The sequence below is a fragment of the Modicisalibacter xianhensis genome (assembly GCF_900113605.1).
Classification (GTDB): domain Bacteria; phylum Pseudomonadota; class Gammaproteobacteria; order Pseudomonadales; family Halomonadaceae; genus Modicisalibacter; species Modicisalibacter xianhensis.
The window spans coordinates 1-55385 of sequence record NZ_FOPY01000012.1 but is presented as its reverse complement, the minus strand read 5'-3'; the positions used below and the strand labels follow the sequence as shown (position 1 = coordinate 55385).

The window sequence follows — 55385 nt, the reverse complement described above, 5'->3', positions numbered from 1 at the left end:
GCCGTTGCTGCTGATCCTCGATGGCGTGACTGATGTGCATAATTTCGGCGCTTGCCTGCGCAGCGCAGATGCCGCCGGTGCCCATGGCGTGATCATTCCCAAGGACAAGGCCGCCCCGCTCAATGCCACGGTGCGTAAGGTGGCCTGTGGCGCCGCCGAGAGCGTGCCGGTCTATCAGGTCACTAATCTGGCGCGTGCCATGCAGCGGCTCAAGGATGCCGGTGTCTGGATCACCGGCACCGCAGGCGAGGCCGAGGCTGGGCTGTTCGAGGCCGATTTCACCGGGGCATGCGCTCTGGTGATGGGCGCGGAAGGCAAGGGTATGCGTCGCCTGACGCGTGAAGCCTGCGATGGCCTGGTCAAACTGCCCATGGCCGGTAGTGTGTCGAGCCTCAACGTGTCCGTGGCCACTGGTATCTGTCTTTACGAGGTCGTCCGCCAGCGCCACCAGGCACACCCCACTGCCAAGTGATCAGGTCGGCCGGGATTTCTTGCAAGCTCGGGGCGCGATCACTACAATTGTGCGGTTCTTTGAACACCCTCACCCAGTAAATCACGACTCCTTGCTTCCCCTTGGTGGAATTTGCCGCCATCCGGAAGCTGTCAAACCGTAAGGAGACACCATGCGTCATTACGAAATCGTGTTCATGGTCCATCCGGATCAGAGCGAGCAGGTGCCGGCAATGGTCGAGCGCTATACCGGCATCGTCACCGAAAACGGTGGCACCGTGCATCGTCTCGAGGATTGGGGCCGCCGTCACCTGGCCTACCCGATCAACAAGATCCACAAGGCCCACTATGTGCTGATGAACATCGAATGCCGCGGCGAGACGCTCGAAGAGATCGAGAACATCTTCCGCTTCAACGATGCCATCATCCGTAGCCTGGTCGTGCGCTGCAAGGAAGCCGTCACCGAAGCTTCTCCGATGATGAAGCAGGCTGACGACAAGCGTCCGCGTCGCGAAGAGCGCCCCGAGCGTCCGCGTTCCGAGCGCTCCGAAACCGCCGAAGCCAGCTAATTCGCACACCCAGGAGGATAATCCATGGCACGCTTCTTCCGTCGCCGCAAGTTTTGCCGCTTCACTGCCGAAGGCGTGAAGTACATCGATTACAAGGATATCGATACCCTCAAGGCGTACATCACCGAGACCGGCAAGATCGTCCCGAGCCGCATCACCGGCACGCGAGCGCGCTACCAGCGTCAGCTCTCCACTGCCATCAAGCGCGCTCGCTACCTGGCGCTGCTGCCCTACACCGACAGCCACCAGTAAGCCGTATCGCGTGATGCTGCCTCTGGCTCGCTGGGTAATGCGTGGCACGCCGCAGGCTGCGGGTGCCGCTGCCCTTGCCGCCATCATACCCTGGCTGTTCTGGTTCAGTGCTGCCGTGGCCGCCCTGGTAACTCTGCGTCGTGGTTTGGGGCCGGCCATGCCGGTGATCGTCGCCGCTGCACTGCCGACCGGCTGGTGGTGGATGCAGGGCGACACGATCCCGCTGGCCAGCCTGCTGCTGGTAACCCTGATGGCTACCGTGCTGCGTTCGCGCGTGCGCTGGAGCGAGACACTGATCGTCGGTGCCCTGGTAGGGGCAGTGATGGTCCAGTTGGGCATCTTTCTGCCTCCGGGCGGGGCGGAGCCGCTGCTCGTCCAGTTGCGCCAGTCCTCGCCCGAGATCGAGCGCATGCTCGCCGATCTCACCGAGCAGGGTGTGGCGACCGAGCGATTGGCCGCTCTGCTGATAGGCGGAGTGACCGGGTTGATCGTCATGTTGGCCTCGGTGGCCTGCCTGGCGTTGGCTCGCAGTTGGCAGGCCGGGTTGTACAATCCCGGCGGCTTTCGGGACGAGTTCCATGCCTTGCGTCTGTCGGGGCGGGAACTGATTCTGCTGGTCGTCCTGGTGGTGCTGGGCATGGTCTTTGCGCTGCCAGCGCTGACCATGCTGGCCTGGGTTCCGCTGCTGGTGAGCGGCGTCGCGCTGATACACGGACTGATCGGTCTCAAGGGGATGAACGGGCTGTGGTTGGTGGCCTTCTATGTGCTGCTGCTGACTACTTGGCCCATGATTCTGATTGTGCTGCTGCTGGGTTTCATCGATTCCTTTGCGGATTTCCGCGGCCGATTGGCCCGCAGCCAATGACAAGAGGTTAACGAGATGGAAGTCATTCTGCTCGACAATATCGGTAAGCTGGGTGGTCTGGGTGACAAGGTCACCGTCAAGCCCGGTTATGGCCGCAACTATCTGGTTCCCTACGGCCTGGCCGTGCCGGCAACCAAGGATAATGTGGAAGCCTTCGAAGCGCAGCGCGCCGAGCTTGAAGCTCAGGCGGCCGAGCGCAAGAGCGAAGCCGAAGCCCGTGCCGAACAGCTCAATGACATTGAGCTGTCGCTGGTGGCCAAGGCAGGCGACGAAGGCAAGCTGTTCGGCTCCATCGGTCCACGTGATCTGGCCGACGCCCTTGCCCAGGCCGGTATTGATGTGGCCAAGAGCGAAGTGCGCATGCCGGAAGGCCCGATCCGCGCCACTGGCGAATACGACATTCAGCTGCACCTGCACGCGGAAGTCGACGCCACCATCCGGATCGTGGTCGTGGCCGAATAAGCCGCACATTGCGATACCCAACGCGGCAGCCTCGGCTGCCGCGTTTTTTTATGGCCGAACAAGCGTGATTTTCGGAGCGTTTCATCGCTACGGTGGCATGAGGCGATGAGGTAGAATGACGCTACCGTATTCACGGTCCCTGCAGGCTATTCATCCCGGCGGAACATCCCATGAGTGACACGCTCGAACTCGACCAGGAAACTGCGGCGCTGAAGGTACCGCCGCATTCATTGGAGGCCGAACAGTCGGTGCTGGGCGGGCTGATGCTCGATAACGACGCCTGGGATACGGTGTCCGAGCGGCTGGTGGCGGACGATTTCTATCGCTACGAGCATCGCCTGGTCTTCAATGCCATGACCCAACTGGCCGAAGCGGCGCATCCGCTGGATGTGGTCACCCTGTCCGAGGCCCTGGAGTCGCGAGACCAGCTCGAGACCGTGGGAGGCCTGGCCTACCTGGCGGAACTGGCACGCAACACGCCCTCGGCCGGCAACATTCGGGCCTATGCCGATATCGTTCGCGAGCGTGCCACGCTGCGCAAGTTGATTCAGGCCGCCAATCAGATCGCCGAAGGCGCCTTCAGCCCCCAAGGGAGGCCGGCCGACGAACTGGTCAACGAGGCCGAGCGACTGGTTTTCCAGATCAGCGAATCGCGCCCCAAGTCGGGTGGTCCCATCGGGATGAGCCAGTTGCTGTCCAAGGCCGTGGATCGCATCGACGAGTTGTTCAACATGCAGGGCCAAATGACCGGTCTGTCCTCGGGCTTTCGCGACCTCGACGACATGACCTCGGGCCTGCAGCCCTCGGATCTGGTGATCATTGCCGGGCGTCCCTCCATGGGCAAGACCACCTTCGCGATGAACCTCGTCGAACATGCCGTGATCTCCAGCGACAAGCCGGTGATGGTGTTCTCGATGGAGATGCCCGCCGAATCGCTGATGCTGCGCATGCTCTCCTCGCTGGGTCGGATCGACCAGACGCGAGTGCGTACAGGGCAGCTGGAGGACGAGGACTGGCCGCGTCTGACGTCGGCGGTCAATCTGCTCAAGGACAAGCAGCTTTTCATCGACGATACGGCGGCGCTGTCGCCCAACGAAATGCGCTCGCGCATTCGGCGTATCGTGCGCGAAAACGGTAATATCGGGTTGATCATGATCGATTATCTGCAGCTGATGCAGATTCCCGGTTTTTCCGAGAACCGTACCGGTGAAATCTCCGAAATCTCGCGTTCATTGAAAGGCCTGGCCAAGGAATTCGGGTGTCCGGTCATCGCGTTGTCGCAGCTCAACCGCTCGCTGGAGCAGCGCCCCAACAAGCGCCCGGTCATGTCGGACCTGCGCGAGTCGGGTGCCATCGAGCAGGATGCCGACCTGATTGCCTTCGTCTATCGTGACGAGGTCTATAATCCGGACAATCCCGACAACAAGGGGCTGGCCGAGCTGATCATCGGCAAGCAGCGAAACGGGCCAATCGGCACCGTGCATATGGCTTTCATCGGCAAGTACACGCGTTTCGAGGACCTGGCGCCGGACAGTTATGGTCAACACTTCGGCGAGTGATCCACTTGAGACTGTCACGGGGCGCCGTATAATGCCGTCCCTCCAGACAGGCCATGACGACGATAGGAGGCACCATGGCGGGCGGTTTTCGTGGCAAGCACAAGCGTACCCCAAAGCTCGAGGCACGTGGCACATTGGAAAGCGTGGATCGCGAGGGGCCATTCAAGGAGTGGCTGGGCATGCCGGATCTGTATCGCTACAGCCTGGTGGTCGACGGCGAGACCTACAGCTATCAGACTGAGGATGCCGAGTTGCCGGTAAGCGTGGGCGACTATGTGGTATTCCGCTACAAGGAGACCAAGGCTGGCAAATGGGTCGATCGCAACTCGCTGGGTGTGGCCATCGATCCCTCGACCTTTCAGCGTGACTGAACGGCTGTCATCACACTGACATCATGACCGGGCATAACGTGTGGCATGAGAAAGACTGCCGGCCATGCGAATCCTCCCTCCATCGAGACGATCGGCCCCGAGCGTCTCGATGTGTGTTTGCCGTTTCATTGCCACAAGGCACGGCGAGCGAGCCATTCCTGTCTCGATCCGGCTTCCCAGGCTGAGCCCATTGTTATCCGCTCTGCAATGAACCGTTTTCCATCCCAAAAGATGGTTTTATCAGAGCATGGGGTAGCGAGGCGTCTGCTACAGTTGATTACAGAGTTTCCATCAAATTACGAGTAGTCACGCGATGGCGAACTCGTTCGATCGAAAACGGTCACAGAGGCGACGTCGAATGGACATGACGTTGTCATCGGGCAAGGGCCAGGCTGGGCCCAGCCAATCATTCCAAGAGATTTTCCCAGGAGGGGAGCATGAACTTTAATGAACTCAAGCAGTTTGCAGATCACCACGACAATTACGAGATTCGTATCATCAGCCATGCAGGCAGCAATTTTTACCAGATCGAGCTGGAAGATGTAGAAGGTGGGCGCCACCTGTTGATGCGCCAGGGCAAACCAGTGCTGTTCCGCTCACTGGACGATGCCTACCTGGAACTCAAGCGGGCCGGCATTCATCGCGCGTATCTCGTGCAGTTCGTGGCTCATGACGAGATGATTGGCCATGAAGCCAACTATCACGAGCCATTGACCTCGCGCATGCCGCTGGTCTTCTGATTCTTCATTCATTAATTGCGGTCAATCCATCGTCCGATGCGATTACGCCGCCTCGCCACTGCTAGATACAGCCTGTCGAGCGTCATGTTCAGCCCCGGCAGGCTGGATATCCTTGCCCACCAGCGATAACCCAGCACAGCGTACAGTGCGCGTGTCGAGTCCATCCCCGAGTACCAGCGGCCTTCGCCATCGAGCGCGAACAGGCGGCCCATCAGCTCGTTGCAGGTGCGGCCCCACGGCGCAGGATCGAACCCTTGGGCGCGAATATCAATGAAGCGAACGCAGTCCTGTCGTCGCTGACGCTTGACCCAGGCGACCTGACGCCGGCATAGCGGGCATCCGCCATCGTAGAACAGCATGATCGGGGCACGCGCATCGAGTGGAGAGGGCATGAGCGCTCCGGTTATCGTGTTAGTCGACCAGAAATGATGTCACGTGAGCGTATTAAAAACTTGTCCAACCATTATGCAAATCTTGTTGATAGCATAACTTTATTCACGTTAGACACGGCTCGCTTGGTAAACTTCCCTGCACATGAAGTGTAGCGAGGAGATGAGTGATGACGACTGCCCGATTCGGTGTATTGCTGGCCAACCTGGGTACCCCCGATGCACCGACACCCGAGGCAGTGCGCCGCTACCTTGCCGAGTTCCTGTGGGACGAGCGGGTGGTCGATGCGCCGCGTCCATTGTGGTGGCTGATCCTGAACGGCTTCATCCTGCGCACGCGCCCCGCACGGGTCGCCAAAGGTTACGAATCCATCTGGATGGACGAAGGCTCGCCATTACTGGTCTTCGGACGCTTGCAGCAGCAGGCGCTCAAGGCGAGCCTGGCCGAACACTTCGGCGAACAGGTTCCCGTGGAACTGGCCATGACCTATGGCGAGCCGAGCATGGAAACCGCCGGCAAGGCGCTGCGCGATGCCGGTGTCGATCGCATTCTGGTGCTGCCGTTGTATCCGCAATTCTCACGCTCGACGACCGCTGCCGTGTTCGATCGCTTGGCGCAGGCACTCAAGCCATGTCCGCACCTGCCGGAACTGCGCCTGATTCGTGACTATCACGACCATCCGGCCTATATTGATGCGTTGGCCAACAGTGTACGTGACCACTGGGCGCGTCATGGTGGCGAGCGGGGTAAACTGCTGATGTCCTATCATGGCATTCCCCAGCGCTATGCCGATAACGGCGACCCCTACCCCCGGCACTGCGAAACCACTAGCCGCCTGGTTGCCGAGGCACTGGGACTTGGTGATGACGAGTGGTTCATGAGTTACCAGTCACGGTTCGGGCGCGAGGAATGGCTGAAACCCTATACCGATGAAACGCTTAAGTCCTGGGGACGCGACGGAGTGGAGCATGTCGACATCATGAGCCCCGCATTCGCCGCTGACTGCCTCGAGACGCTTGAGGAGCTGGAGGTGGAGAACCGCGACAACTTCGTGAATGCCGGTGGCAAGGTCTACCGCTACATTCCAGCCCTCAACGACCGCGCCGATCACATCGCGCTGCTGACCAGCTTGGTCGAGACGCACACGCAAGGCTGGTGAGCAGCGCACCCGCCTCCGGGCTCAGGGGGCGGGTGTGGATGAGGGCGTGCCAGTGTCGGGGTCTTCCAGTTCCTCGTCGAACTCCTCGGGGTGCCCCTGGGTGCGATCATGATGGGGCAGCTTCTGGTGCAGGGCGCACTTGGCCAGCATGTGGGCCGAGACCGGCGCCGTCACGAACAGGAAAATGGTGATCAGCAGTTCCTGCAGGCTGAGCGTATGATTGGTCAGGCTGAAATAGATCATTGAGCCGATCAATGAGCATCCCACCCCAAGTGTCGTGGTTTTCGACGGACCATGCAGGCGCATGTAGAAATCCTGCAGGCGGGCCAGCCCGAGCGAGCCAATGAGGGCGAACGTCCCGCCCGCCACCAGAAAGAAGGCAATGACAGCCTCCATCACGGTATAAAAGCCGATCATGCGTTCCCCCTTATTCGATGATATCGCCGCGCAGCAAATATTTACTGACCGCCACCGTACTGATGAAACCGAGCATGGCAATCAGCAGGGCCGCCTCGAAGTAGGTCTTCGAGTTGAGCCAGATGCAGAACAGAACGATCAGACCGATCGAATTCACGTACATTGTATCCAGCGCCAGGATGCGATCCGGCAGGCTGGGGCCGACTGCGAGACGGTAAACGTTGAGCAGGATCGCTGCCACGAACAGGATCAGGCTGATCCAAAGTGCCGTATCTAGCATTCGAAGATCTCCTTGAGCGGCCGTTCGTAGCGCTCGTGAATTTCTTTGATCAGCGCATCGGGGTCGTCCACGTCGAGGGTGTGGATGAGCAGGCTCTTGCCATCGAGGCGCAGGTGGGCCGATACCGTGCCAGGTGTCAATGTGATGGTGCTGGCCAGGATGGTGATCGTGAAATATTCCTTGAGCTCCAGCGGATAGACCACGAATGCCGGGTTGGGACGCCGACGTGGGTCGACGATGATCCGCGATACCTGCAGGTTGGCAATCACGATATCGACCAGAACACGCAGGTAGTAGCGCAGCAGCAGAAAAGGGCGCTTGAGATAGGGCTGAGGTTCCCAGAACGGATGAATCACAATGGGAATCACGATGGCCAGGAAGCCGCCCAGCAGCCACTGGCCGAAAGCCACGCTCTGCTGCAGCAGCAGCCAGACGATGAGCAGCAGCACCGACAGCAGCGGAATGGGGAGCCAGGAACGAGAGCGAATCATGCGTCACCTCCTGCGGTATCGGCGGGCAGAATGGCCTGGATATAACGCTGTGTGTCGCTGAGCTGGGCGGCGGTCGCCTCGGTGAATTCCGCCACCGGGCCGGCCAGCAGCGAGATCAGCGGCGATGCGCCGATCAGCAATACCATGGCAACACCTCGCAGGGCTCCCATCGTTTCGCTGGTTTCCTCCTTGCGATTGGCCCGCCAGAACACGGTCGATCCTGCACGGCTCAGGGCGACGACCGACACCAGGCTACTGCCTAGCAGGATGGCCCACAGCCAGACCTTGTACTCCGGGGCATTGGCCGACTGCATCAGCAACGTCTTGCCGATCGCTCCGGACAGGGGCGGCATACCGATCACCGCCATGGCTCCGACGAAGAACAGCACGCCCAAAGGTGCCACCTGCGTTACCGCCCGCGAACGGACGATACGCGCACCCGCCTTGCCGCGCTGTCGCGCGATGACATCGGCAAGCAGGAACAGGCCACCAGTCACCAGTGTGGTGTGGATCAGGTAATAAAGCAGGGCACTGGTTGCCTGCTGGGTATTGATGCCGATCCCGGCCAGCAGCGTACCTATCGAGATCAAGATCAGATAAGACACCTGGGTGCGCAGGTCACGAGCGGCGAGCACACCCACCGAGCCAAGGACCAGCGTGGCCAGGCCCAGCCACCATGCCCAGGGCTGGGCAATGTCGGCCAGCACGCCGGCCTGAGTACCGAAGATCAGGGTATAGATCCGCAGGATACCGTAGATGCCGACCTTGCTCATGATCACGAACAGCGCAGCCACCGGCGCCGGGGCGGCGGCATAGGCACGTGGCAGCCAGAAATAGAGCGGCAGCATGGCGGCCTTGAGACCGAATACCACCAGTAGCAGCATGGCGCCGACCTGGGCGATGCTGGCCTGCGAGGCCTCGAGCATGGGGATGCGCTGTGCCATGTCCGCCATGTTCAGCGTACCGGTTACGCCGTAAAGCGTGCCAACGGCGATCAGGAACAGAGCCGACCCTGCCAGGTTGAGGGCCACATAGTGAAAGCTCGAATGAATGCGCGTCTTGCCACCGCCGTGAATCAGCAGCGCATAGGAAGCGATCAGCAGCACTTCGAAGAACACGAACAGGTTGAACAGGTCGCCGGTCAGGAAGGCCCCGTTGACGCCCATCAGCTGCAACTGGAACAGGCCGTGAAAGTTCGAGCCCTGTTCATCGTCACCGGCACAGGCGTAGATGACACTGCCCAGCGCCAGCACGGCGGTCAGCAGTACCATCATTGCCGATAGGCGATCGAGTACCAGAATGATGCCGAACGGCGGTTGCCAGTCGCCCAGTGCGTAATAGCGAACGACGTCATCATTACTTTGTATGAGCAGCAGAATGCCGACGACCACCAGAAGCGAGGTCGACACCATGGCGAAGAGGCGTCGGGGGTGTGTCGCGCCATTGCGGTTCAACAGCATGAACAGGCCGGTGAACATCGGCAGGACAATGGGCAGGATGATCAAGTGCTGCATCATGACTTGCCCTCACGCGACTCGTCGCTACGTGCCATGTTGACATCGTCGCTGCCCAGTTCGCCGCGAACGCGTATGGCAAGGATCACCGAGAATGCCGTCATGGCGAAGCCGATGACGATGGCCGTCAGTACCAGGGCTTGGGGGAGCGGATCGGCATAATGTCCGGCATGCTCCTTGATGACTGCGGCACCGTTCGTGGTCAGTCCGCCGGTAGAGAACAGGAACAGGTTGACGGCGTAGGACAGCAACGTCAGCCCGACGACGACCGGAAAGGTACGTCCGCGTAATGTCAGATAAAGACCGCAGGCAGCGAGGGCGCCGGTCATCGTGGCGTAGAGCGCTTCCATCAAGACTGCTCCTTTTGCTTGGACGGGCGATGAGGCGTGGTGAGCTTGCCCAGGTTAGCCAGGATCATCAGGGTCGCACCGATGACGGTGAAATAGACGCCCAGATCGAAGAGCATGGCCGTGGCCAGCTCCACGTCACCGATCAGCGGAATATGGAAATGTCCGAAGGCCGAGGTCAGGAACGGGTAGCCGAAGAGCCAGCTGCCCAGGCCGGTCAGGGCGGCAATGCCCACCCCAGCCACGGCGATCGGTTGAAACTGGAAGGCCAGGCGTTGCTGGGCCCAGTCGACGCCGCGGGCGATATACATCAGGATCAGTGCCACCGAGGTGACCAGGCCGGCAATGAAGCCGCCCCCGGGGGCGTTGTGGCCACGCAGGAAAATGAAGACCGAGACCAGCAGGGCCAGAGGTAACAAGGTCTGCGAGACGATGGCCAGGATCATCGGGTGGCTGTCGGGTGACCAGGGGCGCCCCTCGAAGTCGCTCGATGGCATGAACAGGCGCAGGCGGTTCAACAGCTTGAATATGCCGATGCCGGCAATGCCCAGTACGGTGATTTCGCCCAGCGTATCGAAACCACGGAAATCCACCAGGATGACGTTGACCACGTTATGGCCACCGCCACCGGGTACGCTGTTATCCAGAAAGAACTGCGATATCGAGTCGATCGGCTGGGTCAGCACCGCATAGTTGAGACTGGCAAGGATTCCGCCGAAGCCGGCCGACAGCAGCACGTCGCGAACGATCCTCAAGCCCGAGGATTCCTTGGGGGTGCGTTGGGGCAGGAAGAACAGTGCCAGCATCAGTAGGATCATGGTCACGACTTCCACGGCCAACTGAGTCAGGGCCAGGTCGGGCGCCGAGAAACGGGCGAAGGCCAGCGAGACCATCAGGCCGACCACCGATAGCATGAGCAACGAGATCAGGCGCTGGCGATGCAGGAACGCCGTGGCCAGGCCGGCAAGGATGGTGATCGCGGCCCCGGCAATCAGCACGCCATCAAGCGGTTGCTGCTGAAGGCTGCCCTGCAAACTGGGGGTAATGACCAGGCTGCCCCCGGCCAGACACAGTACGGTGATCACCAGCCATAGCATGTAGCGCTGCAGCGAGCCGTTTTCCAGCGCCCCCAGGCCCGTCTGGGCAGCGCGCACGATACATTGCATGGTGGCTTCGTAGATGGTCAATGCGTCCAGCGGTTTGAACTGGCGCTGGAAGGCAAACAGATGCTTGCGCAAGGCATATAGCGCAATGCCTCCGCCTAGGGCGATGGCACTCATCAGCAAAGGCAGGTTGAAGCCATGCCAGATGGCCAGATGAAACTCGGGGACCGGGTCGGCAAGGGCGGCGTCGGCAGCGGCATGCAGCAGCGACGTGACGGTGAGGGCCGGTAACAGACCAATAACCACCCCCAGGGTAATCATCAGCAGAGCGGGAGCGCGCATCATCAGCGGAGGTTCGTGTGGTGTCACCTCCAGTGCCTCGGGCGGCCCCATGAAAAAGATGTTGCGCACGAAGCGCAGAGAATAAGCGGCTGAAATCAGGCTGCCCACGGTTGCCAGTACCGGCACCAGCCAGGCAAGACCGCCGAGCAGGTCGGTCTCGAGTGTCTCGGTCAGCATCATTTCCTTGGACAGGTAGCCGTTGAGCAGTGGCACACCAGCCATCGATGCGCCGCCCAGGATGGCCAAGGCCGCGGTTATCGGCATGTAGCGCCGCAGTCCCTTGAGCTTGCGAATGTCCCGTGTGCCGCACTCGTGGTCGACAATGCCCGCGACCATGAACAGCGAGGCCTTGAACAGGGCATGGTTGAGGATGTGAAACAGGCCGGCCAGCGTGGCCATGCGGCTGTCGAGGCCGAACAGCATGGTGATCAGGCCCAGGTGGCTGACCGTGGAATAGGCGAGAATGGCCTTGATGTCGTACTTGATCAAGGCGAAATAGGCGCCGTAGATCAACGTGACGAGCCCGGTCAGGCCGACCAGGTAGAGCCAGAGTTCCGAGCCGGCCAAGGCTGGATGCAGACGCGCCAGAAGGAAGACCCCGGCCTTGACCATGGTCGCCGAATGCAGAAACGCCGATACCGGTGTCGGCGCGGCCATGGCCTGGGGCAGCCAGAACTGGAAAGGGAACTGTGCCGACTTGGTGAAGGCACCGAGCAGCACCAACAGCACGACGGGCAAGTAGCGAGCATCCTGCTGGATGACATCGCGACTCTCGAGCACCGTTTGCATGTCGTAAGACCCCACGATCTGGCCTAGCAACAGCAGGCCGGCGAGCAGGGCCAGGCCACCCATGGCGGTGACGGTCAGCGAGACACGCGCTCCGCGACGCGCATTCGTTTGCGTGTGCCAGAAGCCGATCAGCAGGAACGATGACAGGCTGGTGAGCTCCCAGAACACCCACAGCAGTAGCAGGTTGTCCGCCATCACGATACCCAGCATGGCAGTCAGGAACAGCATCAGGTACGCATAGAAGCGCGGCATGCTGTCATTGGCGGACAGGTAGAAACGGGTATAGGTGATGATCAGCAGGCCGATCCCCAGGATCAGCAGGGCGAACAGCAGCGACAAGCCGTCGAGTCGCAGGGCGAAGTCGAGCCCGAGTTGAGGAATCCAAGGTACCGAATAGGTCAGCACGTTGCCATGCAGCACATCACCGAGATTCGTCATCACCAATCCCAGGGCGACGGCAGGAAGCACGGCTGTGATCAGGGCACACAGGCTGCGCCGGTCATTGGAGCCAAGCAGGGGCACCAGGCTGCCAAGCAAAGGTAGCAGCACGATAAAAAGCAGGGACATGAGCGTCTCACTCTTGTCGTGGGCGTTCCAGCAGTCGCGACGCGCATGGCGCCGTACGGTATTCGATCACAGTTCAGCCGTTAGAGCGGCTTCGATCAAGAGGCGTGGTTGGGCGGGTCGGTGAGAAAGGGGCGCCTGACGGCACGTGGGGCCAGCATCCAGGCCGGCGTACGATCGATGGGCGATGTCACTAGAGTTCCGGCACCGATATGGCGGCGCGCGCGTAACCGACCGCGCGGTAGATGGCCCGTCATGGTGTCTTCTCCTGTCATGGCTTCACGGCGTATCCCCATTTTCAGTGCTAACTGACTGATTTTTCTTTAAAAAGGGGCCGAGTTTTTTCCTGCCGTTTCGAAGTCAGCATCCGACTCTATCATGACCCCCGGCCCCTCGCTAGCAGAAGGCAACGCGAAATAACCCGATTTGCGCTGGTGCCACTGTCGCTAAGCCGCTACAGTATGTAACGTCTTTTCGTTATTTCGTAAGAGCCGGTTGCAAGGATGCACCCCTTATGACAGCTGAAGAAATGCAGCGTGTTCGGCTGCCCCTGTGGCTGGGGCTGGCCGGGCTTGGCCCTTTTCTTGTCTGTGTCGTCAGCGCGTATCTCCTTCCCATGCGCTGGCAAGCGTTGGCCGTTGATGTGTTCGTCATCTATGGCGCCATCGTGTTGTCGTTCCTGGGAGGGGTCCACTGGGGCGTCGCGATCAGCCTGGATCGCAGCGGAACGCGTGACTTCAATGCCCGCCTGCTGGTAAGTATCGTGCCTGGCCTGCTCTCCTGGCCGGCCCTCATGCTCGACTATATCGAAGCGGCGGCGATTCTCATGGTCGGTTTCTGGCTGATAAGGCTCTATGAGCGCCAGCAGGACAGTGCCGAGCGCCTCCCCGGCTGGTATCAGGGGCTAAGGACGCTTCTCAATACCGTGGTTGTGCTGTGTCATCTGGCTATCATTGCCCGTCTGACACTTTTGGGCTGAGGATGGTGCGGTAAAAGGACTAGGCGAACGCCCCGGCTTGGTCCAAGATGGCGCGGTTTCAGTTTTCATGAGTCGTCATCGTTATGCGTCGCCACGCCTGTCTCGTTTCTTCCCTGCTTGCTGCCACGCTACTGGCCAGCGGCTGCCAGTCGGTGGCCGTCGCCACCGACGGCACGTCTACCCAATCGGTTACCAGCCCCTCTCGCTCCGCGTCGGATAACAGCAGGCAGGCACCACCGCCGAGCGAGGCGCGCCAGGATTTTGCTACCTGGATTCGTGAATTCCGTCGTACGGCAAGCCAGCAGGGCATTGATGATGCCACGCTGGTCGCCGCCTTCGCTCCGGTGCGCTATCAACCGCGCATCATCGAGCTCGATCGCTCGCAGCCCGAGTTTACCCGCCAGGTTTGGGATTACCTCGACACCGCCGTTTCCCCGGCGCGGGTGACCCAGGGCCAGGCGCGCCTGGCCGAGCACCGGCGGGTCATCGCAGCGGCTAGCGAGCGCTATGGCGTACCGGCCGAAGTGCTGGTGGCCATTTGGGGGATCGAAAGCAATTACGGCAGCAATTTCGGTAGCTTTTCGACCATTGATGCGCTGGCTACGCTGGGCTATGACGGACGCCGGCCGGATTTTGCCCGCAGCGAGCTGATGTCGGCGCTGCGTATCCTGCAGCGTGGCGATATCGACCGCGACCACATGCGGGGTTCCTGGGCCGGTGCCATGGGGCATACCCAGTTCCTACCCTCGAGTTTCGAAGCCTACGCGCGCGATGCCGACGGCGACGGAAGACGTGACATCTGGGGCAGCATTGCCGATGTCATGGCCTCGACGGCCAACTATCTCGCTCAGGCCGGCTGGCAGCCAGGAGAGCCCTGGGGCAGGGAAGTGCGCCTGCCCCAGGGGTTCGACTATTCCCAGACCGAACTGGACACACGCCGCACCAGTCAGGCCTGGGCGAAGATGGGCGTCCAGCCGGTACGCGGCGATACCTTGCCTGACCTGGCCTCGGCATCGGTGATTGCGCCGGCCGGCGCGCAAGGACCGGCGTTTCTCGTCGGTGACAACTTTCGCACGATCATGCGCTACAACGCCTCGACCAGCTACGCCCTGGCGGTCGCGCTGCTGTCCGAACGCCTGGCGGGAGAGCCAGGGTTGGCCGCGGACTGGCCACGTCATGAGCAGGCACTGTCGCATGCGCAGATCAGGCAGCTCCAGCAGGCGCTGAATGCCAAAGGCTTCGAGGTGGGCAAGCCGGATGGCCTGGTCGGACCGAATACCCGTCGTGGCCTGCGCGCCTATCAGCGCTCATTGGGCATGGTGCCCGACGGCTTCGCTACGCTTTCCCTGTTGCAGCGCCTGACTGGCGAAGAATGAAAGCCCAACTACGTAGTCGAAACCCGCTACGCTAGGAGCAATAGGGCAGTGTTGCGGCAGGCATAGGGACATGGAAAAGCGCCATGCATGGTGGGTGGGGCTGACGTTGATCGTCGTCGCGCTGGTTACCCTGCGCCTGGCGCTGCCCGACCTGGCCAGGAATTACATCAACGATCGCCTGGCCGCGGTGGGCGATTATCGCGGCCAGGTAGCTGACGTCGACATTCACCTGTGGCGTGGCGCCTATGCCATCAGCGGGTTGGAGATCGTCAAGACGACTGGCAACGTGCCGGTACCGTTCGTGCGGGTGGATGCCATCGACTTCTCGGTGAGTTGGCGAGCCCTGTGGCAGGGCGCCATCGTTGCCGAAGCGGCCATCTTCGGTCCCGAGATCAATTTTGTCGATGCCCCCCAGGCGAGTGACAGCCAGTCCGGCGAAGGTACGGATTGGCGGATGGCCATGCAGGACATGGTGCCCATCGATATCAACCGCATCGAAATCGTCGATGGGCGTATTCATTTTCGCAACTTCACCTCGCGCCCGCCGGTCGACCTGGAAGTGTCCGAAATCAATGGCGTGATCACCAATCTCAGCAATGCCGATCGCAGCGAAGGCAGTCGAGTCGCCAGCATCAGTGCTGAAGGCCTGATGCTCAACCAGGCCGCGACCGAGCTGTATGCCAGCCTCGATCCGCTGGGCGACATGCGTGATTTCGACCTGCGATTGCGGGTGACCGCTATCGACCTCACGCGGCTCAATACCCTGACCGAGGCCTACGGACGCTTCGATTTCCAGTCGGGGGCGGGCGACTTCGTCATGGAACTGGAGGCCAGTGATGGACAGCTGCAGGGCTATGCCAAGCCGTTACTCGACAATGTCGAGATTCTCGATCTCGAGGAAGATGCGGAAAAGGGGCCGCTGAGCGCCGCTTGGGAAGCGCTGGTGGCCGGCGCCGGATGGCTGTTCCGCAACCACCCCGAGGATCGCCTGGCGACCCAGGTCGAAATCCGCGGAAACCTCGTCCAGCAGGATATCAGTGCCTGGCAGGCGTTCGTGGCGACCCTGCGCAACGCGTTCGTCGAGGCTTACCAGGCCAATTTCGAACGCGAGTGAATATTGGCGGCTCGGTTCAGAATAGCCTGGCCAGCAACGCCGTCACTGCCGTTTCGACGCGCAGGATGCGTTCGCCGAGGTGGATGCCTTCGCAGCCAGCCTCGAGCAGGCGTTCCACTTCGTAGGGAATGAAGCCGCCTTCCGGGCCGACCAGCAGGAGGCTTGGCGTATCGATGCCGCGAGGGCAGGGCGTGGCCATGCCCGGATGCGCCAGCAGCCCGCGTCGCCCTTTCAGCAAGTCGGGCAGGCTATCTTCGAGGAACGGGCGAAAGCGGGTCGCCAGGGTCACCTCGGGGAGTCGGGTGTCGCGTGCCTGCTCGAGCCCCAGGATAAGGTGCTCGCGGACGCGCTCAGGGGCCAGTTCGGGCGACTGCCAGTAGCTCTTCTCCACGCGGCGTGTGTGCAGCAGCGTGATATGCTTGACTCCCAGTGCCGTGACATGCTCCAAGGTACGTGCCAGCATGCGCGGGCGGGGCAGGGCGAGCACCAGGTGAACCGGCAGGGGAGCCGGGGGCGGCTGGTCGAGCTGCTCGACGACGAAGCAGGCCTCGTCACTCGACAGGTGCAGCAGGCGTCCGCGACCCAGGCCACCATTCTCGACGCCCAGGGTCAGTTCGTCGCCCGGCGCGGCGCGGTGCACCTCGTGCAGGTGGCGCAGGCGGCGTGGGTCGCGTACCCGGGCATGGCCGTCGGCCGCGATATCGTCGGGGTCGAGCAGAATCAGGTTCATGGCGTCTCCAGCGTGCAGGCAGGCATTCTACCCGACGAAAGCCCCGGAGTGTTTGCAAGCCGTCTAGTGCAATGCACAATGCAGACATGCCGAATATAATCGAAGAGGAGCCGCGCCGTGCGCGTGATTCGCAAGTATGCCAACCGCCGACTCTACGATACGCAGCAGAGTCGTTACGTCACACTCGAGGATTTGCGTCGCCTGATCCTCGATGAAGAGCCGTTCCGGGTGGAAGACGCCAAGACCGGCGTGGATCTGACGCGCACTATCCTGCTGTCGATCATCATCGAGCAGGAGCAGGCCGACGGCGATGCCGAAGTGTTTTCCAATGACCTGCTGCAACAGCTGATTCGTGTCTACGCCATGTCGCAACCGCTGCCATTGGCGCGTTATCTGGAGCAGGGCACCCGGCTGATGCTGGAGCAGCAGAAGCGCCTGCAGGATCAGTGGCAGCAGGCCATGCGCCACACGCCCATGGAACTGATGCGCGAGATGGCCGAAGAGAACATGCGTTTCTGGCAGCAGGCCATGATGCGTTCGCCCCTCGACAAGGATGACGACGAGTCCCGCTAGCGGAAAGTGGCCGGCTATCGGGCAGGCGGGACGGGGCGCTTTCTGACATAATGCCGCTCCCTGGAATTCCACTACCGAGCAAGGTTCTGTAGATGAAGGTTCTCATCATCGGCGGCGGTGGCCGCGAGCATGCACTGGCCTGGAAAGCGGCCCAGTCACCCTATGTCGAGTCGGTCTTCGTGGCGCCCGGTAATGCCGGCACCGCTCGTGAATCCAAGCTGACCAATGTGGATATTGCCGCAGACGACCTGGCCGGCCTGGAGGCCTTTGCCCGCGATAATGCCGTCGGACTGACCATCGTCGGCCCCGAAGCGCCGCTGGTGGCTGGGGTGGTCGATCGTTTCCGGGCTGCGGGGCTGAAAATATTCGGGCCGACCCAGGCTGCTGCCCAGCTGGAAGGCTCCAAGTCCTTCACCAAGGATTTTCTGGCACGCCACGCCATTCCCACCGCCGAGTACGCCACCTTCACCGAAATCGATGCGGCCCTGGCCTATCTGGCCGAAAAGGGCGCGCCGATCGTCATCAAGGCCGATGGGCTGGCCGCTGGCAAGGGTGTGATTGTCGCCATGACCCAGGCCGAGGCCGAGGCTGCCGTGCGCGACATGCTGGAGGCCAACGCTTTCGGCGATGCCGGCGCCCGCGTGGTGATCGAGGAGTTTCTCGAAGGGGAAGAAGCCAGTTTCATCGTGATGGTCGATGGCGAGCACGTGCTGCCCATGGCCACCAGTCAGGACCACAAGCGTGTCGGCGAAGGCGATACCGGTCCCAATACCGGCGGTATGGGGGCCTATTCGCCGGCCCCGGTGGTGACCGACGCGGTCTATCAGCGCATTCTCGACGAGGTGATCCAGCCCACCGTGCGCGGCATGGCTGAAGAGGGGCATCCCTATACCGGCTTCCTGTATGCGGGACTGATGATCGGCCCCGACGGCGCGCCCAAGGTGATCGAGTATAACTGCCGTTTCGGTGATCCCGAGACCCAGCCGATCCTGCTGCGTTTAAAGTCGGATCTGGTCAAGCTATGCCTGGCCGGTGTCGAGGGGAGCCTGGATCGCGAAAGCGGTGAATGGGACTCGCGTGCCGCGGTGGGTGTAGTGATGGCCGCTGGCGGCTATCCCGGCAGCTACCGCAAGGGCGATGTCATCGAAGGGCTGGACGCTGCCGAAGCGGCGGGCTGCAAGGTCTTCCATGCCGGTACCTCCGAGGACGACCAAGGTCGGGTCGTCACCAGCGGAGGGCGCGTGCTATGTGTAACCGCGTTGGGCGAACGGGTCTCCAGCGCCCGCAATCGGGCGTACGACGGTGTGGCGTCGATTCGCTGGGAAGATGCGCTGTACCGGCGCGACATCGCCTACCGTGCCATTGCCCGAGAAGGCTGAGTGCCGGGCATCGGCCGTATTGCGCAGGAGTCATGACATGGAACGTGTTCGCCTGGAGTTTCCCGCGACGGACCTCGTGCACCGGCATCGATTGCCGGTGCGCATCGGCGACATGAATTATGGCCGTCACCTCGCGCATGATGCTGCCATCGGTCTGCTTCACGAAGCGCGCGTGCACATGTTCGAGTCGCTCGGATTCCATGAATGGGATGTGGTCGGTCACCCCAGTGTGGTGGCTGACCTGGCGGTTCAGTATCGCGCCGAGGCGCGTTGGCCGGAGGCGCTGATCGTGGATTCGGCGATTCCGGCAGCGCAGGGGCGTGGTTTCCACGTTTACCAGCGGCTGTGGCGGCCAGCCGACGAGCGCACCGTGGCGCTGGCGCGAGTGGGTGTGGTCCTGCTCGACCCGGACACCGGCAAGCCGGTCGAGCTGCCCGTCGCGTTCGGCGAGGCATTGGCCAGGGCCAAGCAGCGGGGAGCCGACTGATGTCGCGCGAATATCCCATCATCGCCGTGACCGGCTCCTCAGGGGCCGGCACCACCACCGTCCGGCGCACTTTCGAGCGCATGTTCTCGCGTGAGGACGTGCATGCCGCGTTCGTCGACGGCGATGCCTTCCACCGCTACACCAAGGAAGAACTGACGCGTATCTTTCGCGAGGAGCCCGAGCGAACCGACGAACTGTCGCATTTTGCCGTCGAGGCCAACCTGCTCGACCGGCTCGAGGCGCTATTCCAGGAATATGGCGAGCACGGCTCGGGAACCTACCGGCATTACATCCATGCCGAGGACAAGCGCATGATCGAGGCCGGCTACAAGGTCGGCACGTTTACCGAGTGGCAATCGCTGCCCTGCGGCACGGACTTGCTCTTCTACGAAGGCTTGCATGGCGGCCTGGTGACCGGTGAATACGATATCGCCCGGTATGTCGACCTGCTCATCGGCGTGGCGCCGACCATGAACCTGGAATGGATCCAGAAGATCGATCGTGACACAAAGCTGCGCGGCTACTCGCAGGAAGCGGTGATCGATACCATCCTGGGCCGCATGCACGACTACGTGCGCTACATCCAGCCGCAGTTCTCGCGTACCCATATCAATTTTCAACGTGTGCCTACAGTGGATACCTCAAACCCCTTCGAGGTGCAGGATATTCCCACCGACGCCGAATCCTTCGTGGTCATCCGTTTCCGTGATCCGGCCACGGTGGACTTCCCCTACCTGCTGGCAATGATTCAGGATTCCTTCATGAGCCGGCCGCATACCCTGGTGGTGCCTGGCGCACGCATGTCCCTGGCGATGGAGCTGATACTCGGCCCGGTGGTAAAGCACCTGCTGGGCCAGCGGCGCTTTCGCTAGGCGCACGACTCCCGTGCAGCCGCATTGTCGTGTTGCGCGGTAACGGCGAATTCTTATCGAGGAGAAGTGACTCATGGATTGCTTGTTCTGCAAGATGGTCGAGCGTGAGATCGAGCCGGACATCGTCTACGAAGACGAGCATGTACTGGCTTTCAACGACATCGATCCCAAGGCGCCGACCCACATCCTGATCGTGCCCAAGAAACACATCGCCACGCTCAACGACATCGAGGAAGCGGACCTGGCGTTGATCGGCCGGCTGCAGTTCACCGCGGCCAAGCTGGCCAAGCAGCAGGGGTTTGCCGACAATGGCTATCGGGTGGTGATGAACTGCAATGAAGACGGCGGCCAGTCGGTCTATCATATACACATGCATCTGATGGGCGGTCGGCACTTTACCTGGCCGGCGGGGTAGCCGCAGCAGCGATCCGCGCGACGGATCCTTCACGACAAGTGCAACGATGCATCCGGTGCATACAGGGCCACACCTCCCGGGTGTGGCCCTTCTGATGGGACTGGGGGCGCTGGCCGAGCGTCCGGCAGGCCCGGTGCCGACAGGTTTCGTCCCGTTTGTTTTCCAGGGGGTAGTGATGCTTCGCAAGCTGACGCGAACCGATAATCTCATCCAGCAGTTCGATACCGTGCTGCGCACGCTGGTGCCTCATGCCGCCCAGCCATCACGACCCTCGCCGGCGCTCAAGGCGCGGGATGGAGACATGGACGATGCCGAACGTCGCCATGCCGAAGGCTTGATGCGTATCAATCACACCGGCGAAGTCTGCGCCCAGGCGCTCTACCAGGGGCAGGGGCTGACAGCGAAGCTGCCTGACACGCGAGAGCAGATGGAGCACGCCGCCCAGGAAGAGATCGACCATCTGGCCTGGTGCGACGAACGGCTCAAGGAACTCGGTGGGCGGACAAGTTATCTCAACCCGCTGTTCTACGCGGCTTCCTTCGGCCTGGGGGCGACGGCAGGTGCCGTGGGTGACCGGCTAAGCCTGGGGTTCGTGGCTGCCACCGAGGAGCAGGTCGGTCGTCATCTCGATGCGCACCTCAAAGGACTGCCGACCGGCGACCGGCGCTCGCGGGCCGTCCTCGAGCAGATGCGTGAGGACGAGGCGCACCATGAACGCTGGGCGCTAGAGGCTGGTGGTACGCGCTTTCCCGCGCCGGTGAAATTCGGCATGAAATTGATGTCGAAGGTGATGACCCAGAGTGTCTACCGCATCTGAGCCCGTCGGATCATGTCGCAGGACCTCCATGAACGCTTCGTCTCGATCGCTGAAGGACTGAGCCCCGCACTGGCCGAGGCCATGGCACGGGGCGGTCCGATAGAGTTCAGTTTCGATGATTCCCGACCACTCGCCGAACGATTATGTCGCTCCGTGGCCGGGCAGCAACTCTCGGTGAAAGCAGCTCGGGCCATCTGGGGGCGCGTGCTGACGGCAGCCGGAGAGACCCCGCTGACCGAGTACTTTATCGACGCCAACGAGGAGGCGTTACGCGCCTGTGGCTTGTCGTCGGCCAAGGCACGGGCCATCTGCGCCATCGCCGAGCAGGCACGCCTGGGCGAACTCGAGGCCGAGTCGCTGCGCCCGCTCGATCATGCCGAGCGCTCGCGACGACTCACGGCGCTGTGGGGCGTGGGGCAGTGGACTGCGGACATGATCGCCATCTTCTATTTCGGTGACGAGGATGTCTGGCCGGATGGCGACGTGGCCGCGCGCAAGACCCTGACACGCCTGACCAGTCCGCGACGCAAGACGGTGCGCACCGCCGCACGGTTCGCGCCGTATCGCTCGTGGCTAGCGCTCTATCTGTGGCGTCATGTCGACGCACCGCCGCTGTAGCCGTCATTGCCCTTCAATAAAAAGCCCGCCTGTAAGGCGGGCTGTCGGCACACTTGTCGCCGTGTCTAGCCGTCAACGATCTCGTAGGAGTGCGTGACTTCGACGCCGCCCTTGGCCAGCATGATCGAGGCGCTGCAGTACTTCTCGGCAGAGAGTTCTACGGCGCGCTTGACCTGGTTCTCCTTGAGTCCCTTGCCAGTCACCGTGAAGCGCACGTGAATCCTGGTGAACACGCTTGGCACGCTGTCGGCCCGTTCGGCTTCGATGCTGGCCACGCAGTCGCTGACCGGAGCGCGCGACTTGTCGAGAATCTCCAGGACGTCGAAGGAAGTGCATGCGCCCATGCCCATCAACAACATCTCCATGGGGCGCGGGCCGGTATTGCGGCCACCGTGGTCGGGCGGGCCATCGATGACGACACTATGACCACTGCCGGACTCCGCCACGAACTGGCGTCCGTCGGTCCATTTGACGCTGGCTTTCATCGATTCGCTTTCCTTCTGGTTGGTATCGTGGTGTCGCAGGTTGGCCCCTGCCTGTGTTGCCGGAGCGCTGGACGGCGGCTCCGGCCAGTGTCATTGACGCTGCCGAAGCCAGGCATCCAGCGCCTGCAGCCGTTCGGGCGTACCTACGTCGACCCAGGCGCCGCGATGGTGGAGGCCACCGACTCGTCCGGCTTGCATGGCATCGCGCAACAGCGGGGCCAGCTTGAAGGCTCCCTCAGGCTGCTCGGCGACCAGGGCGGGGTCGATCAGGCTGATGCCGCTGAAGGTCAAGCGCGGCTCACCGCTGGTGTGGGCCCGGCCTGCCATGTCGAGAGCAAAATCTCCCTCGGGATGATGCTCGGGATTGTCGACCAGTACCAGGCGCGCCAGGTCGCCGGCAAGCGGCGACATCCAGGCCGGGTCAAGCTCGCACCATACATCGCCATTGACCAACAGAAACGGCATCTCACCGAGCAGCGGTAGTGCCTGGCGAATGCCACCGCCGGTTTCCAGCGGGGTCGGCTCGTGGCTCCAGCGGATGGTAACGCCATGGGCCGCCCCGTCGCCCAGTGCGTCGACGATCTGCTGCGCAAGGTAGCTGACATTGATCACGATATCGGTGATGCCCAATGTCTTGAGGTGGTCGATATGATGCAAGATCAGCGGCTTGCCCCCCGCCTCGAGCAGTGGCTTGGGGCAGTGGTCGGTGAGCGGGCGCATGCGTGTGCCCAGGCCGGCGGCCAGAATCATCGCCTTCATGTCGGCGTTCCCCGGCGGGCATGCTGGGCCAGTGCCCGGGTGAGGGCCGGTGCGAAGGTATTGTCGAGCCAATCGACCAGTTCGGTGTAGTCGGGCCACGGGGCCAAGCTGTCACGCAGGTGGTCAAGAAAGCGCGGCAGGCGTTCGAGGTACCCCGACTTGGCATCACGCAAGGTCAGGCGACAGAAAATGCCGAGCACCTTGAGCGAGCGCTGCGCGGCCATGGCATCGGCCATGTGCAGAAAGTTGTCGCAATCGACGCGCTCGGGCAGGCGGCCGTCAGCAATGGCGCGCTGGCGAAACGCCTCGACCCAGGCGACGAAGCGCGGGCGAGAGAAACGGCAGTAGCGTCCCCGCAACAGCGAGATCAGGTCGTAGGTGAGCGGGCCGCTGACGGCATCCTGGAAATCGATCAGCCACAATTGCTTGGCGTGCACCATCAGGTTCATGGCGTCGAAGTCGCGATGCACGGCGACGCATGGCTGGGCCAGCGCGGTCTCGATCAGTCGCTGGCGATGCCTCTGCCAGCCGGGGGGCGCATCAATGTTCAGGAAGTGCCCCAGGCACCACTCGGGAAACAGGTCCAGTTCGCGGCCCAACAGGGGGGCATCGTAGGCAGGCAGGGGCGCGGCTGGCGCACGGTTCTGCAATACGTCAAGCAGGGCCAGGGCGCGTTCCTCGCAGGCCAAGGTGGCCTCGCTGTCCTCATCGCCCAGCAACAGGTGCATGGGCGTGTCGCCGAGATCCTCGAGTTCGATGAAGCCCGCATCCAGGTCCTGCGCGTGTAAGGTAGGAACGGGCAGGCCGGCAGCGCGCCAGTCGCTGGCAATGGCCACGAACGGGCGGCTGTCCTCCTGTGCGGGCGGCGCATCCATCAGGATGCGGGTGGCCCCGTCAGCTAGCCACGCGCGGAAGTAACGCCGGAAGCTGGCGTCACCAGCCGCCAGTTCGAGGCGAAGGCGATCTGCGGGCAGGTCATGGCGTGCGGCGACCCAGTCGCGCAGGGCGTCGAGGCGAGAGGCGTAAGCGGCGTCCGGCATGCGGGTTCCTTGGTTGACGGAGTCGGTTCGTCGCCGCATGCTGAGGCATCCCAGCGCAACCCCTCGACCCGCTGCGATCAAGGGGAGGACGTGCGGCACGGGGACTGTATAATACCGATTCCAACCGTCAAGGACACCGAGGATTCATGGGCAAGCGATTGTTGTGGACTGCCCTTGCCGGCCTGGCCGCGCACCATGCCCAGGCGGCACCGCCGCCGTCGCTGCCGGCGGAACGTCTCGACTGGCAGCCCTGGGGGGCGGATGCTCCTCCCGATGCCCTCTGCCGGGGGCGCTATGTTATGCCACCCTACGCACTTGCGCCTGGCGAGACGCCCGAGCAGATCCTGTCATCGTCCGAGAGAGCCGAGTATGGCGAGCAGGGCGAGACGATTCTGCGCGGCGAGGTCGTGTTGCGGCGCGACACCAGCCAGCTTCAGGCCCCGTTGGTGCGTGTCAATGCGGCGCGGGACACTGCCTTTGCGGAAGGGCCGCTGACCCTGCGCGACCGTGGCCTGCTGGTGCGAGGCGATTCGGGGCAGCTCGCCCTCGACAGCGATGCCGCCCAGGTCGATACCGCACACTACGTCGTGCATCAGCAGCGTGTGCGCGGCGATGCCCAGCGCCTGGCCCGGCTAGAGGATGGTCGCTACCGTCTGCGCGAGGCCAGTTATACCACCTGTGAGCCTGGCAACGATCTCTGGCGACTGGTCAGCAGCGATGTGGTGCTGGATCGCGAGGAAGGCTTCGGTACCGCGACCCATGCACGCCTGGAAGTCGGTCACGTGCCGGTGTTCTACTGGCCTTGGGTACGCTTCCCCATCGATGACCGCCGTCAGTCCGGCTTCCTGTGGCCGACCATCGGTATCTCCGGCGACTCCTTCGATTACGCTCAGCCCTATTACCTCAACCTGGCGCCCAACTACGACGCCACCATCACGCCGCGCTGGATCAGCAATCACGGCCTGCTGATGGGGGGCGAATTCCGCTATCTGCTCCCGACCGACGAAGGGCGGATCGAGGGGGCCTACCTGGCTAGCGACAAGGCTGGGGAGAGCGATAACCCCAACGATCCTGACGATGCTTTCGAGGGCGAGGAACGCTGGTATTTCGACTACCTGCATCGCGGGCGTTTCTCGCCCCGCCTGCGCTATAACCTGCGCTATGGTGCGGCCAGCGATGGGCGCTACTTCGACGATTTCGGCCGGGACTTCGGCGAGACCGAGACCGAATACCTGTCCCGGCTGGCCCAGCTCAGCTACAGCGGCACGACCTGGTATCTCGAAGCCAAGACCCAGGGGTACCAGCGTCTCGAATACCCCCTCGTGGAGCGGGACAAGCCGTTCTATCGCCTGCCCAGCCTGACCGCCAATGCCAGCTGGGCGCAGGACAACGGCTTGTACCAGCAGTGGCGCTCCAACGCGACCTACTTCTGGCGTGATGTGGACGAAACCGAAGTGCCGCTGCGCGAATCGGCCACCGGCTCGCGCGTGCATCTGGCGCCGGCCGTGGGCTGGCGGGGCGACGAGTCCTGGGGGTTCCTCGAGCCGCGCTTCGCACTGCTCTACACAGCCTACGACTTGGACTACGGTGAGCGCGAGACCGGCTTCGACACTGGCCTGACGCGTACCGTGCCGGTCAGCTCACTCGATGGCGGGCTGATCTTCGAGCGTGACGTGACCCTGTTCGACGAGGCGTGGCGCCAGACGTTGGAGCCCCGGCTCTATTACGCTTACGTGCCGGAGCGCGACCAGAGCGAGTTCCCCGACTTCGATACCGACGAGCGGGCGTTTTCCTGGAGCCAGTTGTGGACGCCCTATCGCTTCTCGGGTGCCGACCGGGTCGGCGACGTCAACAAGCTTTCCTATGGCGTGGCGACCCGCTTTATCGAGGACGACAACGGTCGTGAGCGTCTCTCGCTGGGTGTAGGCCAGAGCGCCTACCTCGAGGATCGCGTCATCGGCATGGAGGGCGACCTGGACCTGCCCGACCGGGAGAGCAACTACCAGGCCTGGTACGATGCCACCCGCGATCGTTCTCCGGTCGTGACGCAGCTCGACTGGCAGGTGACCAATCGCTGGAGTACCCGCTACGAATGGTTCTACGACACGCACCGCGAACTGACCGAGCGTACGGCAACCTATTTGCGTTACCGGCATCCCGAGGGGCATGTACTGAACCTGGGGTATCGCTGGCAGTTGCAGGGCTTCGATCCCTCCGGTGATGCCGAGGACCGTCTTGGGTACAACCGCGAGGACTTCGATGTATCGTTTGCCTATCGGGCCTCTGCGAGTCTGGACCTGATCGGTCGTTACACCTACGACAACACCAACGATCGGGCCCTGGAGCAGCTGGCCGGCGTGCAATGGAACGATTGCTGCTACGGCGTTCAGGTCGCATGGCGCGAGTGGGTCGAAGATAACGACACTGCCAATACGATCGACGACGATTATACCGACCGTGGGATCTTCCTGCGCTTCGTGTTCAAGGGCCTGGGAGGCGTCGGTCAGGGAACCGAAAGCTTCTTCGAGGAGTCCATTCCGGGTTATCGGCCGACCCAATTCCAATAGTGAGTGAGGTTTGTTAATGCGCAGACGTTGGTTTGCTTCGTGGAGCCTGGCCCTGATGCTGGCGCTTTCCCTGAGCGGGGTTTCTGCATCGGCAGGGGCCGTGGAAGAGCCGCTGGATCGTATCGTGGCGGTCGTCAACGATGACGCCATCATGGCCAGCGAGCTCGAGGATCGCATGATCCAGGCGCGTACCCAGCTGGCGAGTCGCAATATCGCCATGCCCGACGAGGCGGTGCTGCGCCGCCAGGTGCTGGAGCGCATGATCGTCGAGCAGATCCAGTTGCAGATGGCCGAACAGGCCAACCTGACGGTGGACGATACCGAGCTGAACCGGGCGGTGCGCACCATCGCCGAGAACAATGGCATGAGCGTCGACGAGTTCGCCGATGCCCTGGAGGCGGATGGCCTGTCGCTGGCCGTGGTTCGCGAGCAGATCCGTCGCGAGATGCTGATGCGTGAGCTGCAGCAGCGGCGTGTGGCCAGCCGCGTCAACATTTCCGATCGTGAAGTGGAGCGCTATCTCGAGCAGCAGGGTGGCAATGCCAATGTCAGCTACCGGCTAGGGCACATTCTGGTGGCCGTACCGCAGTCGCCGTCTCCCGACCAGGTCGAGGCAGCGAGTCAGGAGGCTCAGGCCCTGTACGAGCGCCTGCAGGGTGGCGCCGACTTCGCCGATGTGGCTGCCGCGGAGTCCGATGGCGCCAACGCGCTGGAAGGCGGTGATCTGGGCTGGCGCCAGGCCGGTGAACTGCCCTCGATCTTTACCGACGTGATCGGTGGCATGCAGGTGGGGCAGGTCAGCGAACCGATTCGTAGCCCCAGCGGGTTCCATCTGGTCAAGCTGCTGGATCGTGAGGGAGGCAACCGCTCGGGCGCAGCCCAGCGCGACCAGGTGCGCCAACTGATCTTCCAGCGCAAGGTCAACGACGAACTCGAGGCCTGGACCCAGCAGATTCGTGCCGATGCCTACGTCGACAACCGGCTGGAGCAGAGCGGTTCATGACGCTTCCCGTCCTGGCGCTGACCACGGGCGAACCTGCCGGTATCGGCCCCGACCTGGCGTTGATGGTGGCCGCTTCCAAGATGCCCCTGCCTGGCCGCGTGGTGGCCGTGGGCGACCCCGACATGCTGATCGAGCGTGCCGCCAGGCTGAAGCTCGGGATCGATATCCTGGTACTCGAGTCGGGGCAGGACGTTCCCGAGGCGCGTCCGGGAGTATTGCCGGTATGGCCGGTGGCACTCCGGGCGCCAGCCTTGCCGGGCAGGCTCGATCCGTCCAATGCCGGTTACGTCCTGGCCACCCTGGATAGGGCCATCGAGGCCTGTCGTCGGGGCGAGGCCGGGGCCATGGTCACGGCGCCACTGCACAAGGGGGTCATCATCGAAGGTGGCCATGCCAGCTTTACCGGGCATACCGAGTACCTGCGCGATGCATGCAGTGTCGACGACGTCGTAATGATGTTGGCGACACGCCTCGATACTCCCGCCGGCGTCCAGCATCTGCGCGTGGCGCTGGCGACCACCCACTTGCCGCTACGCGAGGTGGCCGATGCCATCACCGGCCAGGGGCTGACGCGCGTGCTGCGTATCTTGGCCACGGATCTCGAGCGGCACTTCGGTATTGTCGAACCCCGTATCGCGGTATGCGGACTCAATCCGCATGCCGGCGAGGGCGGTCACCTGGGCCGGGAGGAACTCGAGGTAATCGCCCCGGTACTGGAACGACTGCGCAGCGGGGGAATGCATCTCGACGGTCCGCTGCCTGCCGACACGCTGTTCACGCCACGCCATCTCGATGGGGTGGATGCTGTGTTGGCGATGTACCATGATCAGGGGCTGCCGGTACTCAAGTATGCCGGTTTCGGGCGTGCCGCCAACATTACCCTAGGACTACCCATCGTGCGGACATCGGTGGATCACGGGACGGCACTCGATCTGGCGGGTACCGCGACGGCTGATACCGGCAGTCTGCGCGTGGCGCTGGAAGTCGCCGCAGAAATGGCGACCGGGCGGGGGACGGGACGCTAAGGCTTCCCCTTCGCCCGCCTGCATCGTTCGTGACCGGCGCCCATTTGAGTCGCCTTGCTACCCTGTAGCAGAAAGGCGGCTTGGCGATTTTTTCGCTCAATCAAGGATTCTTCTTCGCATGTCTTCTCGCCCTCCGGTTCATCGGGCCCGTAAACGTTTCGGGCAGAACTTCTTGCGCGATCCGGGCATTATCTCGCGTATCGTGCGGTCTATTGCGCCACGTCCCGGACAGCGCCTGGTCGAGATCGGCCCAGGACAGGGCGCATTGACCGAGCCGCTGCTCGAGGCGGCCGGGGCGCTGGACGTCATCGAACTCGACCGCGACCTGATACCGGGATTGCGCGTCCAGTTCTTCAATTACCCTGACTTCACCGTGCACGAAGGCGACGCCCTGAAGTTCGGCTTTGCCGAGCTCAAGGGCGACGGACCGGCGCTGCGTGTGGTGGGCAACTTGCCCTACAACATTTCCACCCCCCTGATCTTTCATCTGCTGGCCCAGCGTGGGGCAGTCGCCGACATGCATTTCATGTTGCAGAAGGAAGTGGTCGAGCGACTCGCAGCCGAGCCGGGCAGTACCGACTGGGGTCGGCTGTCGATCATGGCGCAATACCATTGCCGGGTGGATTCGTTGTTCATCGTGCCGCCGGAGTCCTTTACGCCACGTCCCAAGGTGGATTCCGCCATCGTGCGCCTGATTCCGCACGAGACGTTGCCGGCCCGGGCCGTGGACGAAGCATTGTTCGCCGATGTCGTGCGCGAAGCCTTTTCGCAGCGGCGCAAGACTTTGCGCAACAACCTCAAGGGCAGGATATCGGCCGAGACGCTGGAATCCCTGGGTATCGATCCGGCCCGGCGCCCGCAGACGCTGACAGTGGCCGAACTGGTATCGATAGCCAATCACCTGGCAGGAGCGGGGGCATGAGCGAACTCGCCGCAACCGTCCATGTCGATGTCGAGCCGGCCTACCGTGCCGACGAGTCGTCGCCGGGCGAACAGCGTTTTGTGTTCAGCTACACGATCACTATCCACAACCGGTCGACCCGGACCATGCAACTGCTGGCTCGCTACTGGAAGATCACCCAGGGCAACGGCAAGGTGCAGGAAGTCCGCGGCAAGGGTGTCGTCGGTGAGCAGCCGGTCATCGCGCCGGGGCAGGTCTTCCGCTACACCAGTCGCGCCGTGCTGGAGCGCCCGGTCGGGGTCATGGAAGGCGCCTACACTTGCATCGAGACAGCGGCGCAGCGGCCGTTCGATGTCGCTATCGCGCCGTTCCGCCTGGCGGGACCCAACCAGGTGCATTGAGTCGGCCCCGGCATGCGCGGGGTCGTAGTACGCAGCGGAACAAGGAAGCCTATGCCAACCTATGCCATTGGAGACCTGCAGGGCTGTCACGCCGAGTTCGTGGCCCTGCTCGACACGTTGAGTTTCGACCCTCGTCGCGACCGCCTGTGGCTGGCGGGCGATCTGGTTAATCGTGGGCCGGGGTCACTGGACTGCCTGCGTGAGGTTCACGCCCTGGGCGATGCCGCCAGCGTGGTGCTCGGCAATCATGACTTGCACCTGTTGGCCGTGGCACGCGGTGCCGTCTCCGCCAAGCGCTCCGATACTCTGGCGGCGATCCTCGAGGCTCCGGATCGCTCCAGCCTGCTTGACTGGCTACAGGCGCAGCCATTGTGGGTCGATGATGGCAGTGCCAGCGACCGGCGCACGCTGATGGTGCATGCCGGGCTGCTGCCGGTCTGGTCATTGTCCCAGGCCCACGAGCGTGCCCGGGAAGTCGAGGCCGTCCTGCGTAGCGAAGGGGCAGGCGCATTTCTCGATGTCATGCACGGCAATGCACCTGAACGTTGGCAGGACGACCTCGAGGGCAACGACCGCCTGCGTGCGATCGTCAATGCCTTTACCCGGATGCGCTTCGTGGCTGCCGATGGGACCCTGGATTTCAAGGCCAAGGAAGGCCTCGATTCGGCCCCCGGGGGCTACGCGCCGTGGTTTACCTATCCGCGCCAGGACGATCCGCGTATCGTGTTCGGTCACTGGGCCGCGCTGCAGGGACAGATACCCGGTGCCCGGGTGCGTGCCGAGGCACTGGATACCGGTTGCGTCTGGGGAGGCACGCTGACAGCGCTCGACCTCGACCTCGACCTCGACAGCGGCCGGAGGATCAGCGTGCCTTGCCGCGCGCCGCAATGAACGACGCCTAGCCCTTCAACGGAGAGACCATGACCCAAGCGTACGAACATCTCGACCCCGTGACGCTGAAAGCCTGGCTGGACGAGGCGAAGCCGTTGACGCTGGTGGATATCCGCGATCCGCTGAGCTATGCCCAAGGTCACATCCCCGGCAGCCGTCATCTGGACAACGCCACCGTCGGCGACCTGCTCGATCAGGCTCCGCGTGACCAGGCGATGGTCGTGGTGTGCTATCACGGCCACTCCAGCCAACAGGCGGCCACCTGGCTGGCCGGGCAGGGCTTCGCTCACGTTTATAGCCTGGACGGCGGATTCACCGACTGGGAGCACCGTCATCCGCAGCGTGTGACGCGCCGGTCATGAGCGATCCTCACGTCGAGGGTCTGCAGGTCTATCGCGTCGGCGGTGCCGTGCGCGACGCCCGGCTCGGCTGGCCGGTGGTCGATCAGGACTGGGTTGTGGTAGGCACTACGCCGGAGGAGATGCGTCGGCGCGGTTTCCGACCGGTTGGGCGCGACTTTCCTGTCTTCCTGCACCCCGATACCCATGAGGAATATGCGCTGGCGCGTACCGAACGCAAGCAGGGGCATGGCTACACCGGATTCGTGGTGCATGCCAGCCCGCAAGTGACCCTCGAGGAGGATCTGGCGCGCCGCGACCTGACCATCAATGCCATGGCCGAAACCCCCGACGGAGCGCTTGTCGATCCCTTTCACGGCCAGCGAGACCTTGAGGTACGGCGGCTGCGTCACGTCTCGCAGGCCTTCGTCGAGGATCCGCTGCGTGTGCTGCGTACGGCGCGTTTTCTGGCGCGCTATCAGGGGCTGGGGTTTCGGATCGCCGACGAGACACTGGCGTTGATGCAGCGCCTGGCCGACAGCGGTGAGATACGCCATCTCGTCGCCGAGCGGGTCTGGCAGGAAACCGAGAAGGCGCTGGGCGAACCGAGTCCTCAGGCCTATTTTCAGTGTCTTCAGGCCTGCCATGCTCTGGGTGAACTGATGCCGGAATTGGCAGAGGATGATGCGGCGCTGGATAAGGCGCTGTCACGTCTCGACCAGTTGCCTGACACGGGGACCGGGACACTCGTGCCACAGTGGCGTTGGGCACGGCTGTGCGAGCATCTCGGTGAGCCGGCGCGCGAGGCACTGCATGATCGCCTGCGCATTCCCAATGCCTGGCGTGATCTGGCACGTCAGGTCGCGCTGACGCGTGAGTTGTGTCTTGAGGTCGAGCGGCAGGCGCCGAGTGGTGACCAATTGCTGGGCTGGCTGAACGCGATCGATGCCTGGCGGCGCCAGGCACGTGTCGAACCGCTGCTGGGACTGGTAAAACTGTTCGATACCGCCCTCGCCGGGGTGCTTGGGCACGCCTGGCAGCGGGCGCAGCAGATCGCACCACGCCAGTTGCTGGAAGAAGGCTATCAGGGCGCGGCACTGGGCCAGGAGCTGGCTCGACGCCGCCGACAAGCTATCGAGGCCAGCCTGAACGAAGGCCGATAGCCATCGAGCCTTAGCTGGCACGAGAAATGCGCTGGCCCTGCCAGACGAAGTCCACCGGCCACAGGCGTTGATCGCCAGCGTCGAATTCTGCCCACAGGTCAGCATAGCGCTCGCCATTGATCGGATGGCGGTGCTCGGGTAGCAGCTCGGCCAAGGGCTTGAGGACGAAGGCATGCTTGACGATCTCGTCACGCGGCAGTTCAACGCCATCGATATCGCCGCACAATGCACCGACAGTAAGCAGATCGATATCCAGTGTGCGTGGGCTGAACTTGGGGCTGATCTTGCGCCGTCCATTGGCGTATTCAAGGCGCTTGCACCAGGCCTGCAACTCGCCGACCCCGGCATCGCTCTCGAAGGCGGTGACCAGGTTGAAGAAGTTGCGTCCGTCCTCGAATCCGACCGGCTCGCTTTCGAAGACGCGAGATATCAGCAGCTTGCCGAACTCGGCGTGCAGTGCATCGAGGCAGATCTGCACATGACGTTCGCGCTCGATATTGCTACCGATACTCACCACGACCAGCGCCATCAGCGCTCACCTCGCTCGATACGCACGCCCACCGCCCTGGCATTGGCCACTGCACCGGGCTTGCGCAGCGTAAGGCGCAGCCAGGCAATGCCGAACTCCTCGCGCAGCATCGCCGCGAGCCGTTCGGCAAAGGTTTCCACCAGTTCGAAGCGGCTGGAAGCGGCGAACTCGCCAATCTGCTGGCTGATCGCGGCATAGTCCAGCGTCCGAGCCAGGTCGTCGCCTGCCGCGGCAGGGCGAATGTCAGTAGCCAGCTCCAAGTCCAGCTCAAGACGTTGCCGGATGGTGCGTTCCCAGTCGTAGACGCCGATGACTGTCTCTACGCTCAATCCTTCGATCAGCACGCGATCCACACGCTACCCTCGGTCATGGTGAAAACTTCGATTGTAATGCACCAAGCTGGCAGAATCATGGATTGGCCCCTAGCCCTGGAACTGCCAGATGCCGTTTTTCACCCTCGCCACTCATGTTGCCCTGCTAACGCTAATGGCGTTCCTGTGTGGCGCCTGTCTGGGGGCAGTGTGGGTGTGTCGATGGCGCGGCCTGCCGGACCCGCGCCTGCGTGGTTCCTTCAATCCCGGCTTTTCCAACGTGCTACGCCTTTACGGCAAGCGCCTGGCACTGGCGACGCTTCTCTTCGATGCCGGCAAGGCCGCGCCGGCGCTATGGCTGGCCAAGGCCAGTGGACTGCCGGCCTGGGCGCAGGGAGTGGTCGGGCTGGGCGTACTGCTGGGGCACAGCTACCCGGTATGGCATCGCTGGCGCGGTGGCAAGGCGGTCGCCAGTGCATTCGGGGTCCTGCTCATGCTGACACCCACAGTGGCGCTACTGTGCGCCGCCTGTTGGGCGCTGCTGGCCTGGCGTGTGCGCACTGCAGCCATTGCCTCGCTGGCCAGCGCGCTGCTGGCCCCGCTGGCCAGTGTCTGGCTGGCCCGGGATTATGTGTGGGTGGTCATTGCCTTTGCCTTACTGGTCGTGCTGCGCCATGTCTGGAACATTCAGCGCCTGGGGCGCGGCGAAGAACTTTCCCTGCAGGACGCCGAATTCACGCGGCGGGAGGAGTGAGTCGATCCAGCGGCCAGCGCGGTACGGCCTGCATGGCCTCGCTGTCATGCTCGCCGGCAAGTAGGCGCTGGGCGCCGACATAGGCGATCATCGCGCCGTTGTCTGTGCAGAACCGCCCCCGCGGGTAATACGCCCTGGCACCGCGCTTGGCTACCTCGTTACCCAGGCGTTCGCGCAGGCGTGCGTTGGCGCTGACGCCGCCGGCGACCACCAAGCGCTTGAGCCCGGTCTGGTCGAGTGCACGCCGACACTTGATGACCAGCGTGTCGACCACGGCCTCCTCGAAGGCGCGAGCGATATCGGCACGGCCCTGCGCGTCGAGCTGGTCGCTATCGCGCAATGCATTAAGGGTGGTCAGGGTATGGGTCTTGAGGCCTGAAAAGCTGAAATCCAGCCCCGGACGGTCGGTCATCGGGCGTGGAAACCGGAATCGCAGGGGATCGCCCTGCTCGGCCAGGCGTGCCACTTCGGGGCCGCCGGGATAAGCCAGATCGAGCATCTTGGCCGTCTTGTCGAAGGCTTCACCGGCCGCGTCGTCAACCGACTCGCCGAGCAGGTGGTATTGCCCCAGGCCATGCACCTCGACCAGTTGCGTGTGGCCGCCGGAAACCAGCAGGGCGACGAAGGGAAACTCGGGGGGCTCATCCTCGAGCATCGGGGCGAGCAGGTGGCCTTCCATATGATGCACGCCGAGAACCGGGATACCCAGGGCGCGGGCCATTCCGTGCGCTGTCGAGGCGCCGACCATCAGCGCGCCCACCAGGCCGGGCCCTGCCGTGTAGGCGATACCGTCCAGGTCCTGGCGGGACAGGCCGGCGCGATCCAGCACTTCCTGAATCAGGGGTAACAGCTTGCGTGTATGGTCGCGGGACGCCAGTTCGGGCACGACACCACCGAACTCGGCGTGCATGGCGATCTGGCTGTAGAGTGTATCGGACAGGAGGCCGCGGTCGGTGTCGTAGATGGCGACGCCGGTCTCGTCACAGGAGGTTTCGATCCCCAGTACGCGCATGGTGTTGGCTCGTCGTTCCTGGCAAAGGGCGCTATTTTACGCCGAATGCCGTCAGGACGGCAGAGGCACAACGAGGAATTTGCAAAGGGCTGTAACGGCGACTAGAATACCTGACTCTGCAAGACTGGGTCGTGCACCCGGATTCCCTCAGATCAGCCGTCTTTGCATGCTTATCCTGTCACTGTCCACAGCGTGGGCGGTCCGGGATATGATCCACGGGGCCAGGGTGTGCGTACAAACCGAACTCATGATTTCAAGGTAGGTGAGTGCTTAATGCCTTCTGTCAAAGTACGTGATAACGAGCCGTTCGACGTCGCTCTGCGTCGCTTCAAGCGTTCCTGCGAGAAAGCCGGCATCCTCTCCGAGGTTCGTCGTCGCGAGAACTACGAGAAGCCGACTGCCGTGCGCAAGCGCAAGGCTGCTGCGGCCGTAAAGCGTCACGCCAAGAAGCTGCAGCGTGAGCGTAAGCGTTTCGAACGGCTGTATTGATCCGTACTTGAGGTAGTTCGTCTACCTCAGAGGGACGCCAAGCGGCCGCCATACGGTGGCCGCTTGTTTTTGGCCCGCTATCGCTCGGTATTACCGTTCCCCTCTTGCCCACGACGCGTCAGAGCCCTGCATGGCCGGTCAGATCCCGCAGCGTTTCATCGATGATTTGCTTGCCCGTGTCGACGTGGTCGAGGTGGTGGGTGAGCGTGTCCAGTTGAAGAAGGCCGGCAAGAACTATTCCGGCCTGTGTCCGTTCCATCAGGAAAAGTCGCCGTCCTTCACCGTCAGTCAGGACAAGCAGTTTTACCATTGTTTCGGTTGCGGGGCTCACGGCAACGCGCTGCGTTTTTTGATGGAGCACGACAACCTGCGCTTTCCCGAGGCGGTCGAGCAACTGGCATCGCGGCAGGGGTTGAAAGTGCCACGCGAAGGTGCCGACGATCCACGAGCCCAGGCGCGCGAGAAGAAACGTCAGCAGGGTGTGAATCTGCTCGAGCTGTCGGCGTCGTTCTTTCGCGAGCGCCTGGTCATGGGCGAGGGTGGCAAGGCGCGGGACTACCTGGCGCGACGTGGCCTGTCGCAGGACATTGTGCGTGATTTCGGCATTGGCTACGCCCCAGACGAGTGGGAATCGCTCAAGCGTCATCTTTCTGGGCAGGGTATTGCGGAGTCGGTGCAGGTCGAGTATGGCCTGCTCGTGCAGCGTGAGGATAGCGGGCGTAGCTACGATCGCTTTCGTGACCGGGTCATGTTTCCGATCCGGGACTGGAAGGGGCGTACCATTGCCTTTGGCGGACGTGTGCTGGGCGATGCCAAGCCCAAGTACCTCAACTCGCCTGAAACGCCGGTGTTTCACAAGGGGCGCGAACTCTACGGACTGTACGAAGCGCGCCAGGCCAACCGGCAGCTCGAGCGGGTAGTCATCGTCGAAGGCTATATGGACGTGGTGGCGCTGGCGCAATTCGGCATTCGCAATGCCGTCGCCACGCTCGGGACCTCGACCAGCGAGGAGCACTTCAATCGGCTGTTCCGCTTGGTGGGTGAAGTGGTGTTCTGTTTCGACGGTGACAATGCCGGCCGCCAGGCGGCGCGACGTGCGCTGGAGACCGTGTTGCCGCTGATGATCGATGGCCGCCAGGCGCGTTTTCTGTTCCTGCCCGAAGGTGAGGACCCCGATAGCCTGATGCGGCGCGAGGGGCCGGAGGCTTTTGCCGATCGCATCGTTTGTGCCAGTCCGCTGTCCGAGTTTCTGTTCGAGCAGGCGTCGGAAGGTCGCGATCTGCAGCGTGTCGAGGAGCGCGAGCGCTTTGCCACGACGGTGCTCAAGGCACTGGAGCGGCTGCCCGAAGGGGTGCTGAAGTCATTGCTGTTGAGTGAGCTCGCGTCGCGTACCGGCGTCGAGCAGGGGCGTTTCAAGGCGCTGCTCAAGAAGCCCGAGCCGGCGGCACCGGTCATGACGGTCGAGATGCCGCCGGGCGAATCGGAATACTTCGACGAACCGCCACTAGCTCAGCCACAGCGCAAGCGCCAAGGCAACGCGCTCGGGTTGATGTCGCGCACGCTTCAGCTGCTGGTTCACGAGCCGGAGCTGGTGGAGCGGTTGCCTGAAGAACTCGACTGGTGTGCCGATAATGAGAGTGACGGTCGACTGTGTCGCGAGGTCATTCGTCTGTTGCGGGCCGGTCGCTACCGCAGCATGCAAGTGCTGCTGGCGCATTTTCAGGGGACCGAGGAAGGGCAGCGTCTGAACGAATTGGCCCGGCGTGAATTGCTGATTCCGCGTACGGCGCGCGCCACAGAACTCGATGGGCTGGTGGCCCATTTTCGCCAACGTCTGGCTCAGTACTCTCCGCAGAACGAGTTCGATGCCTTGCTGGCCAGGGAGAAAGCCGGCGAGAAGCTCTCCAGGGAAGAGAAGCAGCGGCTCATGGAGTTGCTGGTGACGCTCAAGAGTGCCGGTGCGCGCTGATTGGCGCTGGGGTTGAATTGTCGCCTACCATCTCCATTAAAGAGATATCGGCAAGCGAGCGTAACCGAACAAACTAACATACCTGAATGACAGCGCAAATAGAGTGCTGGCGGATCATAGGTCTAAGCCGCTATAATTGCAGGCTTATGAATTTTTTCATCGCCTTGCATTCAGGTACTTCATTCTTCTTCGTCGAGATAGGGTTTCTATGGCTGGAAATGCTCAGCAGCAGTCACGCCTGAAGGAGTTGATCGCACGCGGCAAGGAACAGGGCTACCTGACCTATGCCGAGGTCAACGATCACCTTCCAGAGGATATCGCCGACCCGGACCAAGTGGAAGACATCATCGGCATGATCAACGACATGGGTATCAGTGTCGTCGAGGAAGCCCCCGATGAAGATACCCTGATGATGTCCGATCACTCCACCGACGAGTCCGCTGCCGAGGAAGCGGTGGCAGCGTTGGCGGCCGTGGAAAGCGATGTCGGCCGGACCACCGACCCGGTGCGCATGTACATGCGCGAGATGGGAACCGTCGAACTGCTGACCCGCGAAGGCGAGATTGCCATCGCCAAGCGCATCGAGGAAGGCACGCGTGAGGTGATGTCGGCGCTGGCGTATCTGCCCGGAGCCGTGGATTCCATTCTGGACGCCTATGATGCTACCCAGGATGAGGAAGCGCCGGGCCGTCTGTCCGATCTGTTCTCCGGCTTCATCGATCCCGACGAGGGCATTCCGGGCGTGGCTGAGGCCGAGCCCGTCGAGGAAGCGCTGAGCGACGATCTCGATGATTCCGGGTCCGAGGATAGCGCCGACGACAGCGATGACGATTCCGACGACAGCGACGACGAAGATTCCAACGCCAACGAAGGTGGCCCGGACCCCGAGGAAGCGCGTGCGCGCTTCGAGCAGATTCGCGAGCAGAACGAAGCGACCAAGGCCGCCATTGCCAAGCATGGCCTGGGGTCGCCGGAAGCCAACGCCGAGCAGGCGCGTCTGGCTGAGCTGTTCTCGCCGATCAAGCTGGTGCCCAAGCATTTCGAGCGTCTGGTGGGGCAGGTGCGTATCAGCGTCGAGCAGGTTCGCGATCAGGAAAAATCGATCCTGCAGGTATTCGTCAAGCGCGGCAAGGTGCCTCGCAAGACTTTCATCAGCACGTTCCCCGGCAACGAGTCCAATCAGGGCTGGCTGGACGGCTTCCTTGCCGACAATCCGAAGTTTGCCGACAATATCGAGCCGTTCCGTGGCGATATCCAGCGCGCCCAGCGCAAGATCGCCTTCGAGGAAGAGCTGATCCAGTTACCGGTACCGGAGATCAAGGAAGTCAATCGCCGCCTGTCGATCGGTGAGGCCAAGGCGCGTCGCGCCAAGAAGGAAATGGTCGAGGCCAACCTGCGCCTGGTCATCTCGATCGCCAAGAAGTACACCAACCGTGGCCTGCAGTTCCTCGACTTGATTCAGGAAGGCAATATCGGCCTGATGAAGGCTGTCGACAAGTTCGAGTATCGTCGCGGCTACAAGTTCTCGACCTACGCCACATGGTGGATTCGTCAGGCGATCACGCGTTCCATCGCCGACCAGGCGCGCACCATCCGTATCCCGGTGCACATGATCGAGACCATCAACAAGCTCAACCGTGTGTCGCGCCAGATGCTGCAGGAGATGGGGCGTGAGCCGACGCCTGAAGAGCTGGGCGAGCGTCTCGAGATGCCCGAGGACAAGGTCCGCAAGGTGCTCAAGATCGCCAAGGAGCCGATCTCCATGGAGACGCCCATCGGTGACGACGATGACTCGCATCTGGGTGACTTCATCGAGGACAGCACGATGATCCTGCCGATCGACTCCGCGACCGGCGAAGGGTTGATCGAAGCAACACGCAACGTACTGGGTGGGCTGACCGCGCGCGAAGCCAAGGTGCTGCGCATGCGTTTCGGGATCGACATGAATACCGATCACACGCTCGAGGAGGTCGGCAAGCAGTTCGACGTGACCCGCGAGCGTATCCGTCAGATCGAAGCCAAGGCATTGCGTAAGTTGCGCCACCCGTCGCGCTCCGAGCCGCTGCGCTCGTTCCTCGACGAATAAGGCTGGTCTTCGTGCATGATGCGCCCGCAAGCCTGAAGGCTTGCGGGCGTTTTTCGTTGCGGCTCAGGTCGTGTGGCTTGCGGTGCTGCGCATCGCCTCTTCCACGATCCAGTTATGCACGGCCTGCACGCGGCGATCGTCCAGTGCGCCTTGGCGATAGACGATGCCGTAACGCTTGCCCGTGGCCACACGCTGGGAAAACGGCGCGATCAGCCTGCCCGTTCTCAGCTCGTCGGTAATCAGGGTGCGTCGTGCAATCGCGACCCCCATGCCGTCGATGGCGGCTTCCATGGTCAATTGGTTGCGGTTGAAGGTATAGCCGCGTCGCACGTTGACGTGGGGTGCCTCGATCGCGGTCAGGTAGTGCTCCCACTCGGCGTAGTCATGGCTGCCGCGCCAGGCCGTCACGTCGTGAAGCAACGGATAGTAGGCCAGGTCCTCGGGGCGGTGCAGGGAAGGGCGGCCACGTAAAAGCCCAGGCGCGCAGACCGGAAAGATGACTTCGTCCATCAACGGCGTGATCTGCAGGCCCGGGTAATGGCCGTCGTTCAGGTCGATGGCCAGGTCGAAATCGCCCTCACGCAACGAGAGGTTGCTGTCCTCGGCAGCGATGTGCAATTCGATGTCCGGGAACCTCGCCTGCAGCCTCGGCAGGCGCGGCATGAGCCACTTGGCCAGGAAGGACGGCACGGAGCGCAGCCTGAGTATCCCGCTCATGACACCTGATTTCAGGCGCCTGACTTCGAGGCCGACCGTCTGGTAGGCCTCGTCGACCACGCTGGCGAGTCGCCGGCCTTCGTCGGTCAGTTCGAGTTGTCGGGGCAAGCGACGGAACAGGCGAAAGCCCAGCCGTTCCTCGAGTTGCTTGACCTGCTGGCTCACGGCGCCTGTTGTGACATGCAGCTCCTCGGCAGCGCGCGTGAACGACAGGTGGCGGGCACTGACGGCGAATACCTTCAGCCAGGCGTGGGTCTGTGCGTTGAGGTGGCGGCTCATGGTTTAGTCATTCTAAATCGAAGACAAGTTATTCTCGGTTGTTCCTCGTATAACCGACGGTCATTCTAGGTGTCAATTACGATGTAAAGCGCAACGCTTTAGTCAATTTGATGTATCGGCAGATTTGGCCGTTGGCACGGCGAGGAGAACAAGATGGCCATTAGCGTGTTCGACCTGTTCAAGATCGGAATCGGTCCCTCCAGCTCACATACAGTAGGCCCCATGCGCGCGGCCTATGATTTCGTCACGGCCTTGCGCGAGAGTGATCTGCTGGAGCGTGTAGCGCGCGTCGAGGTGCACCTGTATGGGTCGCTGTCGGCAACCGGGGCCGGGCACGGCACCGACCGGGCCGTGATCATGGGGCTGATGGGCGAACGTCCCGATCAGATCGATCCGGCGATCGTCGGCCCCTGCCTCGAGGAATTACTCGAAGCACAGACCCTGATGCTCGACAACCGCTGGGCGATCCCCTTCATCTGGGCGCGTGACATGCAGTGGCACGAGGAGAGCCTCCCTCACCATCCCAACGCGATGACACTGATTGCCTATGGCCATGCCGGCGAACTCTGTCGCAATACCTTCTATTCGGTGGGCGGCGGTTTCGTCATCGACGAGCGCCAGGCCCAGGCGGGCGAGCTGGATACCGATACCACCGTGCTGCCCTACGATTTCAACACGGCGGAAGAGTTACTGGCCCTGTGTCGCATGCACGACATGCGCATCAGCGAACTGATGATGGCCAATGAGAAGGCCTGGCGTGACGAAGCGGAGATTCGATCCGGCCTGTGGCGGATCTGGGAGGCCATGCGTGAATGTGTGGACAACGGGGTCAGCCACGAAGGTGTCCTGCCAGGTGGGCTCAACGTTCGACGCCGTGCCCGCAAGCTGCATCAGCGCCTGCTGGCGACCGAGGACGACAACAGCCTGATTGCCTCTACCTTTTCGGCCATGGACTGGGTCAATGTCTTCGCTCTGGCGGTCAACGAGGAAAATGCCGCCGGGGGTCGCATGGTTACTGCGCCCACCAACGGGGCGGCGGGCATCGTGCCAGCCGTACTGCATTACTACATGAAATTCCAGCCGGGTGCCTGCGAGCGGGACGCGGTGGATTTCCTGCTGACGGCCGGGGCGGTGGGTATCCTCTGCAAGAAGAATGCCTCGATCTCGGGAGCTGAAGTCGGCTGCCAGGGGGAGGTCGGTTCCGCCTGTGCCATGGCGGCGGCTGGACTGGCCGAAGTCATGGGTGCCACGCCGGCCCAAGTGGAGAATGCTGCGGAAATCGGCCTTGAACACAACTTGGGCCTGACCTGCGACCCGGTGGGAGGCCTGGTTCAGGTTCCCTGTATCGAGCGCAACGCCATCGCCTCGGTGAAGGCGATCAATGCCGCGCAAATGGCCCTGCGTGGCGATGGTGAGCACTTCATTTCGCTCGACAAGGCGATTCGTACCATGCGCGATACCGGACGCGACATGCAGGACAAATACAAGGAGACGTCACGGGGCGGACTCGCGGTAAATGCCATTGAATGCTAACCGTGGCGTGAATTATCCATCTAATTAATCTGGTTTAATATTCTCGTTCAATGGGCAAAGCCGGCGCTCGCGGGTAGCAAAAGGAGCAGGGTTGCCCGTGTGGGCGGGCTGGTCAGCGAGACTGAAGGGATTAAATAAGTCCTTGCCGGCGCTGAATTTGTTGCTCATCGGTATCTGGCTAACTTAGGTTATTAAACCAAATATACAGATGATACAGAATGTGTCAGAGCTGCCACGCAAGCGCACGCGCGCTTGCGTGGTGACAACTGACCGGAGATCATCTGAACGTGAACCTTCAAGACAGTGCTATCGTCCAACAATTCCAGCAGCATTGTTCTTTGACCGAGGAAGAAAAGGTTCTCCTGCTCGAATTGGAGCAAAATCCCCTCAAGGTGAATGCCGGGGACATCATCTGGCAAGAAAACAGTAAAGTAGATCAATTCTGCACCATCAGCCAAGGTTGGGCCTACTCTTTCCGTAATCTCGGCGATGGCAGCCGGCAGATACTCAAGGTCTACCTGCCCGGCGATATCATTGGCATGCGTGACTTTGCGTTCTCGAATCGCCTGGCCGGCGTGGCGATGATAGAAGAAGGGATCGTAAGCCATTTTTCCCATGAGCACTTGTTGAAGATCTTTCGCCATTCCACGGCCCTGACGGCAGGCCTTTTCGCGATTGCCTGTCGCCAGCAAGCGGTGCTGACGGAGCGCCTGATCTACCTGGCCAGACGAACCGCCCAACAGCGGCTGGCGCATTTCCTTTATGAAATGTATCTGCGTCTGGGACGTATCGGCGCGGCTGACGAGGGGCGTTTCCGCCTGCCGTTATCGCAGGAACAATTGGGCGACATCCTCGGGCTGAGTGCCGTCCATGTCAGTCGCACATTCACGGCGTTTCGAGAAGATGGCCTGGTGCTACGCGATCGGCATCGGGTTACGCTGCCCGATCCCGAAGCGCTGGCCCAGTTGGCAGAGTTCGATGGCGGCTACCTGAACGATGCGGTGCCTGCCTTGTTCTTCGATCGCGAATGGCAATCCCACATGCTGGCCGGGCCAACCGCCAGGAGCGACGAGCAGATGCCGGGAAAGTCCAAGGCCGCCTCGGCGGATTGAGCGCTTTAACGCGAAAAGTTGTCGCTCAGGAAATCGATGAACTGGCGGATCTTGGGCGACAGGTGGCGATGGCGCGGATAGACCGCCCATACCGCCGTGCCGGTGAACTGGACATTGTCCAGCACCGACACGAGCCGGCCGCTGGCCAGGTGTTCCTCGACGTAGTAATCGGGCAACTGTGCCAGGCCGAGCCCCTTGAGCGCGGCATCCAGCAGGGCGGGGCCCGAATTGGCCTGCCAGCGGCCATTGACCCGCACCTCGCGACGCTGGCCGTCGACTTCGAATAGCCAGTAATCCCGTGTCCCCACCAGGCATTGATGGCTGGAAAGTTCCGCCAGGCTGTGCGGGCGTGGCACCTGCGCGAAATATTCTCTCGTTCCCACCACGTATTCGCGTCGCTCGCATAGTCGCCGGGCAATCAGACTGGAATCCTTGAGCACGCCCATACGCACGGCAACATCGAAGCCTTCGTCGATCAGGTCGACCTGGCGGTTGGTGAAATGCATGCGCACTTCCACCTGGGGATGCAGGCGCTGGAAGTCATTGACCAAGGGGGCGATGTAGCGCTCGCCGAAGGTGGTCGCCGAGGTCAGCTTGAGCACGCCCTGCGGGGAAGACTGCAAATCGTTGATGGCGGCTTCTGCTTCGCGAAAGCCTTCGAACACGTGACGGCAATACTCGTAGTAGATCGTGCCGGCATCGGTCAGGCGAAGCCGCCGGGTGGTACGGAAGAGCAACTGGGTGCCAAGCTGGTTCTCGAGCTGGGCGACCAGGCGGCTGACGTGCGAGGCGGAAACGCGCAGATGCCTGGCTGCGGCCGAAAAACTGCCGAGCCTGACGACCTCGCTGAATGCTTCGATACGATCCCAGCGCTGCATTGTTGCTCCCTGGCAATAATCTTGTGACGCCGACGCCATTTATCGCGGTGCCGGATCTCACCTAGACTGGAGGCATTGCCTTCCGACCCGCGCTGTCTGTGCGGGCGCCGTCATTATGCCATTGATAGGAGAGCGCTTGATGAAATCACGTGCCGCCATTGCCCTGGAAGCCGGCAAGCCGCTGGAACTCGCCGAGATCGACGTCGAAGGGCCGAGGGCCGGCGAAGTGCTGGTGCGCATGGCCGCGACCAGCGTCTGCCACACGGATGCGTTCACCCTGTCCGGCGCCGATCCCGAAGGGCTGTTCCCCTCGGTGCTGGGCCATGAAGGGGCAGGCGTGGTGCAGGAAGTCGGCGAGGGCGTGACCAGCCTCAAGCCGGGCGATCACGTCATTCCGCTGTATACCGCCGAGTGCGGCAAGTGTAAGTTCTGCCTGTCGGGCAAGACCAACTTGTGCAGCTCTGTACGCGCTACCCAAGGCAAGGGCGTGATGCCCGACGGTACCTCGCGCTTCTCGTTCGAGGGCAAGATGCTGCACCACTACATGGGCACTTCGACCTTCTCCGAATACACGGTGTTGCCGGAAGTGTCGCTGGCCAAGGTTTCCTCCGAGGCGCCGCTGGACAAGATCTGCCTGCTCGGCTGCGGCGTGACCACCGGCATTGGCGCAGTGCTTAACACCGCCAAGGTCGAGCCCGGTTCCACCGTCGCCGTGTTCGGTCTCGGCGCCATCGGCCTGGCAGTCATCCAGGGCGCACAGATGGCCAAGGCTTCGCGCATCATCGCCATCGACGTCAATCCCGACAAGTTCGAGATGGCGCGCCAGTTCGGGGCGACCGACTTCGTCAACCCCAAGGACTATTCCGACCCGATCCAGCAGGTCATCGTCGACCTGACCGACGGCGGCGTGGACTACTCCTTCGAATGCATCGGCAACGTCAACGTCATGCGTTCGGCGCTCGAATGCTGCCACAAGGGATGGGGCGAATCGATCATCATCGGCGTGGCCGGTGCCGGCGAGGAGATCTCCACGCGCCCATTCCAGCTGGTCACCGGGCGCGTCTGGAAGGGCTCGGCATTCGGCGGCGTCAAGGGGCGCAGCGAATTGCCCGGCTACGTCGATGACTACATGAACGGCAAGATCAAGATCGACGAGTTCATCACTCACGACATGCCCTTCGAGAAGATCAACGACGCCTTCGACCTGCTGCATCAGGGCAAGAGCATTCGTACCGTGCTTCACTACTGAACAGGGAAGGGGCACTGCCAGTGCAGTGCCCGGTACGTCGCCAGACAAGGAGGACGCATGACCATGACCGAGACGCTGGAGCTGGTTTCCGCCAACAAGTGCTTTGGCGGCTGGCTCAAGCGCTACAAGCATCACGCCCGGGCGCTCGATTGCGAGATGACCTTCTCGATCTATCTGCCGCCTCAGGCGGAGGAGAGCAAGGTCCCGCTGCTGTGGTGGCTGTCGGGGCTGACCTGCACCGACGAGAATTTCATGCAAAAGGCCGGTGCCCAGCGCATCGCTGCCGAACTGGGCATTGCCATTGTCTGCCCGGATACCAGCCCTCGCGGCCTGGACCTGCCCGGCGAGCACGACAGTTACGACTTCGGCTCTGGCGCAGGATTCTATCTCAATGCAAAGCGCGAACCGTGGGCACGTCATTACCGCATGTACGACTACGTCAATGATGAGCTGCCGTCGGTGGTGCGTCAGCATTTCCCGGTCAATGGACGCGAGTCGATCAGTGGTCACTCGATGGGCGGACACGGTGCGCTGGTGCTGGCATTACGCCAACCGGGTCGCTTTTCATCGGTATCGGCGTTTGCACCGATCGTCAACCCGATGGATGTGCCCTGGGGACACAAGGCCTTCGAGAACTATCTGGGCGACGAGCGCGGCGACTGGCGACCGTACGATGCCTGCGAACTGGTGGCCAAGGGCGCGTCGCGTCAGCCACTGTTCATCGATCAGGGCGAGGCCGACCAGTTTCTCGAGGAGCAGCTCAAGCCCGAGCGCCTGGAAACGGTCTGCAAGACTCACGACCATCCCTTGACCCTGCGTCGTCAGCCGGGATACGACCATAGCTATTACTTCATCGCCACCTTCATCGAGGATCATCTGCGCTATCATGCCAAGTACCTGATGAAGCGCTGATCGTTAGCCGACTGTTTCGATCTGTTTTGCCGGCTGCGGGTGGCTCTGCCGAAACCCGTGGCCGGCATTGTTATACTGGGCGTGTCCGAAACCTTAAGAGACCAAGACATGACCCAGGACTGGCCGCGCCGGGCACTACGCTATTTTCTCATTGCCGTTGTCGGCTTCGTCGTCGTGTCGGTACTGCTGGTACTGATGTTGCGCGTGGTGCCGGTGTTCGGCTCGATGGTCATGGTCGAGCGCAAGGTCCAGTCGTGGTTCTCGGCGGAGTCGCTGAACATCCGCCATGACTGGGTACCTTGGGAGCGTCTCTCCGACCAGGCCAAGCTGGCGGTGATCGCGGCCGAGGACCAGAAATTCCCGCAGCATCACGGTTTCGACTTCGGGCAGATGCGCAAGGCACTGATGGCATGGCGTTCCGGGAACAATCTGCGCGGTGCCAGCACCATCTCCCAGCAGACGGCGAAGAACCTGTTCCTGTGGACCGGACGCAACTGGCTGCGCAAGGTGCTGGAAGCCTGGTTCACGGTACTCATCGAGCTGTTGTGGCCCAAGGAACGCATTCTCGAGGTCTATCTCAACATTGCCGAATGGGACAACGGCGTGTTCGGGCTGGAGGCCGCCGCCCGACACTACTTCGGTGTTTCCGCTGCCGAGCTCAATGCCAACCAGGCCAGCCGCCTGGCGGCCATCCTGCCCAATCCTCGGGAGTGGAGTGCCTCGCGACCTTCGTCTTATGTGCTGCAGCGCAGTCAGTGGATTCAGCGCCAGATGCGTCAACTGGGTGGAACGCAGTATCTCGAACGTCTTTGACGCCAGCGCCATCGAAGCGATAGCGATTCCGTCATGAACGCATGGCGGAACAGTTATTGGTTCTCACGACGCTAGGCCGCTATGGTGTCGTGACGTTTCAATCACACAAGGCAACAGGACATGCCCCCCATCAAGATCGGTATCGTCGGACTGGGCAAGATTGCCCGCGACCAGCACCTGCCCGCCCTGGCGGCCAATCCCGACTTCGACCTCGTCGCCGTGGCCAGCCGCAACGCCTCCCAGGAGGGCGTCGCCAGTTTCGCGACGCTCGAGGAAATGCTGGAAGCCATGCCTGAACTCGACGCCGTCTCGCTGTGCACGCCGCCCACCGTGCGTTACGGTCAGGCCCGCCAGGCGCTACGTGCCGGAAAGCACGTGATGCTGGAAAAACCCCCAGGTGCCACGCTGAGCGAGGTCGAGGACCTGGCGCAACTGGCCGAGAGCTCGCCGGGCAGCCTGTTCGCGACCTGGCATTCACGGTATGCCCCGGCAGTCGAGCCCGCCCGGCAGTGGCTGGCCTCGCGCCGAATCCGCAAGGTCCATATCGAGTGGAAGGAGGACGTGCGCGTCTGGCACCCAGGCCAGCGCTGGATCTGGGAGCCGGGCGGCATGGGCGTGTTCGATCCCGCCATTAATGCGCTGTCGATCGTCACTGCAATCCTGCCGCGTCGCTTTTTCCTGCACGAGGGTACGCTCCAGTTCCCCGAGAACTGCCAGGCGCCCATCGCCGCCAACCTGTACTTCAGTGATAGCCAGGATACGCCAATCACAGCGGATCTCGATTTCCTGCAGACCGGCCCCCAGACCTGGGATATCCACATTGAGACCGATGAGGGCAACCTGGCCCTGCGCAAGGGTGGCAGCCAGATGTTCGTCGATGACCAGTTGGAGCACGAGGCACCGGAGCAGGAATATCCGGGGCTCTACGCGCGTTTTGCCGAGCTCGTTGCCCGTCGCGAGAGCGACGTCGACGTGGCGCCGCTACGCCATGTCGCCGACGCCTTCCTGCTGGGGCGTCGCGAGACGGTAGCGGCCTTCCACGACGAGGGCTGATCAGGCCTAGCCGGAAATGGCCAACTGGCGCTGGTGGGCAATAATCTCGCGCAAAGTGCTCATCAGCGCGCCGGCGCCGGGCGACAGGCGCTGCTTGCGCAGGCTGACCAGTCCATAGGGCTGGACGCTCAGCGTCTCGGTGAAAGGCAGGATGCGAAATCGCTGTGGCGCGCACAGCAGGTCAGCCACCTGCCGCGTGGTGACTGTCAGGGTATCCGACTTGGCCACCAGGGCCAGCGAGACCAGGACATCGGGCGTATCCACGATCCTGTCCGGTGCTTCGATGTCGTGCTGCATCAGCAGGTGCTCGACCCGCTGACGCATCAGCGCCCCCGGGGGCTGGAGCGACCATGGATAGACCACCATGTCCGCCAGGGTCGGCTGCGTCTTGCCCGCCAGCGGATGTCCCTCTCGGCAGACGAAACAGATTTCCTCCTCACCGATTTCCTCGAACACGAAATGCTCCGTGGAAAACCCCTCCGGTATGCGGGTAATGGCGAAATCGAACTCGCCTTCCAGAAGGCGCGGGATCAGCGCCTTGCTGACATCCACATCGACGCGAACCTTGAGTCCCGGCAGGTCACGATGCACGCGCTCGATGGCACTGGTCAGCAGAGTCACGGCGGGTGCCATGACCGTACCCACCGAGACCACGCCGGCGTTGCCTTCGCGCAGAGCGTTGAGTTCGTCACCGGTGTGGTGCAGTTCGGAAAGAATGCTGCGAGCGTGACGCACCATGATCTCGCCGTACCAGTTGGGTGTGACCCCGCGTGAATGGCGGTCGAACAGGGCCACACCCAACTGATTCTCGAGATCGCCGAGCAGCTTCGAGGCCGCCGGCTGGCTCATCGACAAGCTGGCCGCAGCACGGTGGAGATTGCGGTGCTCGTCCAGGGCAAGGAATAACTGCAAGTGGCGTAACTTTAGTCTTACGCGAAGGAACCAGTCGGGCGGTAGCGCCCCCATCGTCTGCTTTCTGGTCATGGATCAATAGCCATTGTGGTATCTGTTCTTGTCAATAGAGTGATTAGTGAGGTCAACCCTTGCCGTCTACGGTAAAAGCCGGGGAGCGTCGACGCTCCCCGGGCAACAAAAGAACCGGTAATAACCAACAAGACATGATTGGCAAACAGGAGCCTTGTTCATGCCAAGATCCTCGACCTTTCCCTTGCTGGCAGTGACGGCAGGCTTAGCTAGCATGCTAAGCGTAGCGCAGGCCAGCGATGATAACAGTGCGGTACCGGGTGTCGAAAAATCGACGTTCGGCCAGCTTCCCGACGGTAGAACCGTTGATGTGTACCGACTCACCAATGCCAATGGCATCACGATGCGAATCATCAATTATGGTGGCATCATCGTATCGTTGAAAACACCCGATGCTCAGGGAAATTTTGAGGATATCGTGCTGGGCTTCGACTCCCTGGAAGGTTACCTTTCGGACGCCTATCGAAAGGCCAATCCCTACTTCGGTGCCCTCATTGGCCGCTATGGCAATCGCATTGCCGGGGGTGAATTCAGCCTGGATGGCACGACCTACCAGTTGGCAACCAACGATGGCAGCAATCATCTTCACGGCGGCGACCAAGGATTTGACAAGGTGCTTTGGGATGCCAAGCCTTCCGAGAATCAAAACGGCGTTGGTGTCATCCTTTCATACATTAGCCCCGATGGAGAGGAGGGGTATCCTGGCAAGCTGGAAACCGAAGTAACCTATACCCTGACTGAGTCTGATGAACTGGATATTGTCTATCGCGCCACGACGACGAAACCGACGCCGGTCAATTTGACCCAACACAGCTATTTCAACCTTGATGGCGAAGGCAGCGGCAGCATCCTCGATCACTATCTGATGATTAACGCCGAGGCGTTTACGCCGGTGGACGATATGCTGATTCCCACCGGTGAAATCCGCCCCGTTGACGGGACACCGTTCGACTTTACCGAGCCGACACCGATCGGTGAGCGTATTGAGCAGGACAATCAACAACTTCTCCGGGGCAAGGGTTACGACCATAACTTCGTACTCAAGCGTGAAGCGCCACAGAGCGAGGAGTTGGTGATGGCAGCGCGAGTCTGGGAACCGGATAGCGGTCGCCTTCTCGAGGTGGAAACCACCGAGCCGGGATTGCAATTCTATTCGGGCAATTTCCTTGATGGCAGCTTAAGCGGAAAGCAAGGTTCGGATTACGAGCATCGCTCTGGGTTCGCCCTGGAAACGCAGCATTTCCCTGATTCTCCTAACCAGGAGTCTTTTCCATCGACGATATTGAATCCGGGAGAAACCTATCGATCCCACACGGTATATCGCTTTTCTACCCGAAACGGCCTGTAAAATAGCGATTATGAGCTTTTCCTTTATTTGTGCCGGTGCGCTTTATGCCACCGGCTTTTTTAGGCCCACCTAAAGGCTAAGAAGACTTTAGTCGCATGGCTAACTTTCTGAAAATAGCGTTGCTGCCGCATGACAACAGGCTTTTGGGGTGAATGATATAAATATCGATATGTTGCATTCGGTAAAGGCATATTGGTGGGTTATCGGGCAAGACCCTAATGTCTTCTACGTATCGACGACGACATGACGCGTTGACGACGAAAACAACAATGCCCTCAAGGCAAGGAGACATGCCTGATGCGATTCAATAATCTTTCTCGCCTGGTGCTGAGCGTCGGATTGGCGATGGGCTCGCTCAGTGCGGCACAGGCCGCCGACGATGACGTCAAGATGGGCTTCATCGTCAAGAAGCCCGAGCAGGCCTGGTTCATCAATGAACAGGAAGCGGCCACCCAACTGGGTGAAGAGAAGGGCTTCGAGGTGGTCAGGCTGGCTGGTGAAGATGGTCAGCAAGTCCTTAGTGCCATCGATAACCTCAACTCTCAGGGTGCCCAGGGCTTCATTATTTGCCCTCCCGATGTGCGCCTGGGGCCGGCGATCATGAACCGGGCCAAGCAGTACGGCATGAAGGTCGTGACCGTCGATGACCGCTTTGTGGGTCCTGACGGCCAGCCCATGGAAGACGTACCGCACCTGGGCATGTCCGGTTACAAGATCGGTCAGCAGGTTGGCAACGCCATTGCCGAGGAAATGCAAGCGCGTGGCTGGGACCCGGAAAAAGTCGCTGCGCTGCGAATCACCAACTATGAACTGCCCACCGCCAAGGAGCGTACCGACGGTGCCACCGATGCGCTGCTCGAGTCGGGGTTCAAGAAATCCAACATCTTCGACGCCCCGCAGCAGAACACCGACACCAGCAGCGCCTTCGCGGCGGCCTCGCCGGTGCTGTCCAAGAATGGTGACTACGAGCACTGGGTGATCTACGCGCTGAACGAGGAGAGCGTACTGGGTGGCGTTCGGGCCAGCGAGCAGTACGGCCTGAGTCCTGACCAGGTCATCGGGGTGGGAATCAATGGCTCCGGGGCTGCGTTCGCCGAGTTCTCACGCGAAAAGCCGACCGGCTTCCATGGCACCGTGGCGGTAAGCTCGACCATGCACGGCCAACAGACCGCCGAGAACCTCTACCAGTGGATCACCGAAGGCGAGAAGCCTCCGGCCAATACAGAAACTTCCGGCACCCTGATGACCCGCGACAACTGGGAACAGGTTCGCAAAGACCTGAACCTGTAAGCACTCCCCCGTCCATGGCATGACGGCCGTGGACGGGGCCTGCCTCACTCCAGCGGAGTCCATTCCATGAGCGAACCCTATCTTCGAGTCGACGGTATCACCGTCGAGTTTCCCGGCGTGCGCGCGCTCGATGGTGTCAGTTTCGGCGTCAAGGCAGGCGAGGTGCATGCCCTGATGGGCGAGAACGGTGCCGGCAAGTCGACGCTGCTCAAGGTGCTCAGTGGCGTCAACAAGGTCACGGCCGGAGCACTGTGGATCGACGGCGAACGGCATGTCTTCGCCAACGCACGTGAAGCCTTGGCCCAGGGCATCGCCATCATCTACCAGGAGCTGACCCTGTCGCCCAACCTGTCGGTGGCAGAAAACCTGCTACTTGGCCAGTTGCCCGAGCGGCGAGGCTTCATCGATCGTCGCGAGTTGCGCGAACGTGCCGTCAAGGTACTGCGCGACCTGGGCGAGGAAGGCATTCACCCTTCGACCAAGGTGCGTGACTTGTCGATCGGCCAGCAGCAGATGATCGAGATCGGCCGGGCGCTGCTGCGCGATGCGCGAATCATTGCCTTCGACGAGCCTACCAGCAGTCTCTCGGTGCAAGAGACACGCCATCTCAAGCGCATCGTGGCGCGCCTGCGCGACGAAGGGCGGGTGGTGCTCTACGTCACTCATCGCATGGAAGAAGTCTTCGAGATGTGCGACGCCGTCACTGTGTTCCGTGACGGGCAGCACATCCGTACCCATGAATCCCTCGATGGGCTCGATAACGACACGCTGGTCAGTGAGATGGTCGGTCGCGAGATCGAGGATGTCTACGGCTACCGGCCGCGCCAGTCAGGCGAGCCGCTGATGCGCGTCGAGGGCCTGCTCGGGCGTGGCGTGCGCAAGCCGGTCAGCTTCGAAGTCCGGCGTGGCGAGGTACTTGGCCTTTTCGGGCTGGTCGGGGCCGGGCGCAGTGAACTGATGCGCCTGGTCTGCGGTGTCGAGAAGGCCAGCGAGGGTACGGTACGTTTTGCGGGTGAAGAGTGCCGTTTCGACAGCCCGCATGCGGCCATTCGTGCCGGGATTGCCATGTGCCCCGAGGATCGCAAGTCACAGGGTATCTTTCCGGTGGCCAGCGTCGCCGACAATCTCAACATCAGTTGCCGGCGCTTCTTCCGGCGCTGGGGCGTGTTCCGTAACCCCTCGCGGGAAGTCGCCAACGCCAACGACTATATTCGCCAACTAAGCATCAAGACCCCGGGCCCTCGCACCCGCATCAGCACCCTATCGGGCGGCAATCAGCAGAAGGTCATCCTGGCGCGCTGGCTTTCAGAGGAGATCGAACTGTTCGTGATGGACGAGCCGACCCGCGGCATCGACGTCGGCGCCCGTCGCGATATCTATTCGCTGCTCTATGACCTGGCCGAACAGGGCAAGAGCGTGGTTGTGATTTCCAGCGACCTCGCCGAGGTCAGTTCGATCTGCGATCGCATTGGCGTGATGCGCGACGGCGAACTGATCGACATCGTGCCTCGCGACGAGGCCACTCCCGAACGACTCCTGGGCCTGGCGCTGCCGGCCTGACCCGTTATCAAAAGAGGACCCGACCATGGCTACCGAAAAACTCGCCAAGGCGCAGGCCGCCCAGGGCGGTGGCGATGCCGGGCGCCTGGGCATGCCCAAGGCGCTGCGTACGCTGCTCGACACATCCGGCCTGATTGCCATCTTCATCTTGCTGTTCATCGGCCTGTCGGTGCTGGTGCCCGATTTCCTGACCGGGCGCAACATCGTCGGCTTGCTGCTCTCGGTGACACTGATCGGCACCATCGCCACGACCATGATGATGGTGCTGGCGCTGGGTGAGGTCGACCTGTCCGTGGCCTCGATTGTCGCCTTTGCCGGTGTCGTGGCGGCAGTCATTACCTCAACCTCGGGCAGTGTGGTCATCGGTGTGCTAGGCGGTGTCGCCGCCGGCGGTGCAGTGGGTGCCTTCAACGGCTTCGTGGTGGCGCGCTTCGGCATCAATTCGTTGATTGCCACACTGGCAGCCATGGAGTTCGTGCGCGGGCTGGCCTACATCACTTCCGGCGGGGATGCGGTCATGATCACCGTGCCGGGGTTCTTCGAGCTGGGCAGTGCGTCCTTTCTGGGCCTGACCCTGCCGGTATGGACGATGATCGTCTGCTTCGTGATCTTCGGCGTGCTGCTCAACATGACCGCCTTCGGACGCAACGTGCTGGCTACCGGGGGTAACGCCGAGGCCGCGAGCCTGGCCGGGGTCAACGTGCGCCGGCTCAAGATCACCGTGTTTGCGTTGCAAGGCGTGGTCGCCGGGATCGCTGGCGTGCTGCTCACCTCGCGCATGGGCCTGGGTGATCCCAACACCTCGCTGGGGCTGGAACTCGCCGTGATCTCGGCCTGTGTGCTGGGCGGCGTGTCGTTGTCCGGCGGGGTGGCGTCGATTACCGGCGTGCTCGTCGGGGTGCTGATCATGGGCTGTGTGCAGAACGCCATGGGCCTGCTCAACGTGCCGACCTTCTACCAGTACCTGGTGCGCGGGGCGATCCTGCTGCTGGCGGTGATGTTTGATCGCTGGAAGCAGACCCGTCGAGCGAAAGCCTGAAAATCACTGCATAAACGGCTGCAGGACCGAATCACTGCGTTGCGCGGTGCTCATAGGCTCGCCTAACAACACGTTATGTCTCGCCTCTTGCGCGCCGTGCGCCTTGTGCTTCATGTCCTTCGCGGGTTTCTGCAGCGATTTTACACGGAGCTTTTATGACTAATGGAAAACGCCAACTTCGCAGCGCCGCCTGGTTCGGCAGCGCCGACAAGAACGGCTTCATGTACCGCAGCTGGATGAAGAACCAGGGCATTCCCGACCACGAGTTCCAGGGCAAGCCGATCATCGGCATCTGCAACACCTGGTCGGAGCTTACTCCCTGCAACGCGCACTTCCGCAAGATCGCCGAGCACGTCAAGAAGGGCGTGCTCGAGGCCGGCGGCTACCCGGTGGAGTTCCCGGTGTTCTCCAACGGCGAGTCCAACCTGCGCCCCACCGCGATGTTCACCCGCAACCTGGCGAGCATGGACGTCGAGGAGGCGATCCGCGGCAACCCGCTGGACGCCGTGGTGCTGCTGGTCGGCTGCGACAAGACCACCCCGGCGCTGTTGATGGGCGCGGCGAGTTGCGACATCCCGACCATCGTGGTCACCGGCGGGCCGATGCTCAACGGCAAGCACGAGGGCAAGGACATCGGCTCGGGCACCGTGGTCTGGCAGCTCTCCGAGCAGGTCAAGGCCGGCAAGATCTCGATCCACGAGTTCATGGCCGCCGAGGCCGGCATGTCGCGCTCCGCCGGCACCTGCAACACCATGGGCACCGCCTCGACCATGGCCTGCATGGCCGAGTCGCTGGGCACGTCGTTGCCGCACAACGCGGCGATCCCGGCGGTGGATTCGCGGCGCTACGTGCTGGCGCACCTGTCCGGCAA

The 55385-nt window shown here is 62.2% G+C and carries 60 protein-coding genes and 1 pseudogene (1 of these 61 running past the window's edge); 43 read left to right on the top strand and 18 right to left on the bottom strand.

Annotated features, from left to right (window positions below; translation table 11 throughout):
- The 8 genes from rlmB to BM194_RS14510 form a co-directional block, all read left to right on the top strand.
- On the top strand, positions 1–472 hold the 3' portion of the coding sequence (gene rlmB, locus BM194_RS14545) for a 23S rRNA (guanosine(2251)-2'-O)-methyltransferase RlmB (RefSeq protein ID WP_092848139.1). The gene continues 386 nt to the left of window position 1, outside the view; the window shows 472 of its 858 coding nt (coding positions 387–858); its start codon lies beyond the left edge, outside the window; it ends in the stop codon at positions 470–472.
- Between the two features lie 151 nt (positions 473–623).
- On the top strand, positions 624–1019 hold the full coding sequence (rpsF, locus tag BM194_RS14540; protein ID WP_019016910.1) for a 30S ribosomal protein S6: 396 nt from the start codon (positions 624–626) through the stop codon (positions 1017–1019).
- A 24-nt stretch (positions 1020–1043) separates the two neighbouring features.
- The gene (gene rpsR / locus BM194_RS14535; RefSeq protein WP_031382360.1) at positions 1044–1271 is read left to right on the top strand and encodes a 30S ribosomal protein S18; all 228 of its coding nucleotides are present in this window, start codon (positions 1044–1046) and stop codon (positions 1269–1271) included.
- Between the two features lie 13 nt (positions 1272–1284).
- A complete protein-coding gene (locus BM194_RS14530) occupies positions 1285–2136 on the top strand; it encodes a YybS family protein (RefSeq protein ID WP_092848137.1) in 852 nt (283 codons plus the stop codon).
- Between the two features lie 15 nt (positions 2137–2151).
- Positions 2152–2598, top strand: coding sequence for a 50S ribosomal protein L9 (gene rplI / locus BM194_RS14525; protein ID WP_092848135.1), 447 nt, complete (start codon positions 2152–2154; stop codon positions 2596–2598).
- A gap of 170 nt (positions 2599–2768) precedes the next feature.
- A complete protein-coding gene (dnaB, locus tag BM194_RS14520; protein WP_092848133.1) occupies positions 2769–4157 on the top strand; it encodes a replicative DNA helicase in 1389 nt (462 codons plus the stop codon).
- A gap of 74 nt (positions 4158–4231) precedes the next feature.
- Positions 4232–4528 carry a hypothetical protein gene (locus BM194_RS14515; RefSeq protein ID WP_092848130.1) on the top strand — a complete coding sequence of 99 codons (297 nt, stop codon included), beginning with the start codon at positions 4232–4234 and terminating at the stop codon, positions 4526–4528.
- A 437-nt stretch (positions 4529–4965) separates the two neighbouring features.
- Entirely contained in the window at positions 4966–5268 is a 303-nt protein-coding gene (locus tag BM194_RS14510; RefSeq protein ID WP_092848127.1) for a DUF6482 family protein, read from the top strand.
- An 11-nt stretch (positions 5269–5279) separates the two neighbouring features.
- Here BM194_RS14510 and BM194_RS14505 read toward each other — a convergent pair whose 3' ends face one another.
- A complete protein-coding gene (locus BM194_RS14505) occupies positions 5280–5660 on the bottom strand; it encodes a thiol-disulfide oxidoreductase DCC family protein (RefSeq protein WP_092848125.1) in 381 nt (126 codons plus the stop codon).
- Positions 5661–5827: 167 nt separating this feature from the next.
- Between BM194_RS14505 and hemH the strand changes: the two genes are divergently transcribed.
- On the top strand, positions 5828–6817 hold the full coding sequence (gene hemH, locus BM194_RS14500) for a ferrochelatase (RefSeq protein WP_092848123.1): 990 nt from the start codon (positions 5828–5830) through the stop codon (positions 6815–6817).
- A 21-nt stretch (positions 6818–6838) separates the two neighbouring features.
- Here the strand turns inward: hemH and BM194_RS14495 are convergent, their stop codons facing one another.
- From BM194_RS14495 to BM194_RS20655, 7 genes are all read right to left on the bottom strand, one after another.
- Positions 6839–7234 carry a Na+/H+ antiporter subunit G gene (locus tag BM194_RS14495; protein ID WP_092848121.1) on the bottom strand — a complete coding sequence of 132 codons (396 nt, stop codon included), beginning with the start codon at positions 7232–7234 and terminating at the stop codon, positions 6839–6841.
- A gap of 10 nt (positions 7235–7244) precedes the next feature.
- Positions 7245–7514 (bottom strand): K+/H+ antiporter subunit F, encoded by a 270-nt coding sequence (locus BM194_RS14490; protein ID WP_092848119.1) that lies wholly within the window; start codon positions 7512–7514, stop codon positions 7245–7247.
- On the bottom strand, positions 7508–8005 hold the full coding sequence (locus BM194_RS14485) for a Na+/H+ antiporter subunit E (RefSeq protein ID WP_092848116.1): 498 nt from the start codon (positions 8003–8005) through the stop codon (positions 7508–7510). Before BM194_RS14485 ends, BM194_RS14490 begins: the two co-directional genes overlap by 7 nt.
- Positions 8002–9522: a monovalent cation/H+ antiporter subunit D gene (locus BM194_RS14480; RefSeq protein WP_092848113.1), complete on the bottom strand. Its 1521-nt coding sequence runs from the start codon at positions 9520–9522 to the stop codon at positions 8002–8004. The genes BM194_RS14485 and BM194_RS14480 overlap by 4 nt, the downstream gene beginning before the upstream one ends.
- Entirely contained in the window at positions 9519–9869 is a 351-nt protein-coding gene (locus BM194_RS14475; protein WP_092848110.1) for a Na+/H+ antiporter subunit C, read from the bottom strand. Before BM194_RS14475 ends, BM194_RS14480 begins: the two co-directional genes overlap by 4 nt.
- Positions 9869–12667 (bottom strand): monovalent cation/H+ antiporter subunit A, encoded by a 2799-nt coding sequence (locus tag BM194_RS14470; RefSeq protein ID WP_092848107.1) that lies wholly within the window; start codon positions 12665–12667, stop codon positions 9869–9871. Before BM194_RS14470 ends, BM194_RS14475 begins: the two co-directional genes overlap by 1 nt.
- Before the next feature lie 95 nt (positions 12668–12762).
- Positions 12763–12921, bottom strand: coding sequence for a hypothetical protein (locus BM194_RS20655; protein WP_166671072.1), 159 nt, complete (start codon positions 12919–12921; stop codon positions 12763–12765).
- Between the two features lie 257 nt (positions 12922–13178).
- On the opposite strand from BM194_RS20655, the gene BM194_RS14465 reads away from it, so the two are divergent.
- The 3 genes from BM194_RS14465 (at position 13179) to BM194_RS14455 (ending at position 16133) form a co-directional block, all read left to right on the top strand.
- Positions 13179–13643 (top strand): DUF3429 domain-containing protein, encoded by a 465-nt coding sequence (locus tag BM194_RS14465; RefSeq protein ID WP_092848104.1) that lies wholly within the window; start codon positions 13179–13181, stop codon positions 13641–13643.
- Between the two features lie 83 nt (positions 13644–13726).
- A complete protein-coding gene (locus BM194_RS14460; RefSeq protein WP_092848101.1) occupies positions 13727–15019 on the top strand; it encodes a lytic murein transglycosylase in 1293 nt (430 codons plus the stop codon).
- A gap of 70 nt (positions 15020–15089) precedes the next feature.
- Positions 15090–16133: a DUF748 domain-containing protein gene (locus tag BM194_RS14455; RefSeq protein ID WP_092848098.1), complete on the top strand. Its 1044-nt coding sequence runs from the start codon at positions 15090–15092 to the stop codon at positions 16131–16133.
- A gap of 16 nt (positions 16134–16149) precedes the next feature.
- Here BM194_RS14455 and BM194_RS14450 read toward each other — a convergent pair whose 3' ends face one another.
- On the bottom strand, positions 16150–16863 hold the full coding sequence (locus BM194_RS14450) for a 16S rRNA (uracil(1498)-N(3))-methyltransferase (protein WP_092848095.1): 714 nt from the start codon (positions 16861–16863) through the stop codon (positions 16150–16152).
- A gap of 117 nt (positions 16864–16980) precedes the next feature.
- On the opposite strand from BM194_RS14450, the gene phaR reads away from it, so the two are divergent.
- The 7 genes from phaR to BM194_RS14415 all read left to right on the top strand — a co-directional run bounded on the left by phaR (position 16981) and on the right by BM194_RS14415 (position 22024).
- Complete coding sequence (gene phaR, locus BM194_RS14445; protein WP_092848092.1) at positions 16981–17436, top strand: polyhydroxyalkanoate synthesis repressor PhaR; 456 nt, start codon at positions 16981–16983, stop codon at positions 17434–17436.
- A 92-nt stretch (positions 17437–17528) separates the two neighbouring features.
- Positions 17529–18815, top strand: a complete 1287-nt coding sequence (gene purD, locus BM194_RS14440) for a phosphoribosylamine--glycine ligase (protein WP_092848090.1) — start codon at positions 17529–17531, stop codon at positions 18813–18815.
- Positions 18816–18852: 37 nt separating this feature from the next.
- Positions 18853–19302, top strand: a complete 450-nt coding sequence (locus BM194_RS14435; protein WP_092848087.1) for an acyl-CoA thioesterase — start codon at positions 18853–18855, stop codon at positions 19300–19302.
- Entirely contained in the window at positions 19302–20174 is an 873-nt protein-coding gene (locus tag BM194_RS14430; protein ID WP_092848085.1) for a phosphoribulokinase, read from the top strand. The genes BM194_RS14435 and BM194_RS14430 overlap by 1 nt, the downstream gene beginning before the upstream one ends.
- A gap of 73 nt (positions 20175–20247) precedes the next feature.
- Entirely contained in the window at positions 20248–20589 is a 342-nt protein-coding gene (locus tag BM194_RS14425; RefSeq protein WP_092848082.1) for a histidine triad nucleotide-binding protein, read from the top strand.
- Positions 20590–20764: 175 nt separating this feature from the next.
- Positions 20765–21406 carry a 2-polyprenyl-3-methyl-6-methoxy-1,4-benzoquinone monooxygenase gene (coq7, locus tag BM194_RS14420; RefSeq protein WP_092848345.1) on the top strand — a complete coding sequence of 214 codons (642 nt, stop codon included), beginning with the start codon at positions 20765–20767 and terminating at the stop codon, positions 21404–21406.
- Between the two features lie 12 nt (positions 21407–21418).
- Positions 21419–22024: a DNA-3-methyladenine glycosylase family protein gene (locus BM194_RS14415; RefSeq protein WP_092848079.1), complete on the top strand. Its 606-nt coding sequence runs from the start codon at positions 21419–21421 to the stop codon at positions 22022–22024.
- Positions 22025–22089: 65 nt separating this feature from the next.
- Here BM194_RS14415 and BM194_RS14410 read toward each other — a convergent pair whose 3' ends face one another.
- From BM194_RS14410 to BM194_RS14400, 3 genes are all read right to left on the bottom strand, one after another.
- Positions 22090–22509, bottom strand: a complete 420-nt coding sequence (locus tag BM194_RS14410) for an OsmC family protein (RefSeq protein ID WP_092848076.1) — start codon at positions 22507–22509, stop codon at positions 22090–22092.
- A 90-nt stretch (positions 22510–22599) separates the two neighbouring features.
- Positions 22600–23268: an N-acetylmuramate alpha-1-phosphate uridylyltransferase MurU gene (gene murU / locus BM194_RS14405; RefSeq protein WP_092848071.1), complete on the bottom strand. Its 669-nt coding sequence runs from the start codon at positions 23266–23268 to the stop codon at positions 22600–22602.
- Positions 23265–24308: an aminoglycoside phosphotransferase family protein gene (locus BM194_RS14400; protein WP_092848067.1), complete on the bottom strand. Its 1044-nt coding sequence runs from the start codon at positions 24306–24308 to the stop codon at positions 23265–23267. The genes murU and BM194_RS14400 overlap by 4 nt, the downstream gene beginning before the upstream one ends.
- A 146-nt stretch (positions 24309–24454) precedes the next feature.
- Between BM194_RS14400 and BM194_RS14395 the strand changes: the two genes are divergently transcribed.
- The 8 genes from BM194_RS14395 (at position 24455) to BM194_RS14360 (ending at position 32597) form a co-directional block, all read left to right on the top strand.
- Positions 24455–26875, top strand: a complete 2421-nt coding sequence (locus BM194_RS14395) for an LPS-assembly protein LptD (RefSeq protein WP_092848065.1) — start codon at positions 24455–24457, stop codon at positions 26873–26875.
- Positions 26876–26891: 16 nt separating this feature from the next.
- Entirely contained in the window at positions 26892–27878 is a 987-nt protein-coding gene (locus BM194_RS14390; RefSeq protein ID WP_092848063.1) for a peptidylprolyl isomerase, read from the top strand.
- Complete coding sequence (gene pdxA, locus BM194_RS14385; protein WP_092848060.1) at positions 27875–28903, top strand: 4-hydroxythreonine-4-phosphate dehydrogenase PdxA; 1029 nt, start codon at positions 27875–27877, stop codon at positions 28901–28903. Before BM194_RS14390 ends, pdxA begins: the two co-directional genes overlap by 4 nt.
- A gap of 118 nt (positions 28904–29021) precedes the next feature.
- On the top strand, positions 29022–29825 hold the full coding sequence (rsmA, locus tag BM194_RS14380) for a 16S rRNA (adenine(1518)-N(6)/adenine(1519)-N(6))-dimethyltransferase RsmA (protein ID WP_092848058.1): 804 nt from the start codon (positions 29022–29024) through the stop codon (positions 29823–29825).
- The gene (gene apaG / locus BM194_RS14375) at positions 29822–30205 is read left to right on the top strand and encodes a Co2+/Mg2+ efflux protein ApaG (RefSeq protein WP_092848056.1); all 384 of its coding nucleotides are present in this window, start codon (positions 29822–29824) and stop codon (positions 30203–30205) included. The genes rsmA and apaG overlap by 4 nt, the downstream gene beginning before the upstream one ends.
- 51 nt (positions 30206–30256) lie before the next feature.
- The gene (locus tag BM194_RS14370) at positions 30257–31096 is read left to right on the top strand and encodes a symmetrical bis(5'-nucleosyl)-tetraphosphatase (protein ID WP_092848053.1); all 840 of its coding nucleotides are present in this window, start codon (positions 30257–30259) and stop codon (positions 31094–31096) included.
- A 29-nt stretch (positions 31097–31125) separates the two neighbouring features.
- Entirely contained in the window at positions 31126–31458 is a 333-nt protein-coding gene (glpE, locus tag BM194_RS14365; RefSeq protein WP_092848051.1) for a thiosulfate sulfurtransferase GlpE, read from the top strand.
- Positions 31455–32597 carry a tRNA nucleotidyltransferase/poly(A) polymerase-related protein gene (locus BM194_RS14360; RefSeq protein WP_092848048.1) on the top strand — a complete coding sequence of 381 codons (1143 nt, stop codon included), beginning with the start codon at positions 31455–31457 and terminating at the stop codon, positions 32595–32597. Before glpE ends, BM194_RS14360 begins: the two co-directional genes overlap by 4 nt.
- 10 nt (positions 32598–32607) lie before the next feature.
- Here the strand turns inward: BM194_RS14360 and folK are convergent, their stop codons facing one another.
- Positions 32608–33126: a 2-amino-4-hydroxy-6-hydroxymethyldihydropteridine diphosphokinase gene (gene folK / locus BM194_RS14355; protein WP_092848046.1), complete on the bottom strand. Its 519-nt coding sequence runs from the start codon at positions 33124–33126 to the stop codon at positions 32608–32610.
- Positions 33126–33479: a dihydroneopterin aldolase gene (gene folB, locus BM194_RS14350; RefSeq protein ID WP_092848044.1), complete on the bottom strand. Its 354-nt coding sequence runs from the start codon at positions 33477–33479 to the stop codon at positions 33126–33128. The genes folK and folB overlap by 1 nt, the downstream gene beginning before the upstream one ends.
- Before the next feature lie 88 nt (positions 33480–33567).
- Here folB and BM194_RS14345 point away from each other — a divergent pair, with 88 nt between their 5' ends.
- Complete coding sequence (locus BM194_RS14345) at positions 33568–34191, top strand: glycerol-3-phosphate acyltransferase (protein ID WP_092848043.1); 624 nt, start codon at positions 33568–33570, stop codon at positions 34189–34191.
- Here BM194_RS14345 and tsaD read toward each other — a convergent pair.
- Positions 34172–35203, bottom strand: a complete 1032-nt coding sequence (gene tsaD / locus BM194_RS14340; RefSeq protein ID WP_092848041.1) for a tRNA (adenosine(37)-N6)-threonylcarbamoyltransferase complex transferase subunit TsaD — start codon at positions 35201–35203, stop codon at positions 34172–34174. The genes BM194_RS14345 and tsaD overlap by 20 nt on opposite strands.
- 273 nt (positions 35204–35476) lie before the next feature.
- Here tsaD and rpsU point away from each other — a divergent pair, with 273 nt between their 5' ends.
- The 3 genes from rpsU to rpoD all read left to right on the top strand — a co-directional run bounded on the left by rpsU (position 35477) and on the right by rpoD (position 39747).
- Entirely contained in the window at positions 35477–35692 is a 216-nt protein-coding gene (rpsU, locus tag BM194_RS14335) for a 30S ribosomal protein S21 (protein ID WP_092848038.1), read from the top strand.
- A 130-nt stretch (positions 35693–35822) separates the two neighbouring features.
- On the top strand, positions 35823–37661 hold the full coding sequence (gene dnaG / locus BM194_RS14330; RefSeq protein WP_092848036.1) for a DNA primase: 1839 nt from the start codon (positions 35823–35825) through the stop codon (positions 37659–37661).
- 208 nt (positions 37662–37869) lie between these two features.
- Entirely contained in the window at positions 37870–39747 is a 1878-nt protein-coding gene (gene rpoD / locus BM194_RS14325; RefSeq protein ID WP_092848034.1) for an RNA polymerase sigma factor RpoD, read from the top strand.
- 63 nt (positions 39748–39810) lie between these two features.
- Here rpoD and gcvA read toward each other — a convergent pair whose 3' ends face one another.
- Entirely contained in the window at positions 39811–40743 is a 933-nt protein-coding gene (gene gcvA / locus BM194_RS14320; RefSeq protein WP_092848031.1) for a transcriptional regulator GcvA, read from the bottom strand.
- Positions 40744–40896: 153 nt separating this feature from the next.
- Between gcvA and BM194_RS14315 the strand changes: the two genes are divergently transcribed.
- From BM194_RS14315 to BM194_RS21070, 3 genes and pseudogenes are all read left to right on the top strand, one after another.
- The gene (locus BM194_RS14315) at positions 40897–42276 is read left to right on the top strand and encodes an L-serine ammonia-lyase (protein WP_092848029.1); all 1380 of its coding nucleotides are present in this window, start codon (positions 40897–40899) and stop codon (positions 42274–42276) included.
- Positions 42277–42563: 287 nt separating this feature from the next.
- A pseudogene (locus BM194_RS21075) lies at positions 42564–42860 on the top strand (cyclic nucleotide-binding domain-containing protein); the annotation flags it as partial.
- Between the two features lie 42 nt (positions 42861–42902).
- On the top strand, positions 42903–43388 hold the full coding sequence (locus tag BM194_RS21070) for a Crp/Fnr family transcriptional regulator (RefSeq protein ID WP_340148085.1): 486 nt from the start codon (positions 42903–42905) through the stop codon (positions 43386–43388).
- Positions 43389–43393: 5 nt separating this feature from the next.
- On the opposite strand, the gene BM194_RS14305 is transcribed toward BM194_RS21070, so the two are convergent.
- Positions 43394–44266 (bottom strand): LysR family transcriptional regulator, encoded by an 873-nt coding sequence (locus tag BM194_RS14305; protein ID WP_092848024.1) that lies wholly within the window; start codon positions 44264–44266, stop codon positions 43394–43396.
- Positions 44267–44405: 139 nt separating this feature from the next.
- Here BM194_RS14305 and BM194_RS14300 point away from each other — a divergent pair, with 139 nt between their 5' ends.
- From BM194_RS14300 to BM194_RS14285, 4 genes are all read left to right on the top strand, one after another.
- Positions 44406–45515, top strand: coding sequence for an S-(hydroxymethyl)glutathione dehydrogenase/class III alcohol dehydrogenase (locus BM194_RS14300; RefSeq protein ID WP_092848022.1), 1110 nt, complete (start codon positions 44406–44408; stop codon positions 45513–45515).
- A gap of 57 nt (positions 45516–45572) precedes the next feature.
- Positions 45573–46427, top strand: a complete 855-nt coding sequence (gene fghA / locus BM194_RS14295) for an S-formylglutathione hydrolase (RefSeq protein WP_092848019.1) — start codon at positions 45573–45575, stop codon at positions 46425–46427.
- Positions 46428–46535: 108 nt separating this feature from the next.
- Positions 46536–47240, top strand: coding sequence for a monofunctional biosynthetic peptidoglycan transglycosylase (gene mtgA / locus BM194_RS14290; RefSeq protein ID WP_092848017.1), 705 nt, complete (start codon positions 46536–46538; stop codon positions 47238–47240).
- 120 nt (positions 47241–47360) lie between these two features.
- Complete coding sequence (locus BM194_RS14285; protein ID WP_092848014.1) at positions 47361–48293, top strand: Gfo/Idh/MocA family protein; 933 nt, start codon at positions 47361–47363, stop codon at positions 48291–48293.
- 6 nt (positions 48294–48299) lie between these two features.
- Here the strand turns inward: BM194_RS14285 and BM194_RS14280 are convergent, their stop codons facing one another.
- Positions 48300–49259 (bottom strand): LysR family transcriptional regulator, encoded by a 960-nt coding sequence (locus tag BM194_RS14280; protein ID WP_092848011.1) that lies wholly within the window; start codon positions 49257–49259, stop codon positions 48300–48302.
- A gap of 178 nt (positions 49260–49437) precedes the next feature.
- On the opposite strand from BM194_RS14280, the gene BM194_RS14275 reads away from it, so the two are divergent.
- The 5 genes from BM194_RS14275 to BM194_RS14255 form a co-directional block, all read left to right on the top strand.
- Complete coding sequence (locus BM194_RS14275; RefSeq protein WP_092848008.1) at positions 49438–50625, top strand: aldose epimerase family protein; 1188 nt, start codon at positions 49438–49440, stop codon at positions 50623–50625.
- 297 nt (positions 50626–50922) lie between these two features.
- The gene (locus BM194_RS14270) at positions 50923–51915 is read left to right on the top strand and encodes an arabinose ABC transporter substrate-binding protein (RefSeq protein WP_092848005.1); all 993 of its coding nucleotides are present in this window, start codon (positions 50923–50925) and stop codon (positions 51913–51915) included.
- 66 nt (positions 51916–51981) lie between these two features.
- Positions 51982–53475 (top strand): L-arabinose ABC transporter ATP-binding protein AraG, encoded by a 1494-nt coding sequence (gene araG, locus BM194_RS14265; protein WP_092848003.1) that lies wholly within the window; start codon positions 51982–51984, stop codon positions 53473–53475.
- Positions 53476–53500: 25 nt separating this feature from the next.
- Entirely contained in the window at positions 53501–54514 is a 1014-nt protein-coding gene (araH, locus tag BM194_RS14260) for an L-arabinose ABC transporter permease AraH (protein ID WP_092847999.1), read from the top strand.
- 155 nt (positions 54515–54669) lie between these two features.
- Positions 54670–55385 (top strand): dihydroxy-acid dehydratase domain-containing protein (locus BM194_RS14255; protein ID WP_177223420.1); only part of this gene is annotated, 716 nt, incomplete at its 3' end.

Coding starts and splice junctions, on each gene's coding strand:
- BM194_RS14390 (WP_092848063.1), top strand. CDS start 26,892: ATGCGCAGACGTTGGTTTGCTTCGTGGAGCCTGGCCCTGATGCTGGCG.
- BM194_RS14450 (WP_092848095.1), bottom strand. CDS start 16,863: ATGAACCTGATTCTGCTCGACCCCGACGATATCGCGGCCGACGGCCAT.
- folK (WP_092848046.1), bottom strand. CDS start 33,126: ATGGCGCTGGTCGTGGTGAGTATCGGTAGCAATATCGAGCGCGAACGT.
- BM194_RS14415 (WP_092848079.1), top strand. CDS start 21,419: ATGTCGCAGGACCTCCATGAACGCTTCGTCTCGATCGCTGAAGGACTG.
- BM194_RS14395 (WP_092848065.1), top strand. CDS start 24,455: ATGGGCAAGCGATTGTTGTGGACTGCCCTTGCCGGCCTGGCCGCGCAC.
- BM194_RS14435 (WP_092848087.1), top strand. CDS start 18,853: ATGGAACGTGTTCGCCTGGAGTTTCCCGCGACGGACCTCGTGCACCGG.
- BM194_RS14410 (WP_092848076.1), bottom strand. CDS start 22,509: ATGAAAGCCAGCGTCAAATGGACCGACGGACGCCAGTTCGTGGCGGAG.
- rpoD (WP_092848034.1), top strand. CDS start 37,870: ATGGCTGGAAATGCTCAGCAGCAGTCACGCCTGAAGGAGTTGATCGCA.
- BM194_RS20655 (WP_166671072.1), bottom strand. CDS start 12,921: ATGACGGGCCATCTACCGCGCGGTCGGTTACGCGCGCGCCGCCATATC.
- dnaG (WP_092848036.1), top strand. CDS start 35,823: ATGGCCGGTCAGATCCCGCAGCGTTTCATCGATGATTTGCTTGCCCGT.
- BM194_RS14305 (WP_092848024.1), bottom strand. CDS start 44,266: ATGCAGCGCTGGGATCGTATCGAAGCATTCAGCGAGGTCGTCAGGCTC.
- BM194_RS14510 (WP_092848127.1), top strand. CDS start 4,966: ATGAACTTTAATGAACTCAAGCAGTTTGCAGATCACCACGACAATTAC.
- BM194_RS14300 (WP_092848022.1), top strand. CDS start 44,406: ATGAAATCACGTGCCGCCATTGCCCTGGAAGCCGGCAAGCCGCTGGAA.
- rsmA (WP_092848058.1), top strand. CDS start 29,022: ATGTCTTCTCGCCCTCCGGTTCATCGGGCCCGTAAACGTTTCGGGCAG.
- BM194_RS14280 (WP_092848011.1), bottom strand. CDS start 49,259: ATGGGGGCGCTACCGCCCGACTGGTTCCTTCGCGTAAGACTAAAGTTA.
- BM194_RS14465 (WP_092848104.1), top strand. CDS start 13,179: ATGACAGCTGAAGAAATGCAGCGTGTTCGGCTGCCCCTGTGGCTGGGG.
- BM194_RS14530 (WP_092848137.1), top strand. CDS start 1,285: ATGCTGCCTCTGGCTCGCTGGGTAATGCGTGGCACGCCGCAGGCTGCG.
- araH (WP_092847999.1), top strand. CDS start 53,501: ATGGCTACCGAAAAACTCGCCAAGGCGCAGGCCGCCCAGGGCGGTGGC.
- murU (WP_092848071.1), bottom strand. CDS start 23,268: ATGAAGGCGATGATTCTGGCCGCCGGCCTGGGCACACGCATGCGCCCG.
- BM194_RS14495 (WP_092848121.1), bottom strand. CDS start 7,234: ATGATCGGCTTTTATACCGTGATGGAGGCTGTCATTGCCTTCTTTCTG.
- araG (WP_092848003.1), top strand. CDS start 51,982: ATGAGCGAACCCTATCTTCGAGTCGACGGTATCACCGTCGAGTTTCCC.
- apaG (WP_092848056.1), top strand. CDS start 29,822: ATGAGCGAACTCGCCGCAACCGTCCATGTCGATGTCGAGCCGGCCTAC.
- tsaD (WP_092848041.1), bottom strand. CDS start 35,203: ATGCGCGTACTGGGGATCGAAACCTCCTGTGACGAGACCGGCGTCGCC.
- BM194_RS14485 (WP_092848116.1), bottom strand. CDS start 8,005: ATGATTCGCTCTCGTTCCTGGCTCCCCATTCCGCTGCTGTCGGTGCTG.
- mtgA (WP_092848017.1), top strand. CDS start 46,536: ATGACCCAGGACTGGCCGCGCCGGGCACTACGCTATTTTCTCATTGCC.
- BM194_RS14345 (WP_092848043.1), top strand. CDS start 33,568: ATGCCGTTTTTCACCCTCGCCACTCATGTTGCCCTGCTAACGCTAATG.
- BM194_RS14455 (WP_092848098.1), top strand. CDS start 15,090: ATGGAAAAGCGCCATGCATGGTGGGTGGGGCTGACGTTGATCGTCGTC.
- BM194_RS14285 (WP_092848014.1), top strand. CDS start 47,361: ATGCCCCCCATCAAGATCGGTATCGTCGGACTGGGCAAGATTGCCCGC.
- pdxA (WP_092848060.1), top strand. CDS start 27,875: ATGACGCTTCCCGTCCTGGCGCTGACCACGGGCGAACCTGCCGGTATC.
- rpsU (WP_092848038.1), top strand. CDS start 35,477: ATGCCTTCTGTCAAAGTACGTGATAACGAGCCGTTCGACGTCGCTCTG.
- dnaB (WP_092848133.1), top strand. CDS start 2,769: ATGAGTGACACGCTCGAACTCGACCAGGAAACTGCGGCGCTGAAGGTA.
- BM194_RS14270 (WP_092848005.1), top strand. CDS start 50,923: ATGCGATTCAATAATCTTTCTCGCCTGGTGCTGAGCGTCGGATTGGCG.
- BM194_RS14470 (WP_092848107.1), bottom strand. CDS start 12,667: ATGTCCCTGCTTTTTATCGTGCTGCTACCTTTGCTTGGCAGCCTGGTG.
- rpsF (WP_019016910.1), top strand. CDS start 624: ATGCGTCATTACGAAATCGTGTTCATGGTCCATCCGGATCAGAGCGAG.
- purD (WP_092848090.1), top strand. CDS start 17,529: ATGAAGGTTCTCATCATCGGCGGCGGTGGCCGCGAGCATGCACTGGCC.
- BM194_RS14475 (WP_092848110.1), bottom strand. CDS start 9,869: ATGGAAGCGCTCTACGCCACGATGACCGGCGCCCTCGCTGCCTGCGGT.
- BM194_RS14425 (WP_092848082.1), top strand. CDS start 20,248: ATGGATTGCTTGTTCTGCAAGATGGTCGAGCGTGAGATCGAGCCGGAC.
- BM194_RS14480 (WP_092848113.1), bottom strand. CDS start 9,522: ATGATGCAGCACTTGATCATCCTGCCCATTGTCCTGCCGATGTTCACC.
- BM194_RS14360 (WP_092848048.1), top strand. CDS start 31,455: ATGAGCGATCCTCACGTCGAGGGTCTGCAGGTCTATCGCGTCGGCGGT.
- fghA (WP_092848019.1), top strand. CDS start 45,573: ATGACCATGACCGAGACGCTGGAGCTGGTTTCCGCCAACAAGTGCTTT.
- BM194_RS14370 (WP_092848053.1), top strand. CDS start 30,257: ATGCCAACCTATGCCATTGGAGACCTGCAGGGCTGTCACGCCGAGTTC.
- BM194_RS14400 (WP_092848067.1), bottom strand. CDS start 24,308: ATGCCGGACGCCGCTTACGCCTCTCGCCTCGACGCCCTGCGCGACTGG.
- rpsR (WP_031382360.1), top strand. CDS start 1,044: ATGGCACGCTTCTTCCGTCGCCGCAAGTTTTGCCGCTTCACTGCCGAA.
- BM194_RS14275 (WP_092848008.1), top strand. CDS start 49,438: ATGCCAAGATCCTCGACCTTTCCCTTGCTGGCAGTGACGGCAGGCTTA.
- coq7 (WP_092848345.1), top strand. CDS start 20,765: ATGCTTCGCAAGCTGACGCGAACCGATAATCTCATCCAGCAGTTCGAT.
- BM194_RS14490 (WP_092848119.1), bottom strand. CDS start 7,514: ATGCTAGATACGGCACTTTGGATCAGCCTGATCCTGTTCGTGGCAGCG.
- rplI (WP_092848135.1), top strand. CDS start 2,152: ATGGAAGTCATTCTGCTCGACAATATCGGTAAGCTGGGTGGTCTGGGT.
- BM194_RS14315 (WP_092848029.1), top strand. CDS start 40,897: ATGGCCATTAGCGTGTTCGACCTGTTCAAGATCGGAATCGGTCCCTCC.
- gcvA (WP_092848031.1), bottom strand. CDS start 40,743: ATGAGCCGCCACCTCAACGCACAGACCCACGCCTGGCTGAAGGTATTC.
- glpE (WP_092848051.1), top strand. CDS start 31,126: ATGACCCAAGCGTACGAACATCTCGACCCCGTGACGCTGAAAGCCTGG.
- hemH (WP_092848123.1), top strand. CDS start 5,828: ATGACGACTGCCCGATTCGGTGTATTGCTGGCCAACCTGGGTACCCCC.
- BM194_RS14505 (WP_092848125.1), bottom strand. CDS start 5,660: ATGCCCTCTCCACTCGATGCGCGTGCCCCGATCATGCTGTTCTACGAT.
- BM194_RS14430 (WP_092848085.1), top strand. CDS start 19,302: ATGTCGCGCGAATATCCCATCATCGCCGTGACCGGCTCCTCAGGGGCC.
- BM194_RS14460 (WP_092848101.1), top strand. CDS start 13,727: ATGCGTCGCCACGCCTGTCTCGTTTCTTCCCTGCTTGCTGCCACGCTA.
- BM194_RS14515 (WP_092848130.1), top strand. CDS start 4,232: ATGGCGGGCGGTTTTCGTGGCAAGCACAAGCGTACCCCAAAGCTCGAG.